General features: G+C 63.0%; 43 protein-coding genes and 1 pseudogene (1 of these 44 running past the window's edge). 22 read left to right on the top strand and 22 right to left on the bottom strand.

Annotated elements, in window-relative coordinates; all coding sequences use genetic code 11:
• Both LN996_RS03965 and purU read right to left on the bottom strand, forming a co-directional pair.
• Positions 1 to 1,671 carry the 5' portion of an FAD-dependent oxidoreductase gene (locus LN996_RS03965; RefSeq protein WP_231338874.1) on the bottom strand. It extends 822 nt beyond the left edge of the window, so 1,671 of the gene's 2,493 nt are visible here — the first part of the coding sequence; the start codon lies at positions 1,669 to 1,671; the stop codon falls past the left edge of the window.
• Between the two features lie 56 nt (positions 1,672 to 1,727).
• On the bottom strand, positions 1,728 to 2,642 hold the full coding sequence (gene purU / locus LN996_RS03970; protein WP_231338875.1) for a formyltetrahydrofolate deformylase: 915 nt from the start codon (positions 2,640 to 2,642) through the stop codon (positions 1,728 to 1,730).
• 120 nt (positions 2,643 to 2,762) lie between these two features.
• On the opposite strand from purU, the gene LN996_RS03975 reads away from it, so the two are divergent.
• Together LN996_RS03975 and pdxS are read left to right on the top strand one after the other, a co-directional pair.
• Positions 2,763 to 3,443, top strand: coding sequence for a GntR family transcriptional regulator (locus LN996_RS03975; protein ID WP_231338876.1), 681 nt, complete (start codon positions 2,763 to 2,765; stop codon positions 3,441 to 3,443).
• Positions 3,444 to 3,592: 149 nt separating this feature from the next.
• On the top strand, positions 3,593 to 4,507 hold the full coding sequence (gene pdxS / locus LN996_RS03980) for a pyridoxal 5'-phosphate synthase lyase subunit PdxS (protein ID WP_308102696.1): 915 nt from the start codon (positions 3,593 to 3,595) through the stop codon (positions 4,505 to 4,507).
• A gap of 231 nt (positions 4,508 to 4,738) precedes the next feature.
• On the opposite strand, the gene LN996_RS03985 is transcribed toward pdxS, so the two are convergent.
• Positions 4,739 to 5,671, bottom strand: a complete 933-nt coding sequence (locus tag LN996_RS03985) for a LysR family transcriptional regulator (protein WP_231338877.1) — start codon at positions 5,669 to 5,671, stop codon at positions 4,739 to 4,741.
• 162 nt (positions 5,672 to 5,833) lie between these two features.
• Between LN996_RS03985 and LN996_RS03990 the strand changes: the two genes are divergently transcribed.
• Both LN996_RS03990 and LN996_RS03995 read left to right on the top strand, forming a co-directional pair.
• Positions 5,834 to 7,135 (top strand): SRPBCC family protein, encoded by a 1,302-nt coding sequence (locus LN996_RS03990; protein ID WP_231338878.1) that lies wholly within the window; start codon positions 5,834 to 5,836, stop codon positions 7,133 to 7,135.
• On the top strand, positions 7,132 to 8,547 hold the full coding sequence (locus tag LN996_RS03995) for a ferredoxin reductase (RefSeq protein WP_231338879.1): 1,416 nt from the start codon (positions 7,132 to 7,134) through the stop codon (positions 8,545 to 8,547). The genes LN996_RS03990 and LN996_RS03995 overlap by 4 nt, the downstream gene beginning before the upstream one ends.
• A gap of 8 nt (positions 8,548 to 8,555) precedes the next feature.
• On the opposite strand, the gene LN996_RS04000 is transcribed toward LN996_RS03995, so the two are convergent.
• Positions 8,556 to 10,709, bottom strand: coding sequence for a glycogen debranching N-terminal domain-containing protein (locus LN996_RS04000; RefSeq protein ID WP_231338880.1), 2,154 nt, complete (start codon positions 10,707 to 10,709; stop codon positions 8,556 to 8,558).
• A 295-nt stretch (positions 10,710 to 11,004) separates the two neighbouring features.
• Here LN996_RS04000 and LN996_RS04005 point away from each other — a divergent pair, with 295 nt between their 5' ends.
• The 8 genes from LN996_RS04005 (at position 11,005) to LN996_RS04040 (ending at position 18,564) form a co-directional block, all read left to right on the top strand.
• On the top strand, positions 11,005 to 11,346 hold the full coding sequence (locus LN996_RS04005; RefSeq protein ID WP_231338881.1) for a hypothetical protein: 342 nt from the start codon (positions 11,005 to 11,007) through the stop codon (positions 11,344 to 11,346).
• 95 nt (positions 11,347 to 11,441) lie between these two features.
• Positions 11,442 to 12,848, top strand: coding sequence for a deoxyribodipyrimidine photo-lyase (locus LN996_RS04010; RefSeq protein WP_231338882.1), 1,407 nt, complete (start codon positions 11,442 to 11,444; stop codon positions 12,846 to 12,848).
• Positions 12,849 to 13,000: 152 nt separating this feature from the next.
• Complete coding sequence (locus LN996_RS04015) at positions 13,001 to 14,500, top strand: CoA-acylating methylmalonate-semialdehyde dehydrogenase (RefSeq protein WP_231338916.1); 1,500 nt, start codon at positions 13,001 to 13,003, stop codon at positions 14,498 to 14,500.
• Positions 14,500 to 15,564, top strand: coding sequence for an enoyl-CoA hydratase/isomerase family protein (locus LN996_RS04020; protein WP_231338883.1), 1,065 nt, complete (start codon positions 14,500 to 14,502; stop codon positions 15,562 to 15,564). The genes LN996_RS04015 and LN996_RS04020 overlap by 1 nt, the downstream gene beginning before the upstream one ends.
• An 11-nt stretch (positions 15,565 to 15,575) precedes the next feature.
• Positions 15,576 to 16,517, top strand: a complete 942-nt coding sequence (gene mmsB / locus LN996_RS04025) for a 3-hydroxyisobutyrate dehydrogenase (RefSeq protein ID WP_231338884.1) — start codon at positions 15,576 to 15,578, stop codon at positions 16,515 to 16,517.
• Between the two features lie 45 nt (positions 16,518 to 16,562).
• A complete protein-coding gene (locus LN996_RS04030) occupies positions 16,563 to 17,342 on the top strand; it encodes an enoyl-CoA hydratase (protein WP_231338885.1) in 780 nt (259 codons plus the stop codon).
• A gap of 73 nt (positions 17,343 to 17,415) precedes the next feature.
• Positions 17,416 to 17,709 (top strand): DUF4190 domain-containing protein, encoded by a 294-nt coding sequence (locus tag LN996_RS04035; RefSeq protein WP_231338886.1) that lies wholly within the window; start codon positions 17,416 to 17,418, stop codon positions 17,707 to 17,709.
• A gap of 288 nt (positions 17,710 to 17,997) precedes the next feature.
• Entirely contained in the window at positions 17,998 to 18,564 is a 567-nt protein-coding gene (locus tag LN996_RS04040) for a dihydrofolate reductase family protein (RefSeq protein ID WP_231338887.1), read from the top strand.
• Here LN996_RS04040 and LN996_RS04045 read toward each other — a convergent pair.
• A complete protein-coding gene (locus LN996_RS04045) occupies positions 18,561 to 19,223 on the bottom strand; it encodes a TenA family protein (protein ID WP_231338888.1) in 663 nt (220 codons plus the stop codon). The genes LN996_RS04040 and LN996_RS04045 overlap by 4 nt on opposite strands.
• A 106-nt stretch (positions 19,224 to 19,329) precedes the next feature.
• On the opposite strand from LN996_RS04045, the gene LN996_RS04050 reads away from it, so the two are divergent.
• From LN996_RS04050 to LN996_RS04060, 3 genes are read left to right on the top strand one after another with little or no spacing between them, the layout of a single operon-like run.
• Positions 19,330 to 20,190 (top strand): universal stress protein, encoded by an 861-nt coding sequence (locus LN996_RS04050; protein ID WP_231338889.1) that lies wholly within the window; start codon positions 19,330 to 19,332, stop codon positions 20,188 to 20,190.
• A 59-nt stretch (positions 20,191 to 20,249) separates the two neighbouring features.
• Positions 20,250 to 21,140: a helix-turn-helix transcriptional regulator gene (locus LN996_RS04055; protein WP_231338890.1), complete on the top strand. Its 891-nt coding sequence runs from the start codon at positions 20,250 to 20,252 to the stop codon at positions 21,138 to 21,140.
• 16 nt (positions 21,141 to 21,156) lie between these two features.
• A complete protein-coding gene (locus LN996_RS04060) occupies positions 21,157 to 21,396 on the top strand; it encodes a hypothetical protein (protein ID WP_231338891.1) in 240 nt (79 codons plus the stop codon).
• Between the two features lie 316 nt (positions 21,397 to 21,712).
• Here the strand turns inward: LN996_RS04060 and LN996_RS04065 are convergent, their stop codons facing one another.
• The 5 genes from LN996_RS04065 to LN996_RS04085 all read right to left on the bottom strand — a co-directional run bounded on the left by LN996_RS04065 (position 21,713) and on the right by LN996_RS04085 (position 24,908).
• Positions 21,713 to 22,417, bottom strand: a complete 705-nt coding sequence (locus LN996_RS04065) for an RES domain-containing protein (RefSeq protein ID WP_231338892.1) — start codon at positions 22,415 to 22,417, stop codon at positions 21,713 to 21,715.
• A gap of 3 nt (positions 22,418 to 22,420) precedes the next feature.
• The gene (locus LN996_RS04070; RefSeq protein ID WP_231338893.1) at positions 22,421 to 22,813 is read right to left on the bottom strand and encodes a hypothetical protein; all 393 of its coding nucleotides are present in this window, start codon (positions 22,811 to 22,813) and stop codon (positions 22,421 to 22,423) included.
• A 96-nt stretch (positions 22,814 to 22,909) separates the two neighbouring features.
• Positions 22,910 to 23,068, bottom strand: a complete 159-nt coding sequence (locus LN996_RS04075; protein ID WP_231338894.1) for a hypothetical protein — start codon at positions 23,066 to 23,068, stop codon at positions 22,910 to 22,912.
• Positions 23,069 to 23,208: 140 nt separating this feature from the next.
• Positions 23,209 to 23,715 (bottom strand): cyclophilin-like fold protein, encoded by a 507-nt coding sequence (locus tag LN996_RS04080; protein WP_231338895.1) that lies wholly within the window; start codon positions 23,713 to 23,715, stop codon positions 23,209 to 23,211.
• On the bottom strand, positions 23,712 to 24,908 hold the full coding sequence (locus LN996_RS04085; protein WP_231338896.1) for an MFS transporter: 1,197 nt from the start codon (positions 24,906 to 24,908) through the stop codon (positions 23,712 to 23,714). Before LN996_RS04085 ends, LN996_RS04080 begins: the two co-directional genes overlap by 4 nt.
• 147 nt (positions 24,909 to 25,055) lie before the next feature.
• Here LN996_RS04085 and LN996_RS04090 point away from each other — a divergent pair, with 147 nt between their 5' ends.
• Entirely contained in the window at positions 25,056 to 26,429 is a 1,374-nt protein-coding gene (locus LN996_RS04090) for an HNH endonuclease signature motif containing protein (RefSeq protein WP_231338897.1), read from the top strand.
• A 33-nt stretch (positions 26,430 to 26,462) separates the two neighbouring features.
• Here the strand turns inward: LN996_RS04090 and LN996_RS04095 are convergent, their stop codons facing one another.
• Complete coding sequence (locus LN996_RS04095; RefSeq protein WP_231338898.1) at positions 26,463 to 26,969, bottom strand: MarR family winged helix-turn-helix transcriptional regulator; 507 nt, start codon at positions 26,967 to 26,969, stop codon at positions 26,463 to 26,465.
• Positions 26,970 to 27,010: 41 nt separating this feature from the next.
• Positions 27,011 to 28,729 carry an AMP-binding protein gene (locus LN996_RS04100; protein ID WP_231338899.1) on the bottom strand — a complete coding sequence of 573 codons (1,719 nt, stop codon included), beginning with the start codon at positions 28,727 to 28,729 and terminating at the stop codon, positions 27,011 to 27,013.
• Positions 28,730 to 28,844: 115 nt separating this feature from the next.
• Here LN996_RS04100 and LN996_RS04105 point away from each other — a divergent pair, with 115 nt between their 5' ends.
• Positions 28,845 to 30,062, top strand: coding sequence for an acyl-CoA dehydrogenase family protein (locus LN996_RS04105; protein ID WP_231338900.1), 1,218 nt, complete (start codon positions 28,845 to 28,847; stop codon positions 30,060 to 30,062).
• 17 nt (positions 30,063 to 30,079) lie between these two features.
• On the opposite strand, the gene LN996_RS04110 is transcribed toward LN996_RS04105, so the two are convergent.
• The 3 genes from LN996_RS04110 to LN996_RS04120 form a co-directional block, all read right to left on the bottom strand.
• Complete coding sequence (locus tag LN996_RS04110; RefSeq protein ID WP_231338901.1) at positions 30,080 to 31,669, bottom strand: APC family permease; 1,590 nt, start codon at positions 31,667 to 31,669, stop codon at positions 30,080 to 30,082.
• 144 nt (positions 31,670 to 31,813) lie between these two features.
• On the bottom strand, positions 31,814 to 33,466 hold the full coding sequence (locus LN996_RS04115) for a GMC family oxidoreductase (protein WP_231338902.1): 1,653 nt from the start codon (positions 33,464 to 33,466) through the stop codon (positions 31,814 to 31,816).
• Complete coding sequence (locus tag LN996_RS04120; protein WP_231338903.1) at positions 33,467 to 34,978, bottom strand: aldehyde dehydrogenase family protein; 1,512 nt, start codon at positions 34,976 to 34,978, stop codon at positions 33,467 to 33,469.
• A 125-nt stretch (positions 34,979 to 35,103) separates the two neighbouring features.
• Between LN996_RS04120 and LN996_RS04125 the strand changes: the two genes are divergently transcribed.
• Positions 35,104 to 36,690: a molybdopterin-dependent oxidoreductase gene (locus LN996_RS04125; protein ID WP_231338904.1), complete on the top strand. Its 1,587-nt coding sequence runs from the start codon at positions 35,104 to 35,106 to the stop codon at positions 36,688 to 36,690.
• A gap of 190 nt (positions 36,691 to 36,880) precedes the next feature.
• Here LN996_RS04125 and LN996_RS04130 read toward each other — a convergent pair whose 3' ends face one another.
• Complete coding sequence (locus LN996_RS04130; protein ID WP_231338905.1) at positions 36,881 to 37,111, bottom strand: hypothetical protein; 231 nt, start codon at positions 37,109 to 37,111, stop codon at positions 36,881 to 36,883.
• Between the two features lie 193 nt (positions 37,112 to 37,304).
• Between LN996_RS04130 and LN996_RS04135 the strand changes: the two genes are divergently transcribed.
• From LN996_RS04135 to LN996_RS04145, 3 genes are all read left to right on the top strand, one after another.
• Positions 37,305 to 38,771 (top strand): cytosine permease, encoded by a 1,467-nt coding sequence (locus LN996_RS04135; protein ID WP_231338906.1) that lies wholly within the window; start codon positions 37,305 to 37,307, stop codon positions 38,769 to 38,771.
• Between the two features lie 38 nt (positions 38,772 to 38,809).
• Positions 38,810 to 39,976, top strand: coding sequence for a Xaa-Pro peptidase family protein (locus tag LN996_RS04140; RefSeq protein WP_231338907.1), 1,167 nt, complete (start codon positions 38,810 to 38,812; stop codon positions 39,974 to 39,976).
• Positions 39,977 to 40,038: 62 nt separating this feature from the next.
• On the top strand, positions 40,039 to 40,785 hold the full coding sequence (locus LN996_RS04145) for a carbon-nitrogen hydrolase family protein (RefSeq protein WP_231338908.1): 747 nt from the start codon (positions 40,039 to 40,041) through the stop codon (positions 40,783 to 40,785).
• 7 nt (positions 40,786 to 40,792) lie between these two features.
• Here the strand turns inward: LN996_RS04145 and LN996_RS04150 are convergent, their stop codons facing one another.
• Positions 40,793 to 41,527, bottom strand: a complete 735-nt coding sequence (locus LN996_RS04150; protein WP_231338909.1) for a LacI family DNA-binding transcriptional regulator — start codon at positions 41,525 to 41,527, stop codon at positions 40,793 to 40,795.
• Between LN996_RS04150 and LN996_RS23625 the strand changes: the two genes are divergently transcribed.
• A complete protein-coding gene (locus LN996_RS23625; RefSeq protein ID WP_256490977.1) occupies positions 41,526 to 41,648 on the top strand; it encodes a hypothetical protein in 123 nt (40 codons plus the stop codon). The two genes, LN996_RS04150 and LN996_RS23625, sit on opposite strands and share 2 nt — an antisense overlap.
• 56 nt (positions 41,649 to 41,704) lie before the next feature.
• On the opposite strand, the pseudogene LN996_RS23865 reads toward LN996_RS23625, so the two are convergent.
• The 5 genes and pseudogenes from LN996_RS23865 to LN996_RS04170 all read right to left on the bottom strand — a co-directional run.
• Positions 41,705 to 41,809 (bottom strand): annotated as a pseudogene (locus LN996_RS23865) (LacI family DNA-binding transcriptional regulator); the annotation flags it as partial.
• Positions 41,791 to 42,774, bottom strand: coding sequence for a polyprenyl synthetase family protein (locus tag LN996_RS04155; protein ID WP_231338910.1), 984 nt, complete (start codon positions 42,772 to 42,774; stop codon positions 41,791 to 41,793). The pseudogene LN996_RS23865 and the gene LN996_RS04155, both read right to left, overlap by 19 nt.
• Positions 42,775 to 42,871: 97 nt before the next feature.
• Positions 42,872 to 43,462: a TetR/AcrR family transcriptional regulator gene (locus LN996_RS04160; protein ID WP_231338911.1), complete on the bottom strand. Its 591-nt coding sequence runs from the start codon at positions 43,460 to 43,462 to the stop codon at positions 42,872 to 42,874.
• 44 nt (positions 43,463 to 43,506) lie between these two features.
• The gene (locus LN996_RS04165; protein WP_231338912.1) at positions 43,507 to 44,265 is read right to left on the bottom strand and encodes a MerR family transcriptional regulator; all 759 of its coding nucleotides are present in this window, start codon (positions 44,263 to 44,265) and stop codon (positions 43,507 to 43,509) included.
• A 76-nt stretch (positions 44,266 to 44,341) separates the two neighbouring features.
• A complete protein-coding gene (locus tag LN996_RS04170; protein ID WP_231338913.1) occupies positions 44,342 to 44,992 on the bottom strand; it encodes a PadR family transcriptional regulator in 651 nt (216 codons plus the stop codon).
• Between the last annotated feature and the right edge of the window lie 360 nt (positions 44,993 to 45,352).

A 45,352-nucleotide genomic window follows, 5' to 3' on the forward strand; every position in this document is an offset into this window, starting at 1 on the left:
GCGGGCCACCGTGATGTCGCTTCGGACGCCGCCGGCTTCGTCCAGGAGGAGGGTGTAGGTGACTGCACCCGGCTTCTTGGCCAGGTCTCCAGTGGTCAGTTCCTGGAGCAACTTCAGGGCGCCGGGACCGGATACTTCAAGGCGCTTGAGCGGCGTCATGTCGTACATGGCAACCGCGGTACGGGTCTTCCACGCTTCGGCGGCGGCGATGGGGGAGCTGAACATTCCGGACCAAGCATCGCGGGCCGGCGGCTGCCAGTCGTCCGGCATCTCCTTGAGCAGCTCAGCGTTGGCTTCGAACCAGTAAGGGCGTTCCCACCCGGCGCCTTCCAGGAAGTATCCACCCAGTTGCTTGTGGCGGGCATGGAAAGGGCTGACGCGAAGGTTGCGGGGGGAAAGCTTGGGCTGGAGGGGGTGCATGACGTCGTAGATTTCCACGAAGTTCTGCTGGGAAGTTTCGCTGACGTATTCGGGGGTCAGCTGGACCTCCTCGAAGCGGTGGATATCGCTGTCGCCGAGGTCGATCTGCGACTTGCCGGTGGTGAGCAGCTCCGCCACGGCTCGGGCGATGCCGGCGGAGTGGGTGACCCACACGGCTTCAGCAACGAAGAATCCGTCCACTTCCTTGGACTCGCCCACCAGCGAGCCGCCGTCCGGGGTGAAGGAGAAGATGCCGTTGAAGCCATCCTCGATTTCGCTTTCCCGCAGTGCCGGCAGGATCTGCTTGGTTGCCTCCCACGCGGGGAGGAAGTCTTCCAGGGTGAAGTCCAGGCGGGAGGGCATGTTGTGTTCGCTGATGCTGCTGGGCTCGTAGCTTCCCAGCTCATCGAGGTCCACGGGCATGGGGCGGTGCGCGTACGAGCCGATGCCGTAACGGTCGCCGTGCTCGCGGTAGTAGAGGTCCTGGTCCTGGTGGCGCAGGATGGGCAGCTGGGCGCCGTTGGGCAGCTCGTTCTTGCCCTTCTGGGCGGGAACCGGGGTGGTCTTGACGTACTGGTGTGCCAGTGGGAGGAGCGGAACGGACATCCCGATCAACTCGCCCACCTTGGCGCCCCAGAATCCGGCGCAGGAAACCACGATATCTGCGGGGATGACGCCATCGGCGGTCTCGACGCCGGTCACGCGGCGGTTTGACTGCTCAATTCCGGTGACCTCGGTGTTGCCGATGTACTTCACGCCGGCAGCTTCGGTGCGCTTGATCAGCAACTGCACGGCGCGGGCGGCAAGCGCCAGGCCATCGGTGGGGACGTGAAGGCCACCCAGGATGTCTTCCTCATTGATCAGGGGGTAGAGCTCCTTGCATTCCTCGCGGGTGAGGATCTTGCCGTCGATGCCCCACGATTGTGCGTAGCCGAGCTTGCGCTTCAGGTCAGCCAGGCGCGTCTCATTCGTGGCAACTTCAAGGCCGCCCACTTGGTTGAAGCAGCTCTGGCCGTCCTCGGTGAGGGATAGGAGCTTTTCCACCGTGTACTTGGCGAAGAGCGCCATGGACTTGGAGGGGTTGGTCTGGAACACCAGGCCCGGTGCGTGGGACGTGGAGCCACCGGGCATATTCAGGGGTCCTTGGTCCAGGACGGTGATGTTGTTCCAACCGCGGGTGACCAGTTCGTCGGCGAGGTTGGTGCCAACAATCCCAGCTCCGATGATGACAATGCGAGGCGTGGATGCCATGGGGGTTCTCCTGCTGAAGTTAAAGGGGTGGGTCTGCTGGTGTTCTAGTGCTTGGTCTAGCGGAAGACCACTGTGCTGGTCTGGTCCAGCAGCACGCGGTGTTCGCAGTGCCACCTGACAGCGCGGGACAACGCCAGTGCTTCGGCGTCCTGGCCCACGGTTGAGAGGGTGGTGGGGCCGTAGCTGTGATCGACGCGGATGACTTCCTGCTCGATGATCGGTCCCTCGTCCAGGTCCGCAGTGACGTAGTGGGCAGTGGCACCCACCAGTTTCACGCCGCGGTCATAGGCCTGGTGGTAAGGGCGGGCGCCCTTGAATCCCGGCAGGAACGAGTGGTGGATGTTGATGGCACGTCCTTCGAGGGCGCGGCACAAATCGTCCGAAAGCACCTGCATGTAGCGTGCCAGCACAACGAGGTCCACGTTGTACTCCTCCACCAGGTCCAAAAGCTTCTGCTCGGCCTCTGCCTTGGTATCCGGGGTGACAGGTAGGTAGACGAAGGGCAGGCCGGCGGCTTCCGCCATGGCACGGTGCGTTTCATGGTTGGAAGCAACCACCACGAGGTCACCGCCGAGGCTGCCACCCCGCCAGCGGAAGATGAGATCGTTCAGGCAGTGCCCGAACTTGGACACCATCACCAGGACGCGTTTCTTGGTTTGGTCGTGGAAGCTGAACTTCATCTCGAAGCGGTCGGCAATCGCGCTGAATTCCTCTTCAAGCCGCTCCGGTGAGTAGGACAGCGGGCCCGAGAAAGCGGTCCGCAGGTGCAGCGTCTGGCGGAGGCCGTCGTCGAACTGCTGGTGTTCTTCGATGTTGAAGCCGCGGTCAAACAGGAAGGTGGTTACTGCCTGAACGATTCCGGCGCGTTCGACGCACGACAATGTGAGTACGAACTTCTGTGCTTGCTCTTCTTTGAGCAATTCGGGCTTCGGCAGGGTGCTTACCGGTGAGTCTGTCGCCATGAGGGTCATGTCGCCTCCTTTAGATATATTCTTGGGTCCTGAACTGATATATTAGGATTGGGATTCAGCGTATACTGGTGACTCAGGCAGGTCAATAGCTTTTTTGGTTGTGAAGAAGGGGATGGCGCTGTGGCTTTTGGAACTTTGGCATTAGCCGGCGAGGACACGAAGAAGTCCTTGGCCGACATCGCCTATGAACGCCTCCGGGATCGACTCCTGATGTTGGATATCAAACCCGGCGACCTCCTTAACGACGATCAGCTCGCCAAGGACCTGGAGATCGGCCGGACGCCGGTGCGTGAAGCACTGAAACGCCTGGAGCTGGATCGGCTGGTCATTACGTATTCGAGGCGGGGGACGTTTGCCACCCGCGTCGAAGTAACTGACTTGGCGTTCATTTCCGAGATCAGGGCCCAACTGGAACCACTTGCCGCTGCCAGGGCGGCGCGGGTTGCTTCCGCTGCCACCAAGGAGCACCTGCGCGAAGTGATGCGCGCAGTGGAGGACTTTGACGTTGACGCCGCCTCGGTGGTTGAAACCCTGCGGCTTGACGCCAGCGTTCACCGTGGAATCTATGCGGCGGCGGCGAACCCGCACCTCGAAGACATCCTGATTCGCTACGACAATCTGGCAACCCGGATCTGGTGCATGGTTTTGGATCGCTTGCCCGATCTTGAGCACCACGTGCGTGAACACCTGGACTTACTCAGGGCGGTCATTGACGGTGATGAGGATCAGGCTGCCGAGTTGGCCCGTGTCCACGTCAGCGGCTTCGAGCAGGCCGTGCGCCAGGCGCTTTTCGCGGCTTAGTTCCAGCGCTAAAACCCCTGTTGACTCCGCGCTTCGGTGATTGCATACTGAAGATTCCATCTAATATATCACCCGGATATCAGTAGCTCTTCCAGCCTGCGTCCGGGTGCTTGTGATGCAATCACAGCCTTCAGCCCTTGGAGTATCACGTGCCTACAAGACCCCTCCTTTTTGAAAACATACCGTTGACGGGCAGCAGCCGCGTTAAGCGGGGCATGGCGGAGATGCTCAAGGGCGGCGTCATCATGGACGTCGTCAACGTCGAGCAGGCCCGCATCGCCGAAGACGCCGGTGCCGTCGCTGTCATGGCGCTCGAGCGTGTCCCGGCCGATATCCGCGCCCAGGGTGGCGTGTCCCGCATGTCGGATCCGGACATGATCGATGCGATCATCGCCGCCGTGTCCATCCCGGTCATGGCCAAGGCCCGCATCGGCCACTTCGTCGAAGCCCAGGTCCTGCAGTCCCTCGGTGTTGACTACATCGACGAGTCCGAGGTCCTGACCCCGGCGGATTACATCAACCACATCGACAAGTGGAACTTCACTGTCCCGTTCGTGTGTGGTGCCACCAACCTTGGTGAGGCTTTGCGCCGCATCAACGAGGGTGCGGCGATGATCCGGTCCAAGGGTGAAGCCGGTACCGGTGATGTTTCCAACGCGACCGGGCACATGCGCAAGATCCGTTCGGAGATCGCCAAGCTCGCAGCACTTCCCGAGGACGAGCTCTACGTTGCGGCCAAGGAGTTGCAGGCCCCGTACGAGCTGGTCAAGGAAGTTGCCGCGACCGGCAAGCTTCCCGTGGTGTTGTTTACCGCCGGCGGCATCGCCACTCCGGCTGATGCTGCGATGATGATGCAGCTCGGCGCTGACGGTGTGTTTGTTGGCTCGGGGATCTTCAAGTCCGGCAACCCGGCAGAGCGCGCCGCCGCAGTCGTCAACGCCACCGCCTACTATGACGATCCTGACGTCATCGCCAAGGTCTCCCGCGGCCTCGGGGAAGCCATGGTGGGCATCAACGTCGACGACATCCCGCAGCCCCACCGCCTCGCAGAACGCGGCTGGTAGGTTCCGTTGCCCCCGGCGCGCCCTGATCCTCTGCGTGCTATTCCCCGCTCTCGCTGCCGCCATTTTGCTGGCGGGCCGGGGCGGGGACCCTTTTACGCACGCTGCCGGATCAGCGCTCACCGCTCCGTTGTGGGAGTGTTTGTTTGTTAGTGAGGGACTCTCCACCAGGAAGTTGTTCGATAAGTCGACGGGCTACCAGGTCTGGGCCTGAGCGGCTGTTACTCCGGACTTTTAGCGGTCATCCTCTGGGCGGGCCGTGAGGATCCGATGAGCGCTCTCCTGCAGGATGGCGAGCGACTCCTGGATGAGGGGCGAGGCGATGCTGCCCCTGCGAACCGCAGCGACGATGCGGCGTGAGGGCCTGCCTTTGCCGCTGATACGAAGCCGAACCACGTTTTCGGTGCTATGCAAGGGTGCCAACCGCGGCAGCAGACCCACGCCCAGCCCCGCTCCGACGAAGGCGATCTGGGTTTCCCACTCAACGGCCTCATGGGCAATCCGCGGCGTCACCCCGACGGCCGTGAACGCCGCTGTGAAAAGGGCGTGGTAGGTGGAGCCGGCGGCTTCGGTGATCCATGGTTCAGACGCGAGCTCTTCCAGCGTCACCGTTTCCCGCGAGGCCAAGGGATGGTCAGCCGGAATGATCACGTCCAGGGGATCGTCGAGCAGGACCGTCTGTTCGAAGCGGGGATCGTCTTCCACGTAGGTGTCGGACTGCATGGCGACGATGACCGCAAGATCAATTCGTTCTGCCACCAGCAGGTCGAAGCAGCGGGCCGGGTTGGCCTCGAGTACCTGCACCTCCACTAGTGGGCGCGTGGTGCGGAGGGTGGCGGCCAGCGGGGCGAGCAGCTGCGCGGCCGCCGTCGAGAATCCGCCGAGGCCAAAACGGGACTGCACCTGATCGCCCGCCTCCATGGCTGCCGCGCGCAGGCTTTCCCACTCGGCAATGAGGGTGTCCGAGCCCTCCACGAGAAAACGGCCCGTGGCGGTCAGCCGAACGCCCCGGCCGTCCTTGGTCAGCAACTGCATTCCCAGCATGCGCTGGAGCTCCCGCAGCTGTGCGGAAACAGCGGACGGGGAGTAGCCGGTGAGCTCCGCGGTTGCGCCAATGGTGCCGCACCGGGCAAACACCCGAAGTGTGATGAGCCTCGCATCGATCATGCACCTATTGTGCACGGTTATCTTCTGAATCTTGCGCTTTTGTTGCGGTTCAATCGTCCCTAATCTCATGACTATAAGGTTTTCGACCACGCCGCCCGCCCCCAACGCAGCGGTGCTCCCCACGAAACACACTCTGACCCACGCCTCCCGGGAGGAAAACATATGTCTGCTCCAGTCTTGCCCCTCAACTCACGCGGAAAACTCGCCTCATCTTTGCCTGCAGAGCAGCTGGCGGAGATCAGCGCGTTGTTCGAGTTCCGGCGCAAGGGATTTTCCCTCGATGCGCCCTTCTACACCGATGCCACGATCTTTAAGATCGACATGGAAGCCATTTTTGGCCAGCACTGGATCTTTGCCGGCAGCGTCGCCGAGCTGCCGGAGCCAGGCGACTACATCACGGTGGACTACGGGCCCTACTCCCTGATCGTGCTGCGCAATGACGACGGCGGCGTGAACGTCCTGCATAACGTCTGCCGTCACCGTGGCGCCCGCGTCCTGACCGAGGCTGCCGGGTCCACAGGAAACCTGGTGTGCGGCTACCACTCGTGGACGTACTCTCCGGAAGGCAACCTGATCCACGCCTCGGCGCCAGGGGAGACGAAGTTCGACAAAGGCTGCTTCGGCCTCAAGCGCGCCCACAGCCGTGTGGTGGCCGGACTCATCTTCGTCTGCATTGCCGACGAGCCACCAGCCGACTTCGACGAAACCTCAAAGATCTTTGAGCCGTACCTCGCGCCCCACGATCTGTCGAAGACGAAAGTCGCCTACCAGCAGAACATCATTGAGGAGGGCAACTGGAAGCTCGTCATGGAGAACAACCGTGAGTGCTACCACTGCGACGGACACCCGGAGCTCGCCTGTTCCCTCTTCCCCACCTGGGGCCTGACGGAGGGCCTGATCCCCGCCCACCTCGAAGAAGTGTGGGACCGCAACAAGGAGGCACAGTCCTCGCTCGAGGAGCGTTGCCGCCGCTATGGCCTTCCCTACGAAGTGGTGGAGGAGCTGGACACCCGCATCGCCGGAATCCGTATTTCACGCGAATCCCTCGACGGCGAGGGCGAATCGTTCTCGGCCGATGGGCGCAGGCTCTCCAAGAAGCTGCTCGGTGACTTGCCGGACTTCCGCCTTGGCCGCTGCTCCATGCACCTGCAGCCCAACAGCTGGTTCCACTTCCAAAGCGACCACGTCATCACGTTCGGCGTCTTCCCCGTCAACGAGCACCAGTCCTTGGTCCGCACCACCTGGCTGGTAGCGGATGACGCCGTGGAAGGCGTGGACTACGACCTGGAGAAGCTCACCTACACCTGGAAGCAGACCAACCTGCAGGACAAGGCATTCGTGGAGCTGTGCCAGACCGGTGCCGGCAGCCCTGCCTACGAGCCCGGCCCGTACATGAAGAGCGAGTACCAGGTGGAGGCCTTCATCAACTGGTACGTACAGCGCGTCCAGGAGCACTTGGCATGACCGAACTCCTCACTGAGACGCTGGTCCAGGAGCCACATCGCATTCGCGGCCTTGAAATGCCGTGGAACAGGGTGATGGGAAGCAGCGAGGGACCCGCCAGCGCAGCCCGTGCGTTGGGCCCCTGGCATCCGCAGGAGTTTACGGCCGAATGCGTGGAGATTGTTGCCGAAGTGGGCGGCATGATGACCTTCGTGTTCCGTCGCTCCGATGGTGCACCCCTGGCGTTCCGAGCCGGCCAGTATGTGAACGTGGCCTTCCCTGTGAACGGGGAAGACCAGGACCCGGCGGACCGAAGCTACTCGCTGTCCAGCGCCCCCACGAGGCCGTGGACCTTCGACATCACTGTTAAACGCGATCCCACGGGGCTGGTCTCGCCGTGGGTGCACCAGAACATCAAACCCGGCACTGTTTTGGAGATGCTGGGGCCCGTGGGGGCCTTCCACCTGCCCGACGTCGACCGGCGGGCACGGTACCTCCTGCTGGCTGCCGGGGCCGGCATCACCCCCATCATGTCCATGGTTCGGACCATCCATTCCCTCCCTGGACAGGCCGATGTGGTGGTGCTTTATCACGGGGCGGCGGACGAGGGCTTTGCCTTCAACAAGGAGCTCGCCCACATCGCCTCGGTGGACTCGCGCATCAAGGTCTTCTACTCCCTGGGCAACCGAGCCAAACCCGCGGACTGGGAAGGGCTGAGTGGAAGGCTCACGGCGGCCATGCTGGATGAGGTGGCTCCGGATGCCAATGGGCGGCAGGTCTATGCGTGTGGTCCCGAGGGCTACCTGAACACCGCCACTGAGCTCCTGGGGAAGGTGGGCGTGGACGACACCTCCATCCACATGGAGTTCTTCACCGGAGACCGCCAGACCATCCTTGAATACCAGGCGGAGCTTGCGCATGCGGCGGACATCGCGGAGGAGATCGCCGAGGAAATAGCGGAATCCGCCGAGGATTACTACGAAAGCCAGCCCGCTGCGTTTGGGCTCTACGAGCCAGGCTACGACGCCGAGGGAACCTTGCAGGCGACCGGCCTGGAGCTGGAATCCGCGGAGCCGGACCTGACCGGTCCCGAAGCTTTCGACGGCGGTGCGGATGCGGGAGCGGAGGTCTCAACTCCCGATGCTTCGAGCTTTGAGACAGTGGGAACGGGAAGCCTCACCCTGTCCTTCATGCGCACCGGCATCAATGTGCGCGTGGACCCGTCCGAGCACATCCTGGGCCCGGCCCAGCGTGCCGGCGTCAGGATCGGCGCCAACTGCAAGGAGGGCATGTGTGGCTCCTGCAAGATCGTCAAGCTTTCCGGCGACGTCGAGATGAACCACCAGGGCGGCATCCGGGCACGTGAGATCGACGCTGGCAAGTTCCTGCCCTGCTGCTCAACGGCGCTCACTGACATGGTGATCGACGCTTAGCTCAGGGCTCAGGGCTCAGTACGCCGCAGCTCTGCCCGTTCCACGAGCTCGGTGATCCACGGCCGTTGGGCACGGTGGAGCGTCAAACCTTCCGGAAGCCCCTCAACCCGGGAGGAAGAACCGACCACGTCGATGGTGATGCGCCCGCTTCCCATGGGGGCGTTGCTGATGTGCAGGTCACCGTAGGACTCGGGCAATACGGGATCCAGCCAGACGCCGCCCAAGGAAATGTGGGCGTCGTAGCGCATGAGTCCGGTGATGAGCTGGATGGGAGTAGCGGCAGCCCAGGCCTGTGGGGAACATGCCGTGGGGTACGGCACGGGCTCCCTGAACTGTTCGCGCGCAAACCCGCAGAACAGTTCGGGGAGCCTGCCGCCGGAGAACTCGGCTGCTTCAAGCAGGGCAGTGGCGATGCGCTGCGCTTCCTCCACGAATCCGTAGCGGAGCAAGCCTGCCGCTATCAGCGCATTGTCATGCGGCCAGACCGAGCCATTGTGGTAGCTGGCCGGGTTGTAGGCGCCCATGTCGCTGGCCAGGGTGCGGACTCCCCAACCGCTGAACATTTCCGGAGACATCAGCCGCTCCACCACACGGGGAGCCTTGTCTTCGTCCACCAAGCCAAACCACAGGCAATGCCCCATATTGGACGCGCAGGCGTCGACAGGGCGCTTGTCCTTATCCAAGGCCACCGCGTAATAGCCCTTGTCCGGGAGCCAGAAGTCCTCGTTGAACTTCTTTTTCAGGCGATCCGCGCGTTCCCGAAGCTCGGCTGCCAAGGTGTGGTCGCCGTCGTCGTAAGCCATCCAAGCGCGCGCCATGTAGGCGCCATGAACGTAGGCCTGGACTTCGCACAGGGCCAACGGTGGCTCAGCGATGGTGCCATCGGCAAAGTTGATACCGTCCCAGGAGTCTTTCCAGCCCTGGTTGATGAGGCCGTGCTCGTTGGGACGCCCGTACTCCACGAAGCCGTCGCCATCCCGGTCGCCGTAGTCCCTGATCCACTCGAGCGCGCGATCCGCGTTGGGTAGGAGCTCGGAAATCACGTCCTTGGCGAAGCCCCAACGGCTGACCGAACCCAGGACAGCGACAAAAAGGGGAGTGGCGTCGACGCTGCCGTAGTAGGCGGACTTGCCGCCGAGGGCCAGGCTGCTGGAGACGTCCAGCCTCACCTCATGCAGGATCTTGCCGGGTTCTTCCTCCGTAGCGGTGTTCACCTCGCTTCCTTGGCGGTCAGCCAGGGTGCGCAGCGTGCCCAACGCCAGGGATGGATCCACGGGAAGCGCCATCTCTGAAGCCCAGAGGGAGTCCCGGCCGAACAACGTCATGAACCATGGCGCTCCTGCGGCCACCACCACCCTGTCCGGGTGCGCCGGGTCCTGAATGCGGAGGGCACCCAAGTCCTCGTAGCTCCTGCGGAGGGTCTTTTCGATGGACCGGTTGCCTATTTGCATCACCGGGATCTTGCCCACCCATTCCTGCCTCCGCCGATCGCTGGGGGACATCTCGCCCCTGCCGGGATGGGTGAAGGGAGCTGCCGACCCGTCAAGGGTGGGCATCGCGCTGATACGTGTACTCCATTGCCCATAGGGCGGAATGCTCGTCCTGAAACCCAAGGCCTTGGCTCCGGCGCCGGCGCCTTCGGCCCGGATCATCACGCCCTTCTTCAGCCCCTCCCACAGCCCGCGGATTTCCAGCGAATCACCTTCCAAACGACGCGTTTCCTTCCATTCGCGGGTGATCCGGGCTTCCTTCACTTCAAAGAGATCCGCGAAGTCCGCTTCGACCGCCAGCGTGATGCTGCACTCAGCCGGTTCTTTGGAGTAGTTCCGGATAGTGATTTCCTCAAGCATGCCGGCCCCTACTTCACGGAGCCGTTCTACGAGCAGGGGACTGTCGGCGTAGCCGTCTGAGCGCGGCACACGGCCTGCGAACAGGGCCCGGTACGGTTCTTTGGTTTCTGCCGCCAGGGGTTCGACGGTCTGGCCGTTGATGGTCAGCTCCCAGCGGGACAAGATGCGTGTGTCCAAGTGGAACAGGCCCTGCGGCAGGTCAGGCCTGATGTCTCCGTTGGCTGCAGAGATGCAGAAAGTGGAGCCTTCCACGAGGGTTACGGTGCCGGAGCCCAGTGGGCCGGCTGCGGTGTCTGCGTTCCATCCAGCCACGGCTTGCCTCCAATCATCACGCCCTGATTGCCCGCTCCGCTGGGGGACGCAGGATTCCGGGGTGTGTGGCTGTATCTGAAGCTACGCCGAACTCGGGGATGGCGCCAGAGCCCGCGCATCGGTTGCCACGGCACGGTGTGGCGCCGGTTTCGGCGCGGGACAGCACCTCTTCGAAACCCAGAGTTAATCTGTTTTCCGGTTACTCCGCGGTACGGGGGGTCTATAGTGGGGGAACAGGACATTCGCTGATGCAGCCCGGCGGCCCGTATTTTCTTCCGACGCCGGAGGCCCCGTAATGACCGACACCCAAATAGGCAGCTTTATTCGCGACTGCGTGGTGTTTGAGGACGACACCGAGAACGGCTTGGATTTTGACACTTTCTATGGCCTGTACATCAGTTGGTGCGTTCTTGGACGAAAAATTCCCATTCCAGACTCCGCTTTCAAAACGGCCCTTGTCCGTGAGGGTCTGAGGTCCATCAAGGAAAACGGCCGCAGGATCTATGCAGGATTGAGCATGGTGGGCCCTGCAGCCAGGGACTACGTGGTAAACAGCGTTCCCGTGTGGGATGCAACGGGGGCCGATGCTCCCGCACTTTCCGAGATCGTCGAGGAAGCTGTTCCATCCATCGCCTAGCCTTATTCAACAGCGAGCGTTCAGCCCATGCCCCTAGGATTCATAAGGGGGCATGGGCTGTTCCCATTTCCGGGGGTGTCCGCTGAAAGGAATTAATGAAACCGTCCATCGTTTGGTTTCGCGACGACCTGCGGGTCGCCGACAACCCGGCCCTGCGTGCCGCCGTCGACGACGGTGAAGCCGTTGCCTTATTCGTCCTCGACGAAGAATCGCCAGGCATCCGCGCCCACGGCGGTGCCGCACGGTGGTGGCTCCACCACTCGCTGACGGCGCTCCGTGATGAGCTGGACAAACTGGGCATACCGCTGCTGCTCCGCCGCGGAGCAGCCTCTGACGTGGTCCGGAAGACGACGACGGCGGTTGGCGCCGGCGCGCTTTACTGGAACCGCCGGTACGGCTCGGCTGAGCGGACGGTCGACGCCGGCATCAAGGCCTGGGCGGGTGACGCAGGACTGCATGTGGCGAGTTTTCAAGCGTCCCTCCTCCACGAGCCATGGAATGTGACCACGAAAACGGGCGGGCAATACAAGGTCTTCACTCCTTTCTGGCGGACCGTGTCTGCACAGGATTTCCGCGAGCCGTTGGCTGTGCCCGCAAAGGGCCATGGGTATGCCGGAGAACTGCCGGGGTACGACGAACTGGACTCCTGGCATCTCTTGCCCACCGACCCGGACTGGTCCGGCGGATTGGCCGACATGTGGACGCCGGGGGCTGCTGCCGGGCACCAGCGCCTTGCCGGGTTCGTGGAGAAGGGGCTTTCCAATTACAGCGAGGGGCGGAACCGTCCGGACACCGATGGCAGCAGTTGCCTCTCGCCTTACCTGCGCTGGGGTGAGCTGAGCCCGTTTGAGGTGTGGCATGCCCTGGGTTCCACAAGGTCGGACAGCGCTTCGATTTACGCTTCCGAGCTGGGCTGGCGTGAATTCTGCTGGCACCAGTACTTCCACAACCCTGGGCTCGCAACGGCCAACCTTCGCCCTGAGTTCGATCGCTTCCCCTGGGCGTGGCCCGGGGTTGCTGGAGACGGAAGCAGTGGTGGCGACGGTAAACACCCCGGCCACGAAAGTGCGCCGGAGGAGCTCCGCGCATGGCAGCAAGGCCGCACCGGCTTCCCCATGGTGGACGCCGGACAACGGCAGCTCTGGCATACGGGGTGGATGCACAACCGTGTCCGCATGGTTGCCGCGAGCTTCCTGGTGAAAAACCTTGGCATCCACTGGCAGCTCGGCGAGCAGTGGTTCTGGGACACCCTGGTGGACGCTGATCCGGCGTCGAACCCCGCCAACTGGCAGTGGGTGGCAGGGTCCGGGGCCGATGCGTCGCCGTTCTTCAGGATCTTCAACCCGGAGGCCCAGCGCATTAAGTTCGATCCCCAGGGAAAATACATTGCCCATTGGATTCCGGAGTTCGGCACACCCGGCTACCCGGAAGAGATCGTGGACCTCAAGACCACCCGGGCGGAAGCGCTGGAGGCGTACAAGGGGATGAAAGAGGTCCATTAGGCGTCCCAGGACACCCCTCTGGAAATTAGTAGGAAGTCCGAGTATATTCGGGTTCAGAGATGACCTGGATCACAGTTGGTCACGTGTTCCCCGCAGCGGTCCCAGCACCCGGCGGCATGGCAGTCATTCACGATGCAAAGGAGCATTCCACCATGGTGCGCGAGCTTTCACACTACGTAGACGGCCAAAGGATTGACGGCACGTCCGGTCGGTTCAGCGATGTCTACGATCCCTGCACCGGCGAAGTCCAGGCCCGGCTTCCGCTGGCCAGCGCGGACGAGGTCCGCAACGCCGTCGCAAATGCGGAGAAGGGCCAGCTCGAATGGGCGGCCATGAACCCGCAGCGCCGTGGACGCATCCTGCTCAAGTTCGTGGACCTGGTCAACGACAACATGGACGAGCTCGCCAAGCTCCTGTCCTCCGAGCACGGTAAGACGTTCGCCGATGCCAAGGGCGACATCCAGCGCGGCATCGAGGTAGTCGAGTTCTCCGCAGGGGCACCACACCTGCTCAAGGGAGAGTTCTCGGACAACGCGGGGCAGGGCATTGACGTCCACTCACTCCGCCAGCCCTTGGGCGTCGTCGCGGGCATCACGCCCTTCAACTTCCCGGCCATGATCCCGCTGTGGAAGTCGGGCCCCGCGCTCGCCGCCGGAAATGCGTTCATCCTCAAGCCCTCCGAACGGGACCCGTCGGTTCCCCTGCGCCTGGCCGAGCTGTACAGCGAAGCCGGGGTTCCGAACGGCGTCTTCAACGTGATCAACGGTGACAAGGAAGCCGTGGACGCGTTGCTTGAAGATCCGCGCGTCAAGGCAATCGGCTTCGTGGGCTCCACACCGATCGCCCAGTACATCTACGCCACAGCAGCCGCGCACGGCAAGCGCGCGCAGTGCTTTGGCGGCGCGAAGAACCACATGGTGATCATGCCCGACGCCGACCTGGACATGGCCGCCGACGCCCTGATTGGTGCCGGGTACGGTTCAGCAGGCGAACGCTGCATGGCGATCTCGGTGGCCGTGCCGGTGGGCCAGGAAACCGCCGATGCCTTGGTGGCCAAACTGACCGAGCGCGTCAAGGACCTGAGGGTGGGCCACAGCCTGGACAAGGACTCGGACTTCGGACCCGTGGTGGCTGCTTCAGCCAAGGAACGGATCGAGGGCTACATCCAGTCCGGCGTGGATGAAGGCGCGACGCTGGTTACTGATGGCCGCGGCCTCACCGTGGACGGCTACGACGGCGGTTTCTGGGTTGGTCCTACGCTCTTCGACAATGTCACCAAGGACATGAAGATCTATAAGGAAGAGATCTTCGGCCCTGTCCTCAGCGTGCTGCGCGCGGCTGACTATGACGAAGCGCTCAGGCTCTGCAGCGAGCACGAGTTTGGCAACGGCGTCGCAATTTTCACCCGCGACGGCGACTCCGCCCGGGACTTCGCCAGCCGCGTGGAGGTAGGCATGGTGGGCATCAACGTGCCTATCCCCGTCCCGATCGCGTACTACACGTTCGGTGGTTGGAAGGCGTCCGGCTTCGGCGACCTCAACCAGCACGGCGCCGACGCCTTCCGCTTCTACACCAAGACCAAGACCGTGACATCACGGTGGCCCTCCGGCATCCGACAGGGCGCCAGCTTCGTCATGCCGGCAGGCAGCTGATGGGGGCTGTGGAGGCAGAAGACGAGGTTCTTTTCGAACGTCGGGGCCATTTGGGCATCGTGACCCTGAACCGTCCCAAGGCTGTCAACGCGCTGAATGCGGGAATGGTGAAAGCCATGCTCGGGCAGTTGGCGGACTGGGCGGACGACGACGCCGTAGCCACAGTTTTGGTGCGCGGCGCCGGCGACCGCGGCCTGTGCGCGGGCGGGGACATCGTGGCCATCTATAAGGACATGCTCCACAGTGGAACGGAAACAGCGGAGTTCTGGGCCGACGAGTACCGGCTGAACGCCCTGATCTCGCACTATCCCAAACCGTATGTGGCCTTCATGGACGGCCTGGTGCTGGGCGGTGGTGTCGGCATCTCGGCGCACGGTTCCTTGCGTGTCGTCACCGAACGGACACGCACCGGAATGCCCGAAACCACCATTGGATTCGTGCCCGACGTCGGCGGCACGCTCCTGCTGTCACGCTCGCCGGGGGAGACGGGAACCCACGCTGCCCTGACGGGTGCCCATCTGGCCGGCGCCGATGCCCTGTTCCTGGGCCTCGCGGACCACTTTGTGCCGTCCGAAAGCCTGCCCGCGTTGGCAGAAGCGCTGGAAACCTCGACGGCGGAAGCCGCCGTCGAGCGCTTCGCCCAAGCCGCGCCGGACTCGGCCCTGGCGGCCCAACGCGGGTGGATCGACGCCGCGTACGCGTACGACGATGCCGAGGAGATCGTGCGGGGCCTGCGCTCGGCGGGGGCTGAAGCGGCTGCCGTTGCGGACACGATCGAGGCGAAATCGCCAACGTCGGTGAAAGTCGCTTTGGCATCCCTGCGCCGGGTCCGGGGGCTCTCGCTCGAGGAAGCGCTGGACCAGGAGTATCGGGTAGGGCTTCGTTGCCTTGCAGGTCCGGACTTCCGTGAAGGCATCCGCGCGCAGGTGGTGGACAAGGACAGGAATCCGCAATGGAAGCCGCCGACGCTCGCTGACGTCCGCACGTCCGACGTCGAGGGCTACTTCGCGCCGCTTGGAGAACGCGAGCTGGGGCTTTCAGCCAGTCCAGTCCAGTCGAATTGAAGGAGACGAGCATGACAGAGAACGCAGCCACGTCAGATATCCAAGCCCCCTCAACAGGACTCATCGCTTTCCTCGGCCTCGGCCACATGGGCGGACCCATGGCGGCGAACCTGATCAGAGCGGGGCACGAAGTCATCGGCTATGACCCAGTCCCTGCGGCTGTCGAGGCAGCGCTGGCCCACGGGATTCCCATGGCGTCCACGGCACATGAGGCCGCAGCGGAAGCGGCGGTGGTGTTGACCATGCTCCCCAGCGGCAAGCACGTGCTGGACGCCTACCGGGGCGTGGACGGTCCTGGGCTCCTTTCCGTTGCGAAGCCGAACACCCTGTTTCTGGACTGCTCAACCATCAACGTGGACGAAGCGCGCGAAGCGGCTGCCGTTGCACTGGAAGCCGGGCACCGCTCCGTGGACGCCCCGGTTTCCGGCGGCGTGGTGGGTGCCGAAGCGGGCACCCTGACGTTCATGGTGGGTGCATTGCCGGAGGATTTCGAGACCGTGAAACCGATCCTGGAACTCATGGGCAAGAGGATCGTCCACTGTGGTGACCATGGTGCCGGGCAGGCCGCCAAGGTCTGCAACAACATGATTCTGGGCGTGTCCATGATCGCTGTTGCGGAGGCTTTTGTCCTCGGCGAGAAGCTGGGCCTCACGCACCAGGCGTTGTTCGACGTCGCCTCCAACGCGTCCGGACAATGCTGGGCACTGACCACCAACTGTCCCGTTCCGGGACCTGTGCCCACCAGCCCGGCCAACCGCGATTACCAGCCGGGGTTTGCCGGTGCGTTGATGGCCAAGGACCTGCGCCTGGCACTGAACGCGTTGGAAAGCACGGGTGTTGCGGCAGAGATGGGACCGCTGGCATCGCGTATCTACGATGCTTTTGCCGCCGGCGAGGGTGCCGGCAGGGACTTCTCCGGCATCATTACGGAGATCCGCGACAAGTCCGTGTGAAAGGTTGGAACTGAACTTATGACGAGCTTGGCGGAGAGGGAGAGCATGACGGAGCAGTACAAGAACATTGTGGTGGAACGGCGGGGCCGGGTAGGCCTGGTGACCCTGAACCGGCCGGAGGCATTAAATGCGCTGAACACGGCGCTCATGACTGAACTCGTGGATGCTGTCACGGCCATGGACACCGATCCGGACGTGGGCGCGGTGGTCATCACGGGCTCCGCCAAAGCGTTCGCTGCCGGGGCCGACATCAAGGAAATGTCTTCCAACAGCTACATGGACATGTACGCCGCAGACTGGTTCCGGCGGTGGGAGGACCTCACACGCCTGCGGATTCCTGTCATTGCTGCTGTCTCCGGTTTCGCCCTCGGCGGTGGCTGCGAACTGGCGATGATGGCCGATTTCATTATTGCCGGAGACAACGCCAAGTTCGGCCAGCCCGAGATCAACCTCGGTGTAATTCCGGGGATGGGCGGCTCGCAGCGGCTCACCCGCGCCGTGGGCAAGGCCAAGGCGATGGACATGATCCTGACGGGCCGGTTCATGGATGCCGACGAGGCCGAACGCTCCGGCCTGGTCTCCAGGGTTGTTCCTGCCGCTGAGGTGATCGATGAAGCAGTCAAGGCTGCCGACGTCATCGCGTCCAAGTCCAAACCGGTCGCGATGGTGGCCAAGGAGGCCGTCAACGCTGCCTTCGAGACGGGCTTGGCCCAAGGGGTTGTCTTTGAACGGCGGGTGTTCCACTCACTCTTCGCCACTGAGGACCAGAAGGAAGGCATGGCCGCGTTCAGCGAGAAGCGCCAACCGGAGTTCAAACACCGCTAATTCGCAGGCGGGGCAGCCAGGGTTTTGGGCACTGCGCGGATAGACTCGGGGCACTTACAAATGGGGAGAGAACATGTCAACGGAGATCGTTCAGGCTAACCACACTGAAGCGTCCACCCAGCCGATCAACCGGCAGGCCCTCGTAGCCGCCGCGATGGCAGTAGTTGCCCTCGTGGGGCTGTTCTTCGCGGGTATGGCAGTCATCGCGGTCTTCGTCGTCGGGGCGGGCCATGTGGCCTTGAACCAGATACAACAGCGCGGTGAGCGCGGACGGGGCTTCGCCATTGCGGCTTTGGCTGTGGGCTACGGCATCGGTCTCCTGTCCTTGGGCTCGGCGCTGATCTTCGCGTTCACCTCGGCAGGCTGATCTTCACTTCGGCAGGTTAATAGGGCGCAGGTCACGGTCCTTCTTTCGTCACGTTCCGGCTGCTCGCGTGTCCTATCAATGGACACGAACAGGCGACGACGAGGGACCCCATGACCTGGCAATTTTGCGATAACGACAACTGCCCTGACAGCTGGCACTGGACGAACCTGGCGGGAACTCCGGAGGCCTGCCGAGGGTCCGCTGAACAGGAGAACCGTGAAAGGGTTGTCCCCTCATACTTCGCGGCGTAGGCTCCTGCGGGCCATCACCGCATTCGAGGAGTGAGTCATGGGACAACTGATCGTCCAGGATTTTGTCACCGCCGACGGATTCGCCGCCGACACCAACAATGAGTTCAAGGCCTATGAACTGCTGGAAGGTGGAACGGCTGAGTTCGACCGCGCCCAGCTCGAGTGGCTCGGCAGCGTTGAAGCCATGGTTCTGGGCGCCACCACGTACAGATACTTCGCCGAGTTCTGGCCTACGCCTGCATCGGAGGGCGAAATCATTGCACCGGCCCTCAATGGCCTGCGCCGCCACGTGTTTTCGCGCCAACTGAAGGAAGCCCCGTGGGGTGACTTCCCGCCGTCGACCATTGAATCCGGCGACGCGATCGAAGCGATCCGCCGCATCAAGCGCGAGTCCGAAAAGGACATTGTCCTGTGGGGCAGCCTGTCCCTCGGCGGGACGTTCTTCGCGGCAGGCGAGGTGGACGCGGTCCGGTTGGTGGGCCAAGGCGCCGGCCGCGGCGTCTTCCCCGCCGGACACGACCCCGCGCTGTTGAAGCTAGTGGACGTGAACAGCTACGACCAAGGCCTGGTGGAGCTCAGTTACACCCTACGGAAGCAGAGCTAGCGGATAGCTGCGCTGATAAGCGCCGCGTCGAAGAACGCCCGCTCGAGCCGCACCGCTTCCGCGAAAGTACCGGTCACACGGTGCCGATCCTGCGGGGATGAAGGCTCGACGGCGTCGAACTCGTCGCGCAACCACGTCACCCACGCGTTGTACTCAGGGTTGTTGTGGAGACGGATCCACTCGGCATGCTTGGGTTCGGCGGGCCAGCTGTCAGGATTGCCGGCGCGGGCTGCCCAGTCGCCGTAGAGCCACTCGGCAACCAGCAGGACTGCCAGGACATCCGGGTAGGAGCGGGTGGCGAGGGCGCTGCGCATGAGGGCATCGAAAGCGCGGGTGGCAGGTCCGAGGACTGGTGTTGTCCTGTCTGCTTCCGGTACGTCCAGTTCATTGAAGCAATCCTGGAAGAACGTGTTCTCGTCCGAAGCGAAGGCTCCGAGGACTCCAGCGAACACCAGCCGCGAAGGAAGGGAAGGAGCCGACGCCACGGCCTGGCCCAGGAGGGCCGTGAACGCGTCGCAGAACTGGTAATCCTGCACGAGGTAGTGGCGCAGGTCCTCGTCCAGGAGGGACCCGTCCAGAAGTTGGTCCACGAACGGATGGTTGACGGCAGCGTCCCAATCTTCGGCGTACTGGTTCCTGAGTTCTTCGGCAAAGCCCACGGTGTTTCCTCCTGAAGTGTCAGCATCGGAGCCTAGCAGCGTACTGGGTTTTGGCGGCGGGCGTTACGCTATGGTGCCGCTTCCCGCGCCAGCGTAGGCTCTGGCCATGACGGAAACCAGCACGATCGTGGTTGGCTATGACGGATCCGAAGAAGCGAAGCGTGCCGTCCAATGGGCAGCCCGACACGCGGTCCGGCGGGACTGTTCCCTGCAGATTGTCCACTGTTCCCTGTGGGTCCTGCTGTCCCATAACAGGGGGCCGGTCCCCGGGGTGGCTGACAGCGGCCTCGAACGTGCGGCACAAAAAGTCCTGGAAGAGGGGTTGGCCCTCGCCCAGGAGACTGTTCCCGAGCTGACTGTCCACACCACCTTGTTGCATGGGATGCCCCGCGACCATCTTGCCCACGTTTCCGTCGGCGCGGAGATGCTGGTGCTCGGAAGTCGGGGCCTTGGCGGGTTCATGGGATTGCTGGTGGGATCCGTCAGCCTTGAATTGGCCGCAACCGCAGAATGTCCCGTGGCCGTGATCCGTGCGGATGACCACCCCTCCGGCCCCGTGTTGCTTGCCGTGGATGACTCAGGATCACCGGCAGCACTCGACGATGCCTGCGTATTCGCTGCGGCAACGGGCGCGGACCTCATGATCGTCCATGTACTTCACGAACCTGCCGGCTACCGCCTGCTGCGTGAACCTGTGGAAGCGTACCCGGACGCTGAAGCCTTGCTGGACTCCGTGCTGAGCCAGGCCCGCCACAAAGCACCCGGGATCACCGTGGCCGGAGAGTTGTTAGTGGATGCTTCCTTCTCCCGGGCGGTGGTCAAGGCCTCCCAAGGAGCACGCCTTACGGTGGTGGGGACCAAAGGGCACGGCGTCATCAAGGGCACCATCGGCTCCACCGCCCACGCCGTACTCCACCATGCCCACAGTCCCGTGTTGGTGTCGCGCCGGAAGGTCGGGCCGACGTAAGCCGTTGGGGGCCCTCAAAGGGACTCCCTCGATGGCCAGACCGGCCCTATGGTGAAGTCATGGACAATCGGGCAGAAGTACGCGAATTCCTGATCTCCCGGCGCGCCCAAGTGGCCCCCGAGCAGGTTGGATTGCCGGCCGGCTCCAATCGGCGCGTGAAGGGATTGCGTCGCAGCGAGGTGGCCACGCTGGCCGGGCTGAGTGTCGAGTACTACACCCGCCTGGAGCGCGGCGCCATCAGTGGCGCTTCGCCACAAGTACTCGAGAGCCTAGCCAGGGCGCTGAATATGGATGATGCCGAGCGCGCCCACCTCTTTGATCTGGCCCATGCAGCGAGTCCAGTTGCCCGACCGCCGCGACGCCGGAACTCGAAGTCCTATGTGCCCCACCAGAGCCTGCAGTGGGCGTTGGATGCTGTCACGGCAGGACCTGCGTTTGTCCGCAACGGCCGGATGGATCTGCTGGCCGTGAACCCGTTGGCCCGGGCGTTCTACAAGGACTCCTACGACATGCCGGGCCAGCCACCCAACATCGCCCGCTTCACCTTCCTGGACGATCGTGCACATGAGTTCTATCCGGACTGGGATGCGTTTGCCGAGGCGACTGTCTCGATTCTCCGCACGGAGGCCGGACGCGACCCGCACAACAAGGAGCTCCACGATCTCATTGGTGAGCTCAGCACCCGCAGCGATGAGTTCCGCACCCGCTGGGGCGCACACAACGTCCGCCATCATGGCACCGGTTTCAAGACCTTCAAACACCCCATCGTTGGTGAAATGACACTCGCCTATGAGGGCCTGGAAATGGCCGCGGAACCTGGACTGACCCTCACGATCTATGCAGCCGAGCCTGGATCGCCGTCGGCCGAACGCCTTCAGCTGCTGGCATCGTGGGCGGCCAGCGAATACGGTGTTCAGCCTGCTGCCGAAAGGACCGTCGCGGACAGCTGACTGCCGGACGGCTGATGTGTCTTCAGCGGCTGACTTCTACACGGACTTCCTGGCCTTCGAAGCGTGCAAGCTCTTCGGGGAAGTCTCCGAACGCGAAATGGAAAACGCCCTGACCAACCGGATTGCCGAAGGCCTCCGGGAACTTGGACCGGGCGCTCCGATCGACAACGACTTGGTCGATCTGCTCTTCCTCGCTACGTCGTCGTTGAACTGGAGACGGGCAAGTTCCAGCTCGACTTCCACGTCGCCCTTATAGAGGAAATGCTGCGACGCGAGAACCGCAACGAAACCATCGGCATTCTCATCTGCGGTACCCAGAACGATCGCAGCGCCTGACACAGCCTCGGCCGCTCAACCTCACCAATGGCAGTCGCAGCCTACGCCAACGACCATCGACAGACGTGAAGCGTGCCCGACCCAATGGTGGACCCGTCGTGGACGCCCTGGAATGGTCCAACCCAACCACCGCCCTTAGAACTGAACGCACCACGGTCCGGTTAAAACGCCGATAAGCACTCTTTCGTCCGCTTGCCGATAGCTGGAGCTGTCGAAGAGCCTCGTTGAGGAGTGCGCTACGCTTCACGCCAGTTGAGTTTGAGGATTTCGAATGCTTCGTTGATCGCCGCAGCGTCGTGGTGGATGTCAACCACTTGGGTCCGGCCAAGTTTGGGGCTGGTTGGGGGATCCCCGGGCCGCTCGAAGATTGCCCACAGCCGGAGCTCGTCGCCGTGGCGGGAGTTGAAGGTGACACCATCGACAGTGGTTGTTTCGTATAGCCAGGCGGCGACGCCCTGAGTCAGTTGTCTCGGGCGGGCGTCTTTCAACGCCGCCGCGTCGAAATCGGCCAGTCCGAGACTCAAGGCAGTAGCGATGAAGTTCGGATAGAGGGCGGCGATGGTTTGGGAGGCGGTGACGGCGCAGTAGTGCCCGGAGAGTTCGGCGCGGGTCGCTGCTCGTGGTTCCAGCCATTCACGTGGAACTTCTCCTGGCGGGATGGTCGGGTGCAGCACTTGGTCTTCATCGTCTTCGACGATTTCGTCCAGTTCCGCGGCGAGTCTGGCGTCGCGGCGGAAGCCGGCCAGGACTTCCAGGAGGCATGCCTTCAGGCTTGAGCCGGCGTAGACGGTGCGGAAGTTGCCGTGCAGGTCATCCCAGCGTCCCGGGAAACGGCCATCCGTTGCCCATTCCCAGCCGCTCCACGCCCAGGGCTCGGGGCGGAACCCGATGCGCCACACAGGGCCGGCCGCTGGGATGATGGCTAGTTCGTTCTGTTCCACCCGTCAGCCGGCGGCCGCGAAGGCCCGGGCAGCTGCAAGGACCGATTGTGCGGCCTCGTCGATATGGCCTTCGCGCAAGAGCCTGGCCGGCGGCACATCGTCCAGCTGCGGGTTCATGCCCTGGAACCAAGCCTGGACCACGGCCCTGGAATCGCGCTCTGCCAGCAAGGCCGCGACATGGTAGGCGTGCCGCAGCCGGGTCATGACCTCTGCGGAGGGTTTCCGTTCACCGTCTGCCCATTGGCGTACCGCACGGGTTTCCTTGACTGAGCCGATGTAGGCGACAAGTTTTGCGCCCAGGATGTCCCTGAGGTCGCGGACTAGCTCGGCCTCGGGCAGCCGAATGGAATCCTGATGGGCCTTCAGCCCTCCCCGGGCTCCTGCAACTGCTGTCATGTCTCCATGCTGTCATGAATGACACTTTGTTTCAACGGTTAGAACACACCATTGATCACACCCGAAATCTCACGCACGGAAAGCCGACAACCGTGTCTATGACATGTTGAAGCGCACTGTATGCCTTCGGCAGCGCGTGGCCAGCTCAAGGTTGGCAAGACTCTCTACGGGCACTTGGTGGCCTTCTACTTCCGATCCGAGTTTCGCCGCCTGCTCACGGACATCTTCGGTGCGGCGAAGTGCGAGGAGCTGCATGGCCTTTTCTTGCTCAGCCGCCGCTTCAAGGCCTCTTCCTGGGCTGGGTGCAAGTGCGACCTAGCGACCCCTCTCCGTGGTGACGGTCCGACTCGAGGCAAGTGGCGTCCGTGCCGACGTCGTGGATGTCGATGCCACGCTCAGCGGCTGACTTCTACCCGGACGTCCGGCCCCTCGAACTGCGCAAGCCGTTCCGGGGTGGCGGTGTAGCGCCCCAAATGGATGGTCTGGTCCGAAAATCCGATACCTGAGGCATCGTAATAGAAACCAAGATTCCCCCAAGGGACGAAGTAGATCAGGTCGCCGTTTTCAGGGTCGGACCCGGGGGATCCTTGGTGGTTGAGAGGTCTCGGCAGCTCAGCGATTTTCTCCCGGCCGGCGAACTCTTCCATAGTGAGCGTGAGCGGCAGCAGGCTCAAGAAGTCCCGGGTGGCCGGGTTGTCCTCACCGATGGTCACGTCAAGTGATGCCGAGCCGGTGCTGAAGCGGACCACGGTACCTACGACGCTGCCGGTGGCGGGAGTTGATGTTTCGTCGGCCGGACTCGGTGCGGGTTCGCCGGAGGGCGTTGTGTTGCAGCTGGCCAGCGCCGCGGCCGCCGCAATGGTGATGGCGGGCAACAATCTTCCAGCGACGCTGCGCCTCATGCCACGGCACCTTCCTTCCGATCCTTGAGCATCAGCACCGTGAGCGGCAGGAAGTAGAGCGCAGCTACTCCCGCACCCACCAGCACCGGACCGCTGGCTCCCAGCGCGGACTCCAGCGCGAAGCCGGCCATCCACGATCCCACGGCCGTGCCCAGATTGAACGCCGAAGTGCTGAGCGCCGAGGCCAGGGTTGGAGCTTGCCCGGCGTAGCGCACTGCCTTGCCGATCAATATTGGGTTCGTTGCCATGCCGAAGAGGCCCAGCAGGAAGATCAGGACCACTGTCACCACGGCGTAGTGGGAGAACAGGAAGAGGGCTCCGAGAACCAGGAATGTCATGCCTGCTGAGATGAACAGGGCCGGGTAGGGGTGGTGTGCCCCGAAGTGGCCACCCAGGGTGGATCCGATGAACGCCCCGATGCCGTAGGCCATCAGCACCAGCGGAACCGCGGCTGCGGCAAGCCCAGTGTTCTCGGTGAGCAGCGGAGAGATGAAGGTGTAGGCGGCCAAGGAAGATCCGCACACCATCGCGCAGCCCGCCAGGACAAGCCAAACCCTCGAGTCCCGCATACTCGCCAGCTCAGCACGGACCGACGGGGTGGGTCCGGAAACAGGATCCGAGGCAACCAACCGGTACACGGTAACTGCACCCACCAGGGCCAGGCCAGCGAGTACCCAGAACGGTCCCCGCCAGCCAATGACCTGACCGGCAAACGCCCCAAGGGGAACACCCACCACGTTGGCAAGCATCCCGCCGCCCAACACCACCCCTAGCGCCCGCGAGGCTGCCGCAGCGCCTGCCGCTTTGGCACCCACGACGGCGGCTACCGCCCAGAAAGCGCCCGTCGCCAAGGCCGTCAGGAAACGTGCGCCAAGAATGAGCGTGAAATCGGAGGTGAGCGCCACGATGACGTGACCAACAGAGAACACCACCAGCGCGAGGCTCAGCGTCAGCCGGCGTGGCAGCTTGAGGGTCAGGATGGACATCGTGGGAGTGCCCACGATCATGCCGACAGCAAACACCGTGATCATGAGTCCCGCACTTGCCACGGAGGTGCCCAGGTCGCTGGCGATCTCCGGCAGTATCCCCGCAACAATGAACTCGGTGGTTCCCATCAGGAACACACCCGCAGCCAGAACGTAGGTCACCAGGGGTAAACGCCGGGTCCTGGCGGTGGAAATTGTAGTGGTCATGACTTCAGAACATCAGGTTCGCAGCGGGGGAGGGAGTCCCGCTTGAGGGAGGTCCTCCAAGGGACTCCCTCACCTCGCGGCCAGTGAATGGGGCTCCCCTGTGATCGCTGGCCTTATATTGTCAGTGCCTGCTGCCAGAGTTAGGGCATGGAGCGGATTGGGGAGAGGCAAGCGGGCGCAGTAGTGGCGCTCGGGCGCGCTCCAGTCGTCGTGGATTCCGTTCAGCGCGGCAGGGGTACAGCCAGCACCGTTAGTGGGGACCTGATCGAGCAGTTGCGGGCCCTGGAGGAGATGAAGTCGGCAATCACCGCTTTGCAGGCGCGGGTTGCTGTGGCTTTTGATCTTGCCCAGCGCGCCGAGCAGGCCGAGGCAGGGGTCCCCGCCTCGGAGCGTGGCCAGGGCGTGGGAGCCCAGGTGGCACTGGCACGGAGGGAATCACCGAACCGTGGCTCCCGGTTGCTTGGTTTGGCGAAGGCGCTCGTGATCGAGATGCCGCGCACCTTGGCGGCGCTGCAGGCCGGGCAGCTGAATGAGTGGCGTGCCACGCTGCTGGTGAAAGAAACCGCCTGCCTGTCTGTTGAGGACCGAACCGCTGTCGACGAGGAGCTCGCCCCCGACACAGGGACCTTTGCCGGGAAGGGCGACAAAGCGATCGTGGCCGCGGCGAAGGCTGCCGCGTATCGGCGGGATCCGCGGTCGGTAGTCGGGCGTGCCAGTCGCGCTGCGGCCGAGCGGACTGTCAGCCTGCGCCCGGCGCCGGACACCATGACCTACCTGACGGCATTGCTTCCGGTTGCCCAGGGAGTGGCGGTCTACGCGGCGCTGACCCGAGCGGCTGATTCGGCCCGCTCCAGTGGGGATGCTCGAGGTCGGGGTCAGGTTATGGCCGACACCCTGGTCGAACGCAGCACCGGTACCACGGGCGGGATTTCGGGGATCAACGTGGACCTCGTTATGACGGACCGCACCTTGTTCCAAGGTGACAGCGAACCAGCCCGGCTCAAGGGCTACGGAATCGTCCCCGCTGAATGGGGAAGGGAACTGCTCGGATCGGCGCAAGCCGCAACCCTGGGACAGGAGGGCGCGAACTCAGCTTCCGGAACAGGGCAAACCGGTCAAGATCATGCGGCAGTGCCGAAGACAGAGCTCACTGTCTGGCTTCGCCGGCTCTACACCGCGCCAACCACGGGAGAACTCCTTGCCGCCGACTCCAAGGCCCGGGTCTTCGCTGGTGGGCTTCGGCACTTCATCGAAACCCGTGACGACATCTGCCGGACCCCGTATTGCGATGCGCCGATCCGGCATATTGACCATGTGGTTCCGTGGCGTTCCGGAGGGCAAACAAACCTCGCTAATGGCGCAGGGCTCTGCGAAGCCTGCAACCACACCAAGGAAAACCCCGGCTGGAGCACCAAAGCCGTGCCCGGTGACGTGCACACCGTGGAAATCAGCACCCCCACCGGACACTCGTACCAATCAAAGGCACCGCCCCTGCCGGGACACCGCCCCTCCAGAACGTAGAAACCCCGGACACGAGAAAGCCCGTTGAGCGCCTTAGTCTTCGAAATCTCCCGCATCCCTGCGGAAGGTGCCCAGTACGCGGATGAGGTGATCGACGTCGTCGTCTCCGAAACCTGACTTGCCGAAAACCTCGGAGTTGAGTGCCGCCGTCGCCTTCTTGGCGAGGGTCCGGCCCTCGGCGGTGAGTTCTATCAGGGTGGTGCGGCCGTCGGTGGGATGCGGCGAGCGGGCCACCAGGGCGGCTTTTTCCAAGCGGTCGACGGCGTTGGTCACCGAGGTGGGGTGCACCTGCAGGAGCGCGCTGGCTTTGTTCATGGGCAGCGCACCGCTCCGGGCGAAACTCAGCAGCGCCAGAAGTTCGTAGCGTGCGAAGGTCAGCCCGAACGGCTTGAGGACCGTTTCGATGCGCGCCAGCAGGATTTGCTGGGTGCGCATGATCGCGGTGATGGCAGCCATGGGCGCGGCGACATCGCCCCAGCCATGCCGTTCCCAGTTGCGCTGGGCATCGGCAATGGGGTCGCGGGGGAGTGGGGTGCCCATGGGCCTCCTTCGTTTGCTTGGTTGGCCGAGTGTTCGGTTGGCTAGTCTTTCAGATTCGGGAACTCCTCCTCGGAGTATTCGACGCCCAAACCTGACGGGAGCGGACCGTCGCCGTGCCGAGCAACCTCTGTACCGCGCAGTTCGACGCGCCGGATCTTGCCGGAAATGGTCTTGGGCAACTCGCCGAATTCCAGCCGCCGGATGCGCTTGAACGGCGCCAGATGCTCACGGCAATACTTGAGAATGTCCTCGGCCACAGCAGGTCCCGGTTCGTAGCCGGCGGCCAGCACCACAAACGCCTTGGGTACCGACAACTTCACGGCATCAGGTGAAGGCACGACGGCGGCTTCCGCCACTGCGGGGTGTTCGATCAGGACGCTTTCAAGTTCGAATGGCGACAAACGGTAGTCGGAGGACTTGAAGACGTCATCGTCCCGGCCGACATAGGTGATGACGCCATCGGCGTCCCGGCTGGCCATATCGCCGGTGTGATAGTAGCCATCGCGGAAGGCCTCGGCCGTCTTGGCCTCGTCACCGAAGTAGCTCTTCATGAGCCCCACGGGCCGGGGGTCCAAGCGCAAGCAGAGTTCGCCGTCGTCGGCTTCCTGGCCGGTGACCGGGTCCACCAGGACGACGTCGTACCCGGGCAGCGGCCGTCCCATGGAGCCGATCTTTACCGGCTGGGCAGGAGTGTTGGCGATCTGGACCGTGGATTCGGTCTGGCCGAAGCCGTCACGGATGGTGACGCCCCAGGCCTCCTCTACTTGCCCGATGACTTCCGCGTTGAGTGGTTCGCCGGCCGAAACCACCTTCAGCGGAGGAGTGGTGAGCTGCGTGAGGTCTGCTTGGATGAGCATGCGCCACACCGTGGGCGGCGCGCAGAAACTGGTGACGCCCTCCCGGCCCATCTGCTCCATGAGGGCGGCGGCATCGAAGCGTTCGTAGTTGTAGATGAAGACGCAGGCCTCAGCGATCCAAGGAGTGAAGACGTTGGACCAAGCATGTTTGGCCCAGCCGGGGGAGGCGACGTTGAGGTGGACATCGCCGGGTTCGAGGCCGATCCAGTACATCGTAGACAGGTGGCCCACGGGGTAGGACGTGTGGGTGTGCTCCACCAGTTTGGCGCGGGAGGTGGTGCCGGAGGTGAAGTAGAGGAGCAGCGTCTCGTCGGCGCGAGTGGGGGCGTCGGGCGCGAAGTCCGTGCCGGCGTCGTACGAATCTGCGTACTGTTTGGCGTCCGCGTTGGTGGGTTCCGCGCCGATCTCGATCAGGGTGTAATCGCCTTCCACTGCGGCGAACTTGCTGATGTTGGCACTTCCGACGGCCACCCAGCTGGCCCCACCGCGCTCAACGCGGTCCTGGAGATCGCGGGCGCCCATGAGGGTGGTGGTGGGGATCATGACGATGCCCAGTTTGATGCCGGCCAGCATGAGTTCCCAGAGTTCAACCTGGTTGCCGAGCATGATGATCATGTGGTCGCCGCGCTGGACGCCCTGGCCGCGCAGCCAGTTGGCTACCTGCGATGACCGATCTGCGAGCTCCTTGAACGAGCGGCGGGTGGAACTGCCGTCCTGTTCCACGATGACCAGCGCGGGCTTGCCACCTTTTTCCTGGTCCGCCGCGATCTGGTCGAACCAGTCCAAGGCGAAATTGAACTCCTCGAAGCGTGGCCACGCGAATTCGCTGTGTGCCTGCTTGTAATCCTCGCGCAGTTCCAGCAACCGGTCGCGGGCCGCACGGAAGTCATCGGTGACTGTCATAGTCCGCCTTTCGCTGGGGCTTCATTGCCCGGCCTAGTGATCCACATCACCTTGCAATATACTAGGACATCCAAGGGTTTGGAAGAGCCTGTGCGGGACATGACGAAGGGGTCTAATGCTCGACGAAAAAGCTGCCGGCACCGTCACCAGCGGTGCGGCAACAGAACGTGTCCTCCCTCCTTACCCGGAGGCGGACCTTATGCACGTAGTGGATCTGCTCCCACCATCGGAGCGTGTGCGCTACCTCGAGATCAGGGAATTCCTGCAGACACGCATCCGGGCGGCCAGTATCGAGTACTGGAACCGGGAGGAATTTCCGTTCGGACTGCTGGCCGACATGGCCAAGTTCGGGCTTGGAGGACTACAGACAGACGGCTCCACCAAGCTCTTCAAGGGCCTCATGTACACCGAGATCGCCAGGGCGGACGTGTCTCTTTCGGCGTTGGTGGGCATCCACAACGAACTCATCGTGGGCATGATCCACGAGCTCGGCTCTGATGAGCAGAAGCGCACGTGGCTGCCTGGGCTGGAGGCCTTTACCCAGTTGGGCGCCTTCGCCCTCACCGAACCTGACCACGGCTCGGACATCGCCGGAGGACTCTCGACGACGGCGCGGCGCGACGGCGGCGAATGGGTCATCAACGGTGCCAAGCGCTGGATTGGTGCAGGCACCATCGCCGACTTTGCGCTGGTGTGGGCCCGGGACGAATCCGACGGGCAGATCAAGGGCTTCATTGTGGAGACCGATCGCCACGGGTACTCGGCCACTAAGATCTCCAACAAAATCGGGCTCAGGATCATGCAGAACACGGACATCGTCCTGGATGAGGTCCGCATACCTTTGGAGAATCTCCTGCCGGGGGCCACGGAGTTCTCGCGGGCGAACGATCTTTTGCGTGATTCCCGGGCTTGGGTGGGTTGGCAGGCTGCAGGGATTCAACTGGCCGCGTTTGATATCGCCCGTTCTTACGCCTTGGAACGCCAGCAATTCGGCAAGGAGCTGGCCCGTTTCCAGCTGGTGCAGCAGCAGCTCGCGGATATTTTGGGCAACGCGAATGCCTCACTGTCCATGATGGTTGAGCTCGCGCGGATCCAGCAGGCCGGCAAGCTCGAAATGGTCCAAGCTGCCATGTGCAAGGCCACCACCACCCGGCTGGCGCGCTCATCCGTGGCGATGGGCCGTTCCCTCTTGGGCGGGAACGGGATCACCACGGATTACGAGATGGGCAAGCTCTTCGGCGACGCCGAGATCCTTTACACATATGAGGGCAGCTACGAGATCAATTCGATGATCGTTGCCCGGGCGGTGACAGGGAAGTCGGCCTTCGTCTGAGACCGCCCGGGCATGCGTCAGGCTTTCCGGGCTGCGACCAAGGCCGGATCCGGGTCCGGGTCCGAAGGCGCAGCGACGGCTGCGTGTTCGGCCAGGACTCCGGTCTTGTGCCGGATGCGCAGGCGGTAGAGGAGCGTCCCGCCGATGATGACCGTGCCGACAAACATGACGCCGCCCCATTGCAGGTACCACTCGAACGGCGGCACCGAGTTGTAAATCTCCGGCCGCGGCCACACCAGGTTCAGTGTCATGGCACCGCCCCACAGCACCGCCAGGATGTTCACGGGCAACCCCCATTTGCCGAGGCTGAATCCCGGTTCTGATCCGTCGTCCTTGAGGGGCCACTTCTTCAAGAAGCGGCGCCGCAGCATGGGCACCGTCACCAGGAGGTATGACAGGTAGATCAGGACGATGCTGATGCTGGAGAGAATCGTGAAGATAGCTGGCTGGGAGATGTTGACGATCAGGGGAATCACGGCCACGACACCGATAACGATGGCGGCCACTGTGGGGGTTTTGCGGGTGGGATGCACTTTGCTGAGCTGACGGCTGAACGGGAGGTTGTTGTCCCTTGCCATGGCGAACATCATCCGGATGGCTGCTGCGTGGACGGCCAACGTGCAGACCACCACGGCCACCACGATGCACGCCAGGAAGGCCTTGCCGAATGGACCGCCCAGCACCGACAGCACGATGTACTGCAGCCCGCCATCGGCCGCTCCGAGTTTGGGATCTGAAAGATCGGGCGCGGCAAGGATTCCGCCGAGGAGGAGCAATCCTCCCAGGAGGAAGGACGCCGTAACGGCGCGCAGGATCGCCCTGGGCGCCGTTTTCTTGGGGTCCTTGGTTTCTTCACCCAGGGAACTGGCGGTGTCGAAGCCGTACATGACGTAGCCGGACGCCATGGCGGCAATGAGGAACACGCCAAAGAAGCCCAGGGGATGTTCTTCGCCGAATCCCGCAGTATCCAAGAGGACTTCCGGTCCGCGAACGGAGTGCCAGATGAGCGCGGCAATGAGCAGGACGGCTGCAACCAGCTCCACGAACACGCCCACGCTGTTGATCATGGTCATGAGTTTCACGCCAAAAGCGTTGATGAGGGTGGAAATACCGATCATGATGCTGGCCAGGACAACCCCGTTGACCGCAAAGTCATAGGGCCCCGTTCCATCGCCCACCAGTTGGAAGCCGCTCCAGATTTGCGGGAGGGTGATTTGGAGGGCCAAGGCAACGGACCCCAGGGCCATGATGGAGGAGAGCAACAGCAACCAGCCCGCCAGCCACGCCCACGTTCCAGTCGAGAGCCTCTTGGCCCAGTTGTAGACCGACCCGGCCACCGGGTAGCGTCCTGCCAATTCCGCAAAGCACAGGGCGACCATCAGCTGGCCGACGAAGACGATGGGCCACGACCAAGCGTAGGCGGGTCCCGCCGTCGAGAATCCGAAGTAAAACAGTTGAAAAACGCCGGTGAGGATGGAGATGTAGCTGACGCCGGCGGCGAAGCTGGCGAACTTACCGATGCTGCGGTCCAGGGTTTGGGCATAGCCAAACTCGTCCATGCCGCTTGCATCGCTCTTGCAGGGTCCTAATTTGCTGGGTTCTGACATGCGAACTCCTAGTTCAGACGTGCACGAATGGTGACTTTCTGCGGCCGCCATTGGACGCAGATGAAATCAAGGCCGGGCACCGCTTTGTGCCTCCGGCTGTTTCCCCCATTGTTTGTTGCGTGGGTCTAAAAGCAGGGTGCCTGGTCAGGCGAGGGACAAGCTGAAGCCGGCTTCCGCCGTCGTGGTGTCCTCCGTCCGGCTGTTGTTGAAATCGGCCTTGATGAAATCGGCGCAGCGCTCGCCAATCATCATCACGGTGATATTCGGATTGACGGTGATGTGTTCCGGCATGACGGAGGCGTCCGCCACGCGCAATCCGGTAACGCCCTTGACCCGCAGTTCGGGATCCAAGGGTGACATATGGTCGTCCACCGATCCCATGCGGACTGTGCCGACGGGGTGGTAGACGGTGTTGTGCGTTTTGCGGATGTAATCCTGCAGTTCTTCATCGGTCTGCGCTTCGATGCCAGGGGAGAGTTCCCGACCGGTCCATTCGGCCATTGCCGGCTGCGTGGCGATTTCGCGGGCCTTGCGGATACCGGCCACCATGACGCGCATGTCGTGCCCCTCCGGATCGGTGAAGTACCGGGGATCCACCATGGGCTTGTCGCGGAAGTCCCGGCTGCGCAAGCGAACGGTCCCGCGGGAACGCGCGTGGGTGACATTCGGAGTGAGGCTGAAGCCGTTCTCCGTGGTGGGGTAGCCGTACCGCAGGGTGTTCATGTCGAACGGCACGGAGCCGTAGTGCATCATCAGGTCCGGGCGGTCCAGGCCATCCTGGGTGGGAGTGAAGATGCCGATCTCCCACCACTGGGTGGAGGCCTGCACCATGGGCTGCTTGGCCTCGAACTGAACCACGCCTTCCGGGTGGTCCTGCAGGTGCTCGCCGACGCCGGGGGAATCCACCAGGACCTCGATGCCGTGCTGCTCGAGGTGTTCGGCCGGGCCTATGCCGGAAAGCATGAGCAGCTTGGGGGAGTCGATGGCGCCGGTGGACAGGATGACCTCGCGATGCGCGTTCAGCCTGTGCGTACGGCCGAAAGCCGAGTCCACGACGTCGACGCCGGTGCAGCGCTTGTCCGCGTCGAACACCAGTTGTCGCGCCCGCAGGCCGGTCAGCAGGGTGAAGTTTTCGCGATCAATGATGGGGTGGATGTAGGAGACCGAGCTGGAGGAACGTGTCCCGTCCGAGCGTCGGTTGATCTGGAAGAAGTTGGCACCGTTGATCACAGTGGTGCCGTCATTGAACTTTGCCCGGGGGATGCCGGTCTGCTCACAGGCATCAAGGAGCGCGACGCCGGCGGGATCGTTCGGAGGAACGTTCATCAAATGCACCGGACCGTCGTGGCCGTGGTGTGGAGCTTCCGGTCCGGCGTCCTCGTTCGTTTCCAGACGCTGGTACAAAGGCCAGGCGGCGGCAGCGTTCCAGCCCGTGGCGCCGTACTTCGATTCCCATTCATCCAGGTCTTCGCGGGGTGCCCAAAAAGCGATGCAGGAGTTGTGGCTGGAGCAGCCGCCCATGACCTTGGCGCGGGCATGGCGCATGAAGGAATTGCCGTTCTCCTGCGGTTCCACTGGGTAGTCCCAGTCGTAGCCGGATTCCAGCAGTTCCATCCAGCGGTCCAGCTGCAGGATTTCGGGCAGGCCCCGGTCATCCGGGCCGGCTTCCACCAGGGCAACGGTGACGGCAGGGTCCTCGCTCAGCCGGGCGGCGACGGCAGCTCCGGCAGATCCTCCGCCAATGACGACGTAATCGAACCCGCGCTCGCTGAGGTTCTCGATGTTGTCAACGTGCATCTATTTCTCCTTGCCGTGGTCTGCGAACCAGCCGGTCACCTGGGGGCTGGTGTTCTGGTAGATGTGCTTGGCTTCCTGGTACTCGCCCAGCCCGGTGGGACCGAGTTCGCGGCCGACGCCGGACTGGCCGAAGCCGCCCCACTCGGCCTGCGGAAGGTAGGGGTGATAGTCGTTGATCCAGACCGTGCCGTGCCGCAAACGGCCCGCTACCCGCTGGGCCTTGCCGGCATCCTGGGTCCAGACGGCGCCCGCCAGCCCGTAGATGGTGTCGTTGGCGGTGGCCACGGCTTCGTCCTCGGTGCGGAAGGTTTCCACTGTTACTACCGGGCCAAAGGCTTCGTCGATCACTACGGACATTCCCCGGGTCACGCGGTCCAGGACGGTGGGCTGGTAGTAGAAACCGGCGTCGAACTTTTCGCCTTCAGGGGCCGCGCCGCCGCAGCGCAGCCGCGCGCCTTCGGCAACACCGCGCTGGACGTAGGCGTCCACCTTCTCCCGGTGTGCGGCGGAAATCAGCGGACCGGTTTCGGCGGACTCATCGAACGGGCCGCCCAGGCGGATGTCCTTGGCCTTGCGGACCAGTTCCTCGACGAAACGCTCCGCGATGGATTCCTCCACCACCAGCCGAGCCCCGGCGGAGCAGACCTGCCCTGAGTGCACAAAGGCGCCGTTCAGCGCATTGTCGACGGCGGCGTCGAAGTCAGCGTCAGCGAACACCACGTTGGGGTTCTTGCCGCCGAGCTCCAGCGCCACCTTTTTCACGGTGCCGGCTGCGGCGGCGGCAATGCGCTTGCCGGTTTCCAAGCCGCCGGTGAAGGACACCAAGTCAATGTCCGGGTGCTCAGAAAGTGGTGCGCCCGCTTGAGCGCCGGGGCCCGTTACCAGGTTGGCGACGCCGTCCGGTAGGCCCAGGTCCTGCAGCAACTGCATGGCAAGGATTGCGGTGGAGGGGGTCAGCTCCGCAGGCTTCAGGACGAAAGTGCAGCCGGCGGCCAGCGCGGGAGCGATCTTCCACGCAGCTTGCAGCAGCGGGTAGTTCCACGGCGTGATCAGGCCGCAGACTCCGACGGGCTCGTAGACGATTTTGCTGACGACGGCGGGGTTCCCGGCGTCGACCACCCGGCCCGCCGACTGCCCGGCGAGGCGTCCGAAATATTCGAAGCAGGCGGCGATGTCATCGATGTCGATGCGGCTTTCGATGATCCGCTTCCCGGTGTCCAAGGATTCAGCGCGGGCAAACTTCTCGCGACGTTCGCGCAGTTCCGCGGCGACCTTGAGCAGGAACGCGCCCCTCTCGGGAGCGGGGACGTTTGCCCAAACACCGGAATCGAAGGCCTTGCGGGCTGCGGAAATGGCGCGCTCGGCATCTTCGCGGCCGGCTTCGGACACCGTGGCGACCAGTTCGCCGTCGGCCGGGTTGCGGATCTGCCGCACGGCGCCTGACGCGGCCGACTCCCACGAGCCGTTGATGAAAAGCGTGGAGGCAGAATCAGAAAATGTGGCTTGGGTCATACGAAGCAGGCTAGTGCATCTTGAACATTCGTTCAAGGAAAATTATGAACAGATGTTCAAAGTTTGTGGTTGGGGTGGTCCGGATCCTCACCCATCCCTGTTCCCTGCCGCTACGAACCACTGACATGAAAAAGCTCGGACTCCGGACCAAAGGCCCCGAAACCATGGCAGCGCTGGCAGGCGTGGTATCTGCCGCCGTCGTGCTGGCCGTAGCCGAGCTGGTCGGTGCATTCTTCACCGCCAGGGCGACCCCCGTATTCGCGCTGGGATCCACGTTCATCGACTTCACGCCCTCGTGGATGAAGGACTTTGCGATTGCCACCTTCGGTACCAACGACAAAGCAGCATTGTTCGTAGGCATGGGCCTTACCATCGCCCTGCTTGCCTGCGTTCTGGGTGTTGTGGCCTACAAGAAGTGGGCGCTGGGCGTCCTGGGCGTGCTGTTCATGGGTGCCGTGATTGTTGCCGCCGTCACCACCCGCGCCGGCGTTGGACCCGCCGACGCCATCCCTTCAATCGTGGGAACCATCGCAGGCCTCTTCGTCCTGCGCCGCCTTATCAAGCCGTTGTGGGGCTTGAAGTCGTGGCCGGAAGCCCCCGCTGACATAGCGGCCGACGCCGACAACCAGGTTGGGGGTCCCGGAACCAGCCGCCGTCGCTTCTTCGCCGCGGCCGGCATCACCGCCGTCGCCGCCGGAATCGCGGCCACCGGTGGGCGGCTGCTGGGTGCCGCACGCAACAATGTTGCGCAGGCCCGGGATGCACTCCGGTTGCCGGCACCCGTCAAGGCTGCGCCCGCTGTTCCGGCGGGAGTCCAGTCCCCGGTGGCAGGAGTCTCCGCTTGGCTGACACCGAACAACGATTTCTACCGCATTGATACCGCCCTGAGCGTCCCGGAAATCAACGTCGAAGACTGGGTACTGCGGGTGCACGGAATGGTTGAGAAGGAAGTGACCCTCACCTTCCAGGACCTGCTCGACGCCGATCTGATCGAATCGCACGTCACCCTCACCTGCGTATCCAACCCCGTAGGCGGAAAGCTCGCCGGAAACGCCAAATGGCTGGGCATGCCCCTCCGCGAAGTCCTGGCCATGGCCAAACCGAAGGAAGGCGCGGACATGGTGCTCTCAACATCCATTGACGGATTCAGCGCCTCCACTCCACTGGAAGTCCTGCAGGATGACCGCGATGCCATGCTGGCCATCGGCATGAACGGTGAGCCGCTTCCGGTGGAACACGGATACCCCGTGCGGATGGTGGTTCCAGGGCTGTACGGGTTCGTTTCCGCCACCAAGTGGGTGGTGGACCTGGAGGTCACCCGCTTCGCTGACAGCAAGGCGTACTGGACGGAACGCGGCTGGTCGGAGCGCGGCCCCATCAAGACCATGGCACGTGTGGACGTACCCAAGTCCTTTGCGAAGTTCGCGCCGGGAAAGGTCGCGGTGGGCGGCACCGCTTGGGCGCAGACGCGGGGAATCACCAAGGTGGAAGTCCAGATCGACGACGGCGAGTGGGTGGAAGCAACCCTTTCCGACGAAGCCTCCACCATCACCTGGCGCCAGTGGTCCTATGAATGGGATGCCACGCCCGGCCTGCACTACGTCAAAGCCCGGGCCACCGACGGCACCGGCGAAGTCCAGACGGAACAGCGCGCCGATCCAGTGCCGGACGGTGCCTCGGGCTGGCCGTCGGTGATGGTGACGGTGGAGTAGCTGTTCGAAGTTCGCGGGCTGACAGGGGGGAGGGGGGGGGGGGGGGGGGGGGCCGCCCGGGGGGGGGGGGGGGGGGGGGGGGGGGGGGGGGGGGTCTTGGTGGCGCTGGGGGGGGGGCCGGGGGGGGCGCCCCCGGGGGGGGGCGCGCGCCCCCCGCCCTCGGCTCTTTTAGCCCGGCAGTAAGAAGGGGCTAGCCGAACACCCGGGTACCTTCAGGCATCGCGGGCATGGAGGAGGCTCCGCCGCCGAGGTCCTTGTCATTGGCGGTCAGGCCGGTGGGGAGGGTGGCCATCAAGACGGCCACAGGCGTGCCGGTGATGGACTTCTGGAACCAGCCGTTGCCGATGGTGGTCACTGGTCCGTCGATGGAGTGCTTCCAATTGCCGTCTGCCTGGAGGCGGACTTCCCGCCTTACCCACACTCTTCCCGTGGAAGTTGATGGAAGCCGGCGAAGTGCTGGACAAGAAGAAACGCTTCTGCAATCATAGATCCTAAGCTTCATGAGGTGACATAAAGCACACGCTTTTGCAGAAGCGTTTCTGCAGAATTGCGTCTTGGGGAACGCTGACATCCAACATCTGCCGGACAACAGTCCGGCCCTCAATCATTTGGAGGTGGCCACATTGAATAATGGGGCCTCAACAGTCAAAACGGAGCCGCTGGGCTCCTCCAGTTCAGAGGCACTGGTTGAAGACCACGGAGTTTGTCCGATTCCGGCGCGGGACAGGACCTCCGGGGGAGCTGATCAATTCTGGATCTGGGCCGGTGCCAACCTTGCTCCCATCAACTGGGTGCTGGGAACGGTCGGTCTCGGGCTGGGCTTGAGCTTGGCCGAAACCCTGATCGTCATTCTCGTTGGCAACATGATGGGCTCGGCACTCTTCGGGCTCTTCTGCATCATGGGCCACAAGACCGGCGTGAACGCCATGATTCTGGCCCGGCTCGCGTTGGGACGGCGCGGGGCCAAAGTCGTGGCCGCAGTCATGGTTCTTATGCCCATGGGGTGGGTCGGAGTCAATACGTGGATCGTCTTGGACCTGGCGATGACAGCCCTCAAAGAAGTGGGCGTGCAACCCAATGACACGGTGAAGTACTCCATCGCGGCAGTCATCATGATTATCCAGGTCCTTTTGGCCGCCTGGGGATTTAACGCCATCAAAAAGTTCGAACGCTGGACGATGCCCGTCATCCTGGTGGTGATGGTCGTGATGACGATCGTTGCCTCACTCAACGTACATCCGAGCTTCGCCCCCGGGACCTTGGACGGCACCGACAAACTGGCTGCCATGAGCCAGGTCATGACCGCGATTGGCATCGGTTGGGGCATCACCTGGTTCGTTTATGCAGCCGACTTCACACGCTTCACCCGTCCGACCATGCCCACTAAGAAGGTGTTCTGGTCCGCGACGCTTGGAATGTTTGTTCCCGTCGTCTGGCTCGGCTTCCTCGGCGCGTACATCGCATCAGCCGGCGGAGGAACCGACCCTGCTGAATTGGTGCTGACCGCCTTCGGCGCATTGGCTTTGCCAATCCTCGTCCTTATCCTCCACGGGCCGATCGCAACCAACATCGTGGTCATGTACTCGTCCGTCCTGGCGGTCCTTTCCCTGGACATCAGGGCGCGGCAATGGAAGATAGCGCTCGGCGGGGGAATCGTCGGCTCCTTTGTCCTCTGGCTTTTCCTTCAGTCCGAAAACTTCGCCAACTCCGCAGCGCAGTGGATGAGCGTTCTCGTGCTCTGGATCTCGCCGTGGGCCGCGATGACCTTGGTTGACTTTTTCATCCTCCGCCGCCAGCGGGTTGATGTTTCAAGTCTCTACGCGGCTCCTTCAGTCAAATGGTCCCGTGACGTCAACTGGCCCGGAGTGGTGTCCCTGGCAGCGGGGCTGCTAGCCGGGTGGCTCTTCCTAAAAACCGGCATTCCTGGGGTCGAAGGCCCCCTTGCGATAGCCCTCGGAGGCACGGATCTTTCCTGGCTATCCAGCAGCATCGTGGCCGGCACTCTCTATTACTTCCTGGGACACAAGAACGCACTGCCCGCCACCGTTCCCAGCGCGTCAACGATGACGTCCGCTGAATAAACCCCACAGACCTGCACCACCAAGAAAAGAAGGAAATCATGTACAACTGGTCCACCATCAACATCGACAGGCTCCGCCAGGATCGCCGCACTGCCATCGCCGAACTGATGCAGCGAAACCAGCTCTCCCACCTCCTCCTGACTGGGTTTGACCACATCCGCTACGCCACGGACTACCGCACCCAAATCATCGCCGAAGCCTTCGACTGGTTCGCAGCCGTCGTTGACCGCGACGGAAACGCGGAGATCTTCACGCCTTGGGTCGACGAGACCCAGGCAAACCCGGTCGCAGACCTGCCATGGGTTACGGCCATCCATGCCATGCCGTCATGGGCTCCCGTCGTCGGCCACCCCGAAACCTGGACCAGAGGTTTGGCAGCAGCGCTGAAGGGGGCTACGAAAGTTGGCATCGAGCTCATCGACCCTGCGATCCTCGGCCGCCTCCAAACTGTGCTGCCGCAGGCAAGCTTTGTTTCGGTCGGCCAGGAACTTTACGACATCCGCATCCGAAAGACCCAGGATGAAATCATCCTGCTCGAAGACGCCAGCATCGTTAACTCCATTGGGGCTGAAGCCGGAATCGCAGCCGCCGTGCCGGGCGCAACAGACCACGATATCCTCGCTGCCGTGATGGGCAAGCTTCAGGAATCGGGACCTGAGTTCCTGAGCCACTCACTGTGTAACCACAGGAGGGGAAATGGTGGATGGTTCGCCGAAGGCAGCGTTCTTCGTGAAGGAGACCCCTACTTCTTCGACATCGGCGTTTACGGGCAGCACGGCTACGCATCCGACATCGCCCGCACTGGCTTCGTCGGCGGAGAAGCGCGTCCGGAAATTCGTGCCGTCTACGAGAAGCTGCTGAACGCCCACCGCATCGCGGAGGAAGCGGCAAAACCGGGCGTCCTGGTCTCCAAGGTTGACGAAGCAGTCAACAAATACCTCGCCAGCGAGGGCCTGCCGACCACCCCGTACGCGATCGGTCACGGCGTGGGGCTCCGCGCCTGTGAACTGCCCACTATTTACCGTCACGGGCTCTTCGACCGAGACCAGGTCATCGTGGAAAACAGTGTCATTTCCCTCGAACCCGAAACCGGCATCGAAGTGGACGGCGAATTCATGCTCCTCAAGCTCGAAGACAACTACCTCGTGCAGTCTGACGGCGTCCGCCGTCTCTCGCCTGCGGGTTACGGACTGGAGCTGGTCTAATGCAACGCGGTGTACATTCTCTGCCCGTCGAACAACATCTCCGTCCGACAACACTGCGCCTGGTGCTGGCCCAACTTGAGCCGGTTCCCCGTCGGATCGACGAGAATGTACACCGCGTGCTCAGCGTTCTTGAGGAACATCACGAAGCGGATCTGGTGGTCTTCCCCGAGCTGTTCCTGACCGGCTACACGTCCGTGGACGTATGGGAGCTGCAGCTTTCGGTGGACAGCCAACCCATCCAGGTGCTCCAGGCCGCCTGCCGTGGCCACCAGACGGCGTTGGTTGTTGGTTTTATCGAACAAGCCGGGTTGCGTCCTTACAATTCGATGTTGATGATCGACAAGGACGGCACTGTAGCCGGCGTCTACCGAAAGACACATCTTTTTGGCGGAGAAGCAGAAGTGTTTACTCCGGGGGACAAACTTGAATGTGTGAACTTGGGAGCCATTACGGTAGCGCCCCTGACCTGCTTCGACATCGAGCTCCCCGAACCGGCGAGAAAGCTGGCCAAGGAGGGGGCGGACCTCATCATCTCCATCGCCGCGAACATGGACCCGTATTACGACGATCATGAGCTTGCAGGCAGGGCGAGGGCGCTGGATAACCGGATCCCCCACATTTACGTCAACCGCACTGGCTCTGAAGGTCCGTTCGACTTCGTCGGCGGCTCAAGGGTCGTTGCACCAAACGGCGCCGTGCTGTCCCAGGCCGGACGCAGCGAGACGATTCTCTGCGTAGACCTGAGCTACGGTTCCCGGGTCGAATCGGACATCGACTACCTGCTCCACCTGAAGCCGGAACTGTACTAGGCGGTTCCTAGTTGGTCGGACGCGCGCCGGCTTCCGTGCTTGCGCGGACAACGAGGTGAGCCGGAATGGTCACGCTCTTTATTGATTGTTCTCCTTCAATTTGTTCGATGAGCATCTCCGCGGCCGCGCGTCCGATCTCCACTGGTTGCAGTTCGACGGCGGTGAGGGGCGTCGAAGCGCCAGCTACTGCTGAGCTGTCACCCAGGCTGACGATCATGACATCCTGCGCAGCAGAGGCTGCCATTGAAGCCCCAAGGGCGAGTCGGTCCAGTGTTGCAAATATGGAGTCCGGGGCATCCTCCCTGCTGAGGAGCCGTTCAGCAGCCTGGCGCCCGGTGTCTTCCGAGAGGCTTCCCGACACCACTTCCAGCCGGGGCTGAACTCCGCGGACCTTGCACCAGCCCTCGTAGGCTTGAACACAATCCGCGGCATAGGAAGCGCTGACTGGGCTGGAAATCAAGCCAGGTCGCCTGGAACCCTTCTCCCACAAGTGATCCAGGACCTCGGAAACGACAGCAGAGAAATCGTTGTCAACGCTGCTGGTGACTGTGGAGTCCAACCTGCCCACTGTCACCAAGGGCCTGCCGTCCACCAATGCACGCTGCACCAGCCTGTTCTCAGGCACGGGGTCGACAACTATGGCTCCGTCGTAAGGAATTGTGGTTTTACCCGCCCAGTCGCCGATAGGAGCCATCGCCAGGGCGTAACCCCTGGACGAGGCAACTTCGGAAGCTGCGCTCATGACCCGGACAAAAAATTCGACATTCCACATCGACGTTACAGCTGTCTCCGGCGCCGCAATCGACATCATAAGAATGCCCGTCCTGCCGGACGCGAGACTCTTCGCGGCAGAGCTTGCCTGATACCCCAAGCTCTTGGCCGTCTCCAGTACTTTCTTTCGAGTCTCCTCAGGCAGTCTGCCCTTGCCACTTAAAGAATCGGAGACTGTCGTCACCGAAACGCCCGCTGCCTTGGCAACGTGCCGGATCGTAACTCTCGTAGCCACTATTTGTCCCTTCCCCACTGCAGCGGCAAAAGATGCCGGTATTCAGCGCGCATCCCGTCTTCCAAGGCCTCCTTGAAGTATTTCTTCGTCCACGAGACCAGAGGACCGGCGTTGTCCAAGGGCAACGCGCACTCGAGGGAATGAGCAGAAGCATCCACATAGCCCTCGAGCAGGCCCAGGCAATAGGAAACGACGTCAGGATCGCGAAGCAACTCGTAAGCCTTGCTGAATTGGCCAGCCTCCAAGGCCTCTTCCAAAGCAGCTCCTGAAGTGGTGGAAGCCCTGATGGCCGCTACCCCGAACACGCCGTTGGGGAGGTCCGTTTCGACAGGTTTGCCCAGAACATGGTCGTCCCCTAGGAGATCGAGAAGGTCATCCAACAGTTGGAATGCCATCCCGAAGTTCCACCCGAACGAACGAACCTGTTCAACTGTCGACGGCGACAGTTCCAGGACGAGAGCGCCCATCTCACAGCTGGCAGCAAAAAGCTCGGCCGTCTTCATGGAAATGTAGGAAAGGAAGTCCTGTTCCGCTGAACGCAGTGACAAGCGGGACTCTGCCAGCTGCCCGAGCGTCAGACGCTCAAAGGCAGACTGCCAAGCCGAGGCGGCAGCGGGCCCTGCCTCATGGGCCAGCTTCATGCCCCTGGCCAACAGCAGATCACCCGACAGGATGCTGATTCCCTCCCCGGCAGTGACATGTACAGCGGGTGCATCGCGTCGATAGTCCGACCCGTCGATCAGATCGTCATGAATAAGTGAAGCCGCGTGAAGCAACTCGACCGCCGCCGCAGCCGAAAGGAGCGACGGACTGGGCACGGCACCGACGGTGGCCCCGATATCGAGAATCAAACCGGACCTGAGCATCTTTCCGGCTGAAGCAACCGGACCCAAAATCTCGTCGAGCGCCTCCGACCCTGTCCCTCCGGCGTTCTGGACAATAAGGCTGCGGACCTGACTCCCCACGTATGCAAGGTCATTCATTGGCTTCAAGACAACTCCGATTCACACTGAAGAAACGCTTCTGTAGACAATGCTACCGTGAGATCCTCGCGGCGGAATGGGGCAAGGGCGGTTCGAATCACCGCGAAGGGGCGAAGGCGATGTCTTCCGTGCGGGCAATACCGCGCTCGATGGCTGCCTTGTCGATGCCCAGGAGCGTGGTGAGCCACATGCCGTTCTGCACCACGACGACGTCGGCCGCACGGTCCCGGCATTCCTCAGGTGACAGCCCGGGAATGGCGTTGCCGATCAAGGCCGCGAGCCCTTGGAGGTACCTCTCAAAGGCTGCGGCATTGATGCGCGCAAAGTCCTCATCCGCCTGGGCGAGGGCCCACAAATGAAGGCGGAGGGATAGATACGGCGTGGTCAGGAGGCGTGGGTCCGCAACGCGACGAAGGGACTCCCGGAGTTGCTCGTCCGGGGTCGACGTAGCCTGCGGCTCCACCAAGAGGAGGTCGTGCTCTTCAATCTGGTGGAGCACCGCGCGGATCAAACTCGGTTTGTCCTCGTAGTAGTAGTTCACAAGCCCAAGTGCGACGCCGGCTTCACGCGCCACAGCGCGCATGTTGATGCCCGAAATGCCGTGGCGGGACAGCAGTTCCAAGGCTGCGTCGAGGATGCGTTTTTGTCTGTCAACCTGTCCGCCGGACTTTACGGTGCTTGTACCCATTCGGCCAGACTATTGTGAAACCCTGATCGGCGCATCCTGAGCGTCTACAGGTTCTTTTCCGCGTAAACCCGCAGCGCATCCCGGACGAATGTCGCCCCTGATTCCCCGCCGTAGTTGGCCGCGAACCGCGGATCAGCAACGTACATTTCTCCGAGTCCCGTGACGTAACCCTTGACGTCTCCGCCAGGTGCCGCCGTCGGGGTTCCCGGAATGCCGCTGAGCCACTCAACGTGACGCCTTGCCAGGTCCTGCGCCTCGGCGCTGTCCGCCGAGACCCCGGATTCTGCGGCGGAGATCCAATCCGTGCCCAGTTTCTGGACGCGGTCCTTCCACTGCTGCTTTTCGTCGGTGCTCATCCCGCGCCACCACGAATCGCTGGCCGCGTAGGCGTCCTTGCCCCATCGCTCCTCCACCTCGTCTTTGTACTGAGTGTGGTCGAAGCCATCAAACATGTTCTGTGCCATGTACTTTCCATCCCCTTTCATCGTGTCGATGGTTTGCCGAACGGAGGCGATCTGCCGGGTCAGCCTGTCCTGCTCCTGGGCGAGCCATTCCAGATGGCTGCTCAGCGCTTTGACGGTGTCCGTCTCGCGGTCAAGAACTTCGGCGATGGCCGGCAAGCCAAGCCCCAGTTCCCGGAGCAGGAGGATGCGCTGGAGCTGAACCAGAGCCGGACCGTCATAGTGGCGGTAGCCGTTATGGCCGGTCCGGCTTGGCTTCAGCAACCCGATGTCGTCGTAGTGACGCAACGTGCGGCTGGTGGTGCCTGCGATCTTTGCGATTTCCTGGATTGACCAGTCCATCAGTCCTCCGTCCTAGCCTTGTTCCTCGACTGTAGGGGTTGACGCTACGTCAAGGTCAAGGGGACTGTGGCGATCACTAGTCAGCCAGGATCAGGTAGAGCGCCCTGCGGGTTTCGTCCAGCTTCTCGATGGCAGCTTGACGCTGCTCGTCAGTGGCCGCGGCGCGGAACTGGTGGATGACGCCCATGAGCTTGCCGACGCTTTGGTGGAATGCGGCGCCGGTTCCATCGGCCTCGGTGTTCCAGGCGTTGGCGAGTTCCTCTTCATGCTCGGCGATGTAGGCCTTGCCGTCATCGGTGAGAGTGAATTCGGTGCGCCGACCTTCGCCGACGGCGACGATCAGTTCTTCGTCGACCAACTGCTGTAGCGTCGGATAGACCGACCCGGGACTGGGGCGCCATGCGCCGGACGTCTTTTCGGCGATGGTCTTGATCAGGCCGTAGCCGTTGGACGGAGACTCGGCCAGCAGCGAGAGAATTGCTGCGCGGACGTCGCCGCGGTTGGCTCGGCGTGAACCGCCGGGACCGAAGCCCCTAGGGCCGAATCCGGGTCCAAAGCCGGGGCCGAAACCGCCCGGTCCGAAGCCTGGGCCAAATCCGCCGCCGCCGTGTCCGCCCGGGCCGCGTCGGCCTTTGCCGCGATTGAAGCGGCCTCGTCCATGTCCGTGTTCCGGGTGTCCGTGATCGTGCTCGGGGAATGAGTTCTCGTGTTCGTTGATGCCTTTCATAACAGCATCGTCCTTTCGGTTGTTGTTACGCCGAAGGAATATCGGCGATAGTTAACGATATATCGGTAACTATCGCGACGTCAAGACCTGAAATTTGGGGGTGAGAGAGGGACCGCGGGAAAGCGTCGAAAGGTGAGAGAGGGACCGCGGGAAAGCGTCGAAAGGTGAGAGGGGATCGGTTAAAGCACGACGGGGGGGGGGGGGGGGGGGGGGGGGGGGGGGGCCCCCCGCGGGGGGGGGGGGGGGGGGGGGGGGGGGGGGGGGGGGGGGGGGCCCCCCCCCCCCCCCCCCGCCGCGTGCTCAATTTCGAGAGTCATTGTTGGCTAGCCTGCCGTCTTTTCAGTCCAGTAGGTGTCCCAG

The sequence above is a fragment of the Arthrobacter sp. AK01 genome (assembly GCF_021109375.1).
Classification (GTDB): domain Bacteria; phylum Actinomycetota; class Actinomycetes; order Actinomycetales; family Micrococcaceae; genus Arthrobacter.

Bases quoted from the DNA above. Each gene is read 5' to 3' on its own strand.
- LN996_RS04040 (WP_231338887.1), top strand. From the start codon at position 17,998: ATGGGACAACTGATCGTCCAGGATTTTGTCACCGCCGACGGATTCGCC.
- LN996_RS04105 (WP_231338900.1), top strand. From the start codon at position 28,845: ATGCTCGACGAAAAAGCTGCCGGCACCGTCACCAGCGGTGCGGCAACA.
- LN996_RS04095 (WP_231338898.1), bottom strand. From the start codon at position 26,969: ATGGGCACCCCACTCCCCCGCGACCCCATTGCCGATGCCCAGCGCAAC.
- LN996_RS04030 (WP_231338885.1), top strand. From the start codon at position 16,563: ATGACGGAGCAGTACAAGAACATTGTGGTGGAACGGCGGGGCCGGGTA.
- LN996_RS04015 (WP_231338916.1), top strand. From the start codon at position 13,001: ATGGTGCGCGAGCTTTCACACTACGTAGACGGCCAAAGGATTGACGGC.
- LN996_RS04050 (WP_231338889.1), top strand. From the start codon at position 19,330: ATGACGGAAACCAGCACGATCGTGGTTGGCTATGACGGATCCGAAGAA.
- LN996_RS04115 (WP_231338902.1), bottom strand. From the start codon at position 33,466: ATGCACGTTGACAACATCGAGAACCTCAGCGAGCGCGGGTTCGATTAC.
- LN996_RS03985 (WP_231338877.1), bottom strand. From the start codon at position 5,671: ATGATCGATGCGAGGCTCATCACACTTCGGGTGTTTGCCCGGTGCGGC.
- LN996_RS03990 (WP_231338878.1), top strand. From the start codon at position 5,834: ATGTCTGCTCCAGTCTTGCCCCTCAACTCACGCGGAAAACTCGCCTCA.
- LN996_RS04090 (WP_231338897.1), top strand. From the start codon at position 25,056: ATGGAGCGGATTGGGGAGAGGCAAGCGGGCGCAGTAGTGGCGCTCGGG.
- LN996_RS23625 (WP_256490977.1), top strand. From the start codon at position 41,526: ATGACCCGGACAAAAAATTCGACATTCCACATCGACGTTACAGCTGTC.
- LN996_RS04080 (WP_231338895.1), bottom strand. From the start codon at position 23,715: ATGAGGCGCAGCGTCGCTGGAAGATTGTTGCCCGCCATCACCATTGCG.
- LN996_RS04170 (WP_231338913.1), bottom strand. From the start codon at position 44,992: ATGAAAGGCATCAACGAACACGAGAACTCATTCCCCGAGCACGATCAC.
- LN996_RS04085 (WP_231338896.1), bottom strand. From the start codon at position 24,908: ATGACCACTACAATTTCCACCGCCAGGACCCGGCGTTTACCCCTGGTG.
- LN996_RS04055 (WP_231338890.1), top strand. From the start codon at position 20,250: ATGGACAATCGGGCAGAAGTACGCGAATTCCTGATCTCCCGGCGCGCC.
- LN996_RS04140 (WP_231338907.1), top strand. From the start codon at position 38,810: ATGTACAACTGGTCCACCATCAACATCGACAGGCTCCGCCAGGATCGC.
- LN996_RS04005 (WP_231338881.1), top strand. From the start codon at position 11,005: ATGACCGACACCCAAATAGGCAGCTTTATTCGCGACTGCGTGGTGTTT.
- LN996_RS04150 (WP_231338909.1), bottom strand. From the start codon at position 41,527: ATGAGCGCAGCTTCCGAAGTTGCCTCGTCCAGGGGTTACGCCCTGGCG.
- LN996_RS04160 (WP_231338911.1), bottom strand. From the start codon at position 43,462: ATGGGTACAAGCACCGTAAAGTCCGGCGGACAGGTTGACAGACAAAAA.
- LN996_RS04100 (WP_231338899.1), bottom strand. From the start codon at position 28,729: ATGACAGTCACCGATGACTTCCGTGCGGCCCGCGACCGGTTGCTGGAA.
- LN996_RS04010 (WP_231338882.1), top strand. From the start codon at position 11,442: ATGAAACCGTCCATCGTTTGGTTTCGCGACGACCTGCGGGTCGCCGAC.
- LN996_RS04125 (WP_231338904.1), top strand. From the start codon at position 35,104: ATGAAAAAGCTCGGACTCCGGACCAAAGGCCCCGAAACCATGGCAGCG.
- LN996_RS04155 (WP_231338910.1), bottom strand. From the start codon at position 42,774: ATGAATGACCTTGCATACGTGGGGAGTCAGGTCCGCAGCCTTATTGTC.
- LN996_RS04070 (WP_231338893.1), bottom strand. From the start codon at position 22,813: ATGACAGCAGTTGCAGGAGCCCGGGGAGGGCTGAAGGCCCATCAGGAT.
- mmsB (WP_231338884.1), top strand. From the start codon at position 15,576: ATGACAGAGAACGCAGCCACGTCAGATATCCAAGCCCCCTCAACAGGA.
- LN996_RS04120 (WP_231338903.1), bottom strand. From the start codon at position 34,978: ATGACCCAAGCCACATTTTCTGATTCTGCCTCCACGCTTTTCATCAAC.
- LN996_RS04035 (WP_231338886.1), top strand. From the start codon at position 17,416: ATGTCAACGGAGATCGTTCAGGCTAACCACACTGAAGCGTCCACCCAG.
- LN996_RS04075 (WP_231338894.1), bottom strand. From the start codon at position 23,068: ATGCAGCTCCTCGCACTTCGCCGCACCGAAGATGTCCGTGAGCAGGCG.
- LN996_RS04110 (WP_231338901.1), bottom strand. From the start codon at position 31,669: ATGTCAGAACCCAGCAAATTAGGACCCTGCAAGAGCGATGCAAGCGGC.
- LN996_RS04165 (WP_231338912.1), bottom strand. From the start codon at position 44,265: ATGGACTGGTCAATCCAGGAAATCGCAAAGATCGCAGGCACCACCAGC.
- LN996_RS03995 (WP_231338879.1), top strand. From the start codon at position 7,132: ATGACCGAACTCCTCACTGAGACGCTGGTCCAGGAGCCACATCGCATT.
- purU (WP_231338875.1), bottom strand. From the start codon at position 2,642: ATGACCCTCATGGCGACAGACTCACCGGTAAGCACCCTGCCGAAGCCC.
- LN996_RS04020 (WP_231338883.1), top strand. From the start codon at position 14,500: ATGGGGGCTGTGGAGGCAGAAGACGAGGTTCTTTTCGAACGTCGGGGC.